Genomic DNA, 57,671 nt, shown 5'->3' on the forward strand with positions numbered 1-57,671 from the left:
GCCATTCTTGATAAACCGCAATTACTGAATGATCATCCGCAGCTGTTTGGAAATAGTGAACTCATTTCTATCAATTATGATTCGCACTTCGTCATTTCTGGTGAAGAAGAAAACATAAAGCATATCATGGGGGATTTAAAAGAGAAACAGATTCTTTGCCAGCTGCTGCCTGTGTCTTATGCCTTTCATTCTTCGCTTATTGATCCGGCAGAAAGTGCCTATGCAGAATTTTTAAAATCAATCTCTTTCAAAAACCCATCAATACCGATTGTATCGAGTTTAACGGGAAGCTGCCTTCACGAAATGGACAAGCATTTCTTTTGGAATGCTGTCAGAGAACCAATGAGATTTCGCGAAGCGATTCGATATTTGGAAAGCCAGCATACGTGCCGGTATATCGATTTAGGTCCGTCCGGCACCTTAGCTGCTTTTGTGAAACAGCTGATCCCGGGAGATTCAGCGAACCGCTGCTGCTCGATTATGACACCATTTCATCAGGAGCTGAAAAATCTGAATACGGTTGAGTGTTTCCGTAAACCAGAAAGGAAGTTTACAAGATGATTACATATGTTTTTCCAGGGCAAGGCTCCCAGCAAAAGGGGATGGGACAAGAGTTATTTGAACACTATCAGCATTTGACTGACCAAGCAGATCAAATATTGGGCTATTCAATAGAAAAGCTCTGTACCGAAAAATCCTATTTGGATTTAAACCATACTCAGTACACGCAGCCGGCTTTGTACGTCGTCAATGCACTCAATTATTTGAAGAGAGTGGAGGAGACCGGCAGAAAACCTGATTTTGCGGCCGGTCATAGCTTAGGAGAATACAATGCGCTGTTTGCAGCGGGGGCATTTGATTTTGGAACCGGCTTAAGACTCGTCAAAAAAAGAGGCGAACTGATGGGACGAATTACAGGAGGCGGAATGGCTGCTGTGATCGGTCTGAATAAGGAAGAAGTTACAGCCGTTTTAGAAGAGCACCGACTCCATGACATTGATGTGGCAAATGAAAATACACCCCGGCAAATTGTGATTTCCGGCCAAAAAAAAGAGATTGAAAAAGCCCGAACGGTTTTTGAAAACACCAAGGATGTAAAGCTGTTTCATCCTTTAAACGTAAGCGGAGCTTTTCATTCCAGATATATGAATGAAGCAAAACAGGAGTTTAAGCAATTTATTGACTCATTCCATTTTGGGCCTTTGGCTATCCCGGTTATCTCGAATGTCTATGCAGAGCCGTATCGTCAGGACAGGTTAAAAGAGACGTTATCTGAACAAATGGACAGCACAGTGAAATGGACGGACAGCATACGTTTTCTGATGGGAAGAGGGGAAATGGAGTTTGAAGAGATCGGGCCTGGAACTGTTTTGACCGGCCTCATCCATCGGATTAAAAATGAAGCAGAACCGTTAACCCATGCACCCGAAAAGAAACTTGCTTCAAGTCATCCAGAAACTTCTGACCATCGACCTAATGTTCAAGCTGGGATTACGGCAGAGTCTTTAGGAAGTGATGAGTTTAAACGGGATTATCATCTTACATATGCTTATCTTGCAGGAGGAATGTACCGCGGCATTGCTTCGAAAGAAATGGTAGTAAAGCTGTCAAGAGCGGGAATGATGGGATTCTTTGGCACAGGCGGCCTGAGTCTGAATGAGGTTGAAGATGCCATTCTCACCATTCAAGGGGAGTTAGGGGAAGGACAAGCCTATGGCATCAATCTCGTCCACAATATGAAACATACTGAATCAGAAGAAAAAATGATCGATCTTTTATTAAAGCTTCAAGTGAGAAATGTAGAAGCTTCAGCATTTTTAAGTGTCACTCCAGCATTGGTAAGGTATCGCGCAAAAGGAGTGAAACGAAACCCCAATGGTGAAATTATAAGCTCAAATCGTATCATTGCGAAAATATCACGGCCTGAAGTTGCAGAATCATTTCTGAGCCCTGCGCCTGAGAATATGCTGCAAAAGCTGTTAGGAGAAAATAAAATCACAGTGAGTGAAGCTGAATTATTGCGGCGCATTCCGGTGGCTGACGATATTTGTGTGGAAGCTGATTCAGGCGGTCATACAGATGGCGGTGTGGCATACAGCTTGATGCCTGCGATGACATCATTAAGAGATGAAATGATGAAAAAATATCAATATCCGAAAACAATAAGAGTTGGTGCAGCTGGAGGAATTGGAACGCCTGATGCAGCGGTGGCAGCTTTTATGCTCGGTGCGGATTTTATTGTTACAGGCTCAATCAATCAATGTACGGTTGAGGCGGCAACAAGTGATAAAGTAAAGGATTTGCTTCAGCAGATGAATGTACAAGATACAGCCTATGCGCCTGCGGGTGATATGTTTGAGTCGGGCAGCAAAGTGCAAGTGTTGAAGAAAGGCGTGTTCTTTCCGGCGCGGGCAAGCAAGTTATATGAACTGTACCAGCGATATGGGTCAATACGTGAGCTGGATGCCAAGATGTTGACTCAGCTTGAGGAGAAATACTTCAAACGTAGTATAGAAGACATTTATAAAGATATTACATTGCATTATCCCATGGCAGAAATTGAGAAGGCTGAACGAAATCCGAAGCATAAAATGGCTTTGATTTTCAGGTGGTACTTCAGATACAGCTCCAACTTGGCAATCAGCGGAAGCGAACATTCGAAGGTCGATTATCAAATTCACTGCGGTCCGGCTTTAGGAGCTTTTAATCAATGGGTCAAAGGATCGGAATTAGAAAACTGGCGCAATCGCCATGTGGATGAGATCGGAAAAATATTAATGACAGAAACGGCAGCATTGCTTCATGAACGGACGCAATCAATGTATCAACCTTCGTATTAATCAGAGCAGAAGATTAATAGTTAGAATATTGTGAAAATATACCTATAAAAAGGGCTGAAATGATCCCTTGAAGGAGAGAGCGCGTTATGGATAAACAGAGAATCTTTGAAGTGTTAGTCACCAATATTTGTGAGGTGCTTCCTGAGTTAGATGGACACAGTTTTGCCCCTCAAGATCAGTTAGTTGAGTTAGGAGCTGACTCTGTAGACAGAGCAGAAATTATCACAATGGTGCTTGAGGATCTATCATTAAAAATTCCCCGCATTGAGCTGTCCGGGGTGAAAAACATCGGCGAATTAGCTGAGGTGCTTTATGACAAAGTGCAATCTGTCTGAGGTGGTGGTGACCGGTTTAGGCGTCACTGCCGCCATCGGTCAAGGGAAAGAGGACTTTGCTTCCTCGCTGCTGTCCGGCAGGCATGCCTTTGATGTCTTGAAGCGTCCAGGCAGACAAAAAGACAGCAGGTTTATCGGAGCTGAAATTGCATCATTGTCTTATCCCGACCGCCTTTCTAAAAAATTGTTGCGTAAAGCATCATTTTCCAGCCGTGCTGCATTGGTAACTCTCTCAGAGGCTTGGGAGGAGGCTGAATTAGACGATACAGATTCCGCACGTATCGGACTTGTAGTCGGTGGATCAAATTTTCAGCAGAGAGAAACTTTACAGCTTTATGAAAGTTATCAAGATCGCTCTAGCTTTATTTCGCCGTCGTATGGCTTGTCTTTTATGGATAGCGACCTTTGCGGGCTATGCACAGATCAGTTTGGCATCACGGGCTTAGCTTATACGGTAGGAGGAGCCTCCGCCAGCGGCCAATTAGCAGTCATTCATGCGATTCAGCAAGTCTTATCAGGTGAGGTTGATGTTTGCATAGCACTGGGTGCATTAATGGATCTTTCTTACATGGAATGCGAAGCGCTCAGGGCTTTAGGCGCTATGGGAACGGACAAATATGCTGATGCACCTGAAAAAGCGTGCCGTCCCTTCGATCAGAACAGAGACGGGTTTATTTATGGAGAGTCATGCGGCGCATTGGTGATAGAACGAAAGGAGACGGCTGTACGCCGAGGTGTTAAACCTTATGCAGCATTGTCTGGATGGTCTATCAAACTAGACGGGAACAGGAATCCCGATCCTTCATTAGAAGGAGAGATTCATGTCATCCAGGAGGCGCTGAAGCGTGCAGGTCTTTCACCAGAAGAGATTGATTATATTAATCCCCATGGAACAGGTTCTTATATTGGAGATGAAATTGAATTAAAGGCGCTGCATGCATGCCGGCTTTCTCATGCTTATATAAATGCAACAAAATCGATAACCGGGCACGGGCTTAGTGCTGCGGGCATTGTAGAGATTATTTCTGTTCTGCTGCAAATGAGAGAATTTGCCCTTCACCCGAGCCGGAATTTGGATCATCCGATCGATGATTCCTTTCATTGGGTAAATGAGAAATCGATTTCATACCGCATCAAAAATGCGCTGAGCTTAAGTATGGGGTTTGGCGGAATGAACACCGCGGTTTGTATAAAAAACATTGAGAAATGTGGAGGCGAATCATAAATGGTTTCAGCCGGAATAGAAGCGATGAATGTCTTTGGCGGAACGGCATACCTAGATGTCATGGAACTGGCCAAATACAGACACTTAGATACTGCCAGATTTGAAAATTTATTAATGAAAGAAAAAGCGGTAGCACTGCCTTATGAAGATCCAGTGACCTTTGGAGTCAATGCAGCTAAGCCGATTATTGATGCTTTAACCGAAGCAGAAAAGGACCGGATTGAATTGCTGATCACTTGCTCTGAATCCGGGATTGACTTTGGGAAATCGTTAAGCACATATATCCATGAATATTTAGGACTTAACCGCAACTGCCGTTTGTTTGAGATTAAACAAGCATGTTATTCAGGAACCGCGGGATTTCAGATGGCGGTGAATTTTATATTATCCCAGACTTCTCCGGGTGCCAAAGCACTGGTTATCGCCAGTGATATTTCGCGTTTTTTAATCGCTGAGGGCGGAGACGCTTTAAGTGAAGACTGGTCTTATGCCGAACCGAGCGCCGGAGCGGGAGCGGTGGCTGTTTTGGTAGGGGAAAATCCCGAGGTGTTTCAAATAGATCCAGGAGCAAATGGCTATTACGGCTATGAAGTGATGGATACCTGCCGTCCCATTCCCGACAGTGAAGCGGGAGATTCTGACCTGTCTTTAATGTCATATCTGGATTGCTGCGAACAGGCCTTTCTGGAATACCAAAAACGTGTACCCGGTGCAAGTTATCAGGACACGTTTCAATATCTTGCTTACCATACACCATTTGGCGGGATGGTGAAAGGTGCGCACCGAACAATGATGCGCAAGGTGGCGAAGATGAAAACAGCTGAGATTGAAACGGATTTTTTAAATCGGGTTAAGCCAGGTTTAAACTACTGCCAACGGGTTGGAAATATTATGGGGGCTGCCTTGTTTCTTGCATTGGCCAGCACGATAGACCAAGGGCGGTTTGATTCGCCTAAACGAATCGGCTGTTTTTCTTACGGATCAGGCTGCTGTTCTGAATTTTACAGCGGAATTACAACTCCACAAGGACAGGAACGTCAGCATTCATTTGGCATTGAGAAGCATTTAGATCGCCGATATCAGCTCTCTATGGATGAGTATGAACTGCTGTTTAAGGGGAGCGGGATGGTGCGGTTCGGGACGCGCAATGTAAAGCTAGATTTTGAGATGATACCGGGCATCATGCAGGTTACACAAAAGAAGTCGCGCTTGTTTTTGGAAGAAATTTCTGAGTTTCATCGGAAATACAGGTGGATCTCGTGACCTATCAAACGATAAAGGTCCGCATTCAAGAGTCGGTTTGCTATATCACATTTCACCGCCCTGAAGCGAATAATACGATTAATGACACACTTATTGAAGAATGTTTACAAGTGTTAAACCAATGTGAAACATCATCGGTTACGGTTGTTGTGTTAGAAGGGCTTCCCGAGGTATTTTGCTTTGGCGCGGATTTTCAAGAAATCTATCAGGAAATGAAAAGCGGCAGAAAACAGGCAAGGTCCCAAGAGCCTCTTTATGATTTGTGGCTGAAATTACAGACCGGCTCTTATGTCACGATTTCGCATGTCAGGGGAAAAGTGAATGCCGGCGGCCTTGGATTCGTATCGGCCACAGATATTGCCATTGCTGATGAAACAGCATCATTCAGTCTCTCTGAGCTGTTGTTCGGTCTGTATCCGGCTTGTGTTTTACCGTTTTTGGTCCGCCGGATCGGCTGGCAGAAAGCACATTATATGACACTTATGACAAAGCCGATTTCCGTTCAGGAAGCCAGTGAATGGGGGTTAATAGATGCCTTTGATGCTCAAAGTGAGGTTCTGCTGAGAAAGCATTTATTGCGTTTGCGGAGGCTGAATAAAATGGGAATCGCACGTTATAAACAGTTTATGGGCTCACTTGATCATCAAGTCAGCCGTTCGAAATCCATCGCATTAAATGCAAATCAAGTCATGTTTTCTGATCCTCACAATCAAATGGGAATCATCAGGTATGTTGAAACAGGGCAATTTCCATGGGAGGATCAGTAATCCGAAAAGATGACAATCAGAAACCGTTAGGAGGACATCATGACGCATTCTGTTGTAGAGCTCATCGAAATTGAACCCGCCATTATTCAGGTAAAGATGCATGACCGCACTCATAAAAATGCGTTTTCACAAGAGCTTACAGATGGTTTAATACAAGCGTTTGAATTCATTCGGCAGCAACCCAATTATAAAGCGGTCATTTTGACAGGATATGATAATTATTTTGCTTCAGGAGGAACGCAAGAAGGCCTGCTTCGAATTCAGCAGGGGTTAACTAAGTTCACGGATGACAATCTTTATTCTCTGGCGATGGATTGCGAGATTCCGGTCATTGCGGCCATGCAGGGCCACGGAATTGGAGGCGGCTTTGTCATGGGGCTCTTTGCTGACATTGTCATTCTAAGCAGAGAGAGTGTGTACACGGCTAATTTTATGAAGTACGGATTTACGCCTGGAATGGGCGCTACCTTTATTGTGCCTGAAAAACTGGGATTCAGCCTGGCCCAGGAAATATTGATGAATGCGGGCAGCTATCGCGGAGCTGATCTTGAAAAAAGAGGGGTTCCTTTTAAAGTGCTTCCCCGTGCGGAAGTAGTAGATTATGCGGTGGAGCTGGCACATGAACTGGCGGAAAAGCCGAGAAACTCATTGATTACATTAAAAGATCATTTGGTGGCCCCGCTTCGTGAGCAGCTGCCGCGCGTCATAGAACAGGAATTGAAAATGCATGAGAAAACATTTCATCATGACGAAGTCAAAACGAGAATCAAAGGTTTGTATGGAAATTAACTGAGAATCTACATAAAAATTCGCAGGTGAAATGGGGGCAGCGCGATGAGAAATAATGATAATACCCGCAATTTAGCTAATCCTTCTGTCAGCTATGGTGAGACTTTACATATATCTGAAGAGCAGCCGGCAACGATACCTGAAGTTTTATACAGAACGGCTGCGGAGCTTGGGGATACAAAGGGAATCATTTATTTGCAGCCGGATGGAAGTGAAGTGTACCAATCATATGGACGATTGTGGAATGATGCGTTGCGTATCGTGAAGGGACTTCGCCAATCAGGCCTGAAAGCAAAACAAAATGTGATTTTGCAGCTTGGCGACAATTCACAGCTTCTCCCTGCATTCTGGGGGTGTGTTTTAGCAGGAATTGTTCCGGCTCCGTTAGCCGTTCCGCCGACATATGCTGAATCGAGCAGCGGGACTCAAAGGCTGAAAGACGCATGGATGCTTCTTGATAAGCCAGCGGTGCTTACGGATCGGGACATGCACCAGGAAATGCTCGATTGGGCAAAAGAGCAAGACCTTGAAGGATTCCGTGCAATTGCTGTAGAGGATCTGCTCAGTGCTGAAGCGGAGACGGATTGGCATCAATCCAGTCCTGAAGACTTGGCGCTTTTATTGCTGACTTCAGGCAGTACGGGAACGCCCAAAGCAGTTATGCTAAATCATCGAAACATTATGAGTATGGTGAAAGGGATTATTCAAATGCAAGGCTTCACCAGAGAAGATATCACGTTTAACTGGATGCCGTTTGATCATGTAGGAGGCATCGGGATGCTGCATTTGCGGGATGTCTATCTTGGCTGCCAAGAAATTAACGTCTCAAGTGAAACGATCTTAATGGAGCCGCTGAAATGGCTGGATTGGATTGATCATTACCGTGCCTCTGTTACGTGGGCGCCGAATTTTGCGTTCGGTCTGGTCACTGATTTTGCAGAAGAAATGAAAAATAGGAAATGGGATCTGTCTTCAATGCGTTACATGCTCAATGGCGGTGAAGCAATGGTAGCCAAGGTAGGGCGCAGAATGCTTGAGCTTTTAGAACCTTATGGACTGCCTGCTGATGCCATCCGACCTGCATGGGGAATGTCCGAAACTTCATCGGGCGTTATTTTTTCCCATGAGTTTACCCGGGCTGCAACAAGTGATGATGACCATTTTGTTGAAATAGGTTCTCCAATTCCTGGATTCTCTATGAGAATAGTGAATGACCATAATGAAGTGGTTGAAGAAGGCGAGATTGGCCGTTTTCAAGTCTCTGGTCTTTCCGTTACAAGCGGTTATTACCGGCACCCGGATTTAAATGAGAGTGTGTTTACAGAAGATGGATGGTTTGAAACCGGAGATCTTGGCTTTTTGCGAAATGGGCGCTTAACCATAACGGGGCGCACGAAAGATGCAATTATCATTAACGGTATTAATTATTACAGTCATGCGATTGAGTCCGCTGTTGAAGAATTACCGGTCATCGAAACTTCTTATACTGCTGCCTGCGCAGTCCGCGTGGATCAGAATTCAACAGATCAGCTGGCTATCTTCTTTGTTGCTTCCGCAAAAATGAATGATGAGCAGATGTCTCAGCTTCTTAGAAACATACAATCCCATGTCTCACAGGTGATCGGAGTCACCCCAGAATATTTGCTGCCGGTCCAAAAAGAAGAGATTCCGAAAACGGCTATCGGAAAGATTCAGCGCACCCAGCTGAAAACTTCATTTGAAAATGGTGAGTTCGACTACTTGCTTCATAAATCCAACCGGATAAACGGTGCGGTTCAGGACGGGGAGATACAGCAAGCAGACCATGCGAAAAGAATAAGGGAAGAGATACAGGGACACCTGCTCACCTGTTTGACTAAGGAGCTGCACGTTTCCCGCGATTGGGTGGTGCCAAATGCAACTATCCAGAGCCTTGGTGTGAATTCTATCAAGATGATGAAGCTTATTCGTTCGGTCGAGAAAAAATACCGTATCAAACTGAGAGCCAGAGAGATACATAAGTATCCTACAATTGAACGCTTGGCTCACTATCTATCTGAACATGAAGACATCAGCAGCTTGTCTGCTGGCAGGCAAGGTACTGACACATCTAAAACGGAACCGGAAAAGAGTCAGGCATCTTTTCAGTCCCTATCTGAGGTTCAAAAAGGATTATGGACATTGCAAAAAATGTCACCTGAAAAAAGTGCTTATCACGTACCTCTCTGTTTTCGATTTTCGTCAGGGCTTCACCTTGAAACATTACAGCAGGCTTTCAGCCTTGTATTGAATCAGCACCCGATCTTAAAGCACGTCATCCAAGAGAAAGATGGAGTGCCATTTCTAAAAAATGAGCCAGCGATCTCACTTGAAATTAAGACAGAAGACATTTCTAGTTTGAAAGAGTCTGCCATTCCTTCTTTTCTTAGAAAGAAAGCAAAGGAACCGTTTGTAAAGGAAAACAGCCCATTAGTGCGTGTCATGAGTTTTTCCAGATCTGAACAAGAGGATTTTTTGCTTATTGTCATTCACCATATGATTTTTGACGGAGTTTCGTCCGTCACATTTATACACAGTCTGTTTGACAGCTATAAGCTCCTTTTAGAAGGGCAGCATCCGGAAATAGCAGTTTCTCCTGCCATGTATCATGATTTCGCGGCATGGGAGCAGAACATGCTAGTGGGAGAAGACGGCGCGAAGCATCGTTCATACTGGCAGAAACAGCTATCGGGAACTTTGCCGAACCTTCAGCTGCCTAAGGTAAGCACTAGTTCAGCCGGTTCTGAGTTTGAAGAGGATACATACACCCGGCAGCTGTCCAGCGGCTTCATGAATCGGGTGAGGACGTTTGCGAAAGAGCATTCTGTGAATGTTTCGACAGTATTTTTGAGCTGCTATATGGTGTTGCTTGGCCGTTATACCGGCCAAAAGGAACAGATTGTCGGCATACCGGCGATGGTGAGGCCGGAAGAAAGATTTGATGCTTCCATTGGACATTTTCTCAATATGCTCCCGATTCGGAGTGAGCTGAACCCGGCAGACACTTTTTCTGAATTTATTTCAAAATTGCAATTAACGATGTTGGATGGGCTTGATCATGCAGCTTATCCTTTCCCGAAAATGGTGAGGGATTTGAATGCTCCTCGCAGCCAAACGGGTTCACCAATATTTCAAACCGCTTTTTTCTATCAGAATTTTCTTCAATCTGGAAGCTATCAAAACTTGTTGAGCCGCTATGATGACTTCTTTTCTGTCGATTTCATTGAGCGTATTCATCAAGAGGGAGAATACGAACTAGTATTTGAACTGTGGGAAACAGAAGAAAAAATGGAGCTGAACATCAAATACGATACTACGCTGTTTGATGCAGTTTCTATATCCGCGATGTTCGATCATTTTGTTTATGTAACAGAACAGGCGATGTTGAATCCTTCTCAGCCTTTAAAAGAGTATTCTTTATTACCTGAAGCAGAGGAGCAGATGATTCTCAAAACATGGAACGCCACTGACAAAACGTATCCATATACATGTTTTCATGAATTATTTGAGCAGCAGGCGAAAAAGACACCTGATAGAGCAGCTGTCAGCTATGAAGATCAAACATTGACGTATCGGGAGCTCGATGAAAGAAGTACACAGCTGGCCATTTATTTGCAGGCGCATGGAGTGGGACCTGACCGTCTGGCGGGAATCTATGTGGATCGATCGCTCGATATGCTGTTGGGCTTATTAGCGATTCTTAAGGCAGGAGGAGCATATGTGCCGTTAGATCCGTCCTATCCGGCTGAGCGACTGGAATACATGCTGGAGGACAGTGAAGTATCCATTACGCTGACGACATCAGAATTAGTAAATATGTTGAATTGGAACGGTATTAAGACTGCTCTGTTAGATCAAGACTCGGATGAGATTGCACAAACAGCCTCTGATCGAAAAGTGCTTACACGCACTGTCACGCCGGAACACTTGGCATATGTCATTTATACATCCGGCAGCACAGGACAGCCAAAAGGCGTCATGATACCGCATAAAGCTTTGACAAATTTTCTCGTTTCAATGGGAGAAACACCGGGTCTTTCGCCAGAGGATAAAATGCTCGCTGTCACAACCTATTGTTTCGATATCGCAGCTCTGGAGCTATATTTGCCTTTGATAAAGGGCGCACACTGCCATATTTGTCATACGGAGCATACAAAAGACGTTGAAAAATTGAAACAGGACATCCAAACGATCAAACCGACAGTGATGCAGGCAACACCTGCTACATGGAAGATGCTCTTTTATTCAGGCTGGGAAAATGAAGAGAGAGTGAAAATTCTATGCGGAGGCGAAGCTTTGCCTGAGACGTTAAAACGATATTTCTTACATACGGGCAGCGAAGCCTGGAATATGTTCGGGCCAACCGAAACAACAATCTGGTCAGCGGTTCAGCGCATTAACGAAGAATGCTCTCATGCCACGATAGGAAGGCCAATCGCCAATACACAAATGTATATTACGGATTCTATGCTTGTTCCAGTACCGGCTGGAGTCCCGGGAGAGCTTTGCATTGCAGGAGACGGCGTGGCGAAGGGCTATTACAAAAAGCAAGAATTAACGAATTCGAAATTCATTGACAGCCCTTTTGAGCCTGGATCGAAGCTTTATAGAACAGGAGACATGGCGCGCTGGCTTCCGGGAGGACGAATTGAATATATAGGCCGTATCGATAATCAAGTGAAAATACGCGGATTCCGTATTGAACTTGGCGATATTGAAAGCAGGCTCAGTGAGCATCCCGGCATTCAGGAATGCGTTGTGGTTGCAGCTAAAGAGAATGGAATGGATAAGCTTGCTGCCTATTATACAGCTAAACATGCAAATGCTTCTCTTGCGGCAAGGGAGCTGCGTCATTATGTAAAAGATGTTTTGCCTGCCTATATGGTGCCTTCTTATTTTATTCAGCTTGACCATATGCCGTTAACACCGAACGGAAAAATAGACAGAAACAGTCTTAAAAATAACGAACTTACAGCGAAGCAGCCAAAGCAAAGGGAGATCTCTCCTAAGAACATTCAGGATGCTGTTTTCACCATTTGGCAGGATGTGCTGAAAATGACTGACATTGAATGGGAAGACGGATTTTTCGATGTGGGCGGGGATTCGCTTCTAGCGGTTACTGTTGCTGACCGCATCAAACATGAACTAACCTGTGAGTTTTCTGTCACAGACCTGTTTGAGTATTCAACGATCAAAAATATCAGCCAATACATCACTGAACAACGGAAGGCTGATACAAGTGGCCCGATGCCGACAGAACCGGCAGCTCATATAGATCAGTCCACCCAGATGAACGATCTCCCAGATTATTATGAGGATAGTGTTGCGATTATTGGCATATCGTGTGAATTTCCAGGGGCGAAAAACCATGATGAGTTTTGGGAGAACCTCAGAGACGGCAAGGAAAGCATTACGTTTTATAGTAAAGAAGAGCTTCAGCGTTTTGGCATTTCAGAGGAGATGGCGGAGAATGCCAGCTATGTCCCGGCTAAATCTTCAATTGATGGGAAAGACAAATTTGACCCAAGCTTCTTTCAAATCTCTCCTAAAGACGCTGAATTTATGGACCCGCAGTTTCGGATGCTGCTGACTCACTCGTGGAAAGCAATAGAAGATGCCGGTTATGCTGCGACACAGATTCCGCAAACCAGTGTTTTTATGTCGGCAAGCAATAATTCTTATCGCGCACTGCTGCCGTCAGATACAACAGAGAGTCTGGAAACGCCGGATGGCTATGTCTCGTGGGTGCTCGCGCAGAGCGGGACGATTCCGACAATGATTTCTCATAAGCTCGGACTGAAAGGGCCAAGCTATTTCGTCCATGCCAACTGTTCATCGTCCTTGATTGGATTGCATACTGCCTATAAAAGCCTGCTGTCAGGTGAATCTGCTTATGCTTTAGTTGGCGGTGCAACGCTGCATACCGAGTCAAATATCGGATATATGCATCAGCCGGGTCTGAATTTTTCGAGCGACGGACATATTAAAGCTTTTGACGCTTCAGCTGACGGAATGATAGGCGGTGAGGGTGTTGCCGTAGTATTGCTGAAAAAAGCGGCTGATGCTGTGAAAGACGGGGATCATATCTATGCTTTGCTGAGAGGCATAGGTGTAAATAACGATGGCGCCGACAAAGTCGGTTTTTATGCTCCTAGTGTCAAAGGCCAGGCTGACGTGGTGCAAAAGGTCATGAATCAAACGAAGATACAGCCTGAATCCATCTGCTATGTGGAAGCGCACGGAACCGGAACAAAGCTGGGAGATCCAATCGAGCTGGCGGCTTTAACGAACGTTTACAGGCAATATACAAATAAAACGCAATATTGCGGCATTGGATCGGTGAAAACCAATATCGGACATTTAGATACGGCCGCCGGTCTGGCTGGCTGCATTAAGGTCGTGATGAGTCTTTATCATCAGGAGCTTGCACCGAGCATCAATTATAAGGAGCCGAATCCAAATACAGACTTAGCCAACTCTCCTTTTTACATCGTTGATCAAAAGAAAACGTTAAGCCGTGATATCAAAACGCACAGGGCTGCACTTAGCTCGTTCGGGCTTGGCGGGACAAACACTCATGCGATTTTCGAACAGTACAAAAGGGATTCAGATAAGAAAAAGATAGAAGGGGCCTGCATCATACCGATCTCGGCGAAAAATAAGGAGAGGCTGCAAGAGTATGTAAAAGACATTCTTGCCTATTTAGAAAGAAAAGGGCTTGAGACCGGCCAGCTGCCTGATTTTGCGTATACCCTTCAGGTCGGGCGGGAAGCGATGGAGTATCGCGTTGCCTTTACTGCCGATCATGTGAATGAGTTAAAACAGAAGCTCACAGATTTTATCTATGGAAAAAAAGCGATTGAAGGTTGTTTTCAAGGAAGTAAGCACAATGACAGGGAGATTTCATGGCTGACGGAGGACGAGGATAGCGCGGAACTGATCCGTAAGTGGATGGCTAAAGGAAAAGTGAACAAGCTGGCGGAAATTTGGAGCAAGGGAGCACATATGGATTGGATGCAGCTTTACAAAGGTGAGCGCCCATGCAGAATGAGTCTGCCGACATATCCATTTGCAAAGGAACGATACTGGCCATCGCAGGATGACCGCAAGCCGTCGGTTCAGATATCCGCAAATCAGACAGAGGCCGGTTCCATTCATCCGCTGCTCCATCAGAATACATCTGATTTTTCTGAACAGAAATTCAGTTCGGTTTTCACTGGTGAGGAATTCTTTCTGAGAGACCATATGGTAAGAGGAAAGCCGGTGCTCCCAGGTGTTGCGTACCTTGAAATGGCGCACGCGGCTATCAAGCAGGCGACAGGAAGTAATAATGGTCAAGGGGTCAGAATCAGATTGAATCATACAGTCTGGGTTCAGCCTGTTGTGGTTGACGAACATTCGGCTCAAGTGGATATCGGTCTCTTTCCTGAAGAAGATGGGAAAATCACTTTTGACATTTACAGTACACAGGAAGAAGGGGCCGACCCGGTTATTCATAGTCAAGGCAGTGCGGAGCTGGTATCTGCCGTCGAAACACCGGTCGTAGATCTGGATGAAATTTCAAGCCGCTGCGGCAAAAGAAAGATGTCACCTGATCAATTCTACGAAGAAGGCAGAAGCAGAGGGATGTTCCATGGTTCGGCCTTCCAAGGAATTAAAAATGTGGATATAGGAAACAGAGAGGTTTTGGCGCAGCTGCAGCTTCCAGAAAACGTTTCTGGAACGAGTGAACAGTTTGTGCTGCACCCGTGTATCATGGACTCCGCCTTGCAGACGGCAACAATATGCATCATGCAGGAATTGACGGATCAAAAGCTGATTTTACCATTTGCGCTTGAACAGCTTGAGGTGATTAAAGGATGTTCGTCTTCTATGTGGGCTTATGCTCGCTTAAGTGACAGACATCACTCGGGGGATATTGTTCAGAAAGCGGATATCGATGTCATTGACGAGAGCGGAGACGTATGTGTCAGGATCAAAGGGTTCTCGACGAGAGTATTGGAAGGGGAGGTTCCTTCATCAAAACCTTCATCACGGCATGAACGCTTAATGCTCGAGCCGGTATGGGGAGAACAGAAAGGCGGATTTGTGGACGAAGACCTTTCATTCGCAGAGCATATCGTTGTTCTCTTTGAAACTGAACGAAGTGTCACAGACAGCCTTGCCTCAAACATGAAGGATGCCCGAGTCATTACTCTGTATGAAGCTGAAGGGCATATTGCAGAACGTTATCAGTTTTACGCACAGAACGTGTTTGAGCTCATACAAAGAAAGGTCCGTGAGCATTCTGCTGGCCGTATCATCATTCAAGCCATCGTTCCACTGAAAAAAGAGAAACAATTGTTTACCGGTGTTTCCGGTCTGCTTAAAACAGCTGAATTAGAGTTCAGCAAACTGACAGCTCAGGTCATCGAGATCGAGAAACCTGCAGAGATGAATGACCTTCATCTCAAGCTGAAAGACGACAGCCGGAGGCCTGTAGATAAACAGATTCGATATGAGGCTGGAAACCGTTTTGTAAAAGGCTGGCGGGAAATGGCGCTCCTTTCCGCTGATGAGCTTCATATGCCGTGGAGAGAGAATGGCGTTTATCTAATCACAGGCGGAGCCGGAAGCTTAGGCCTTCTGTTTGCAAAGGAAATTGCCAATCGATCCGTTCGATCGACCATTGTGCTGACGGGACGATCTATTTTAAGTGAGCGTAAGGAAAATGAACTGGAGACTCTTCGAAGCATGGGGGCGGAGGTCTTCTATCGAGAAGCTGATGTAAGTGATCAGAGGGCGGTTCGGCGTCTCATGGAGGACATCAAAGAAAAGCATGGCACTCTTAACGGAATCATTCACGGTGCAGGCAGCATTAAAGATCAATTCATCGTTCATAAAACGAATGAAGAGTTTCTAGAAGTGTTACAGCCAAAAGTGAGCGGGTTGTTACATGTAGACGAATGCAGCAAGGATTTTCCATTGGACTTTTTCATTTTATTCTCATCTGTTTCCGGATGTTTAGGAAACGCTGGACAAGCTGATTATGCCGCAGCCAATACGTTTATGGATGCATTTGCTGCATACCGCAGTTCTCTTGTGGCATCCAAGAAGCGATTCGGCTCAACCATTTCCTTTAACTGGCCGTTATGGAAAGAAGGCGGTATGCAAGTCGGCGCTGAAGTTGAGCAGAGGATGCTGAAAACGATGGGAATGGTTCCGATGCCAACAGATAGCGCCTTGAAAGCATTTTATCAAGGAATAGCGTCTGAAAAGTCACAAGTTTTTGTGATGGAAGGGCAGCTTCAGAAAATGAAGCAAAAACTGCTTTCTGCAGGAGAGAAAGCCAAACGGCACGATCAGAGAAACGTGAATCAGGATCACGGACAAACCCGAAAATTGGAAGCGTCTTTGATTCAAATGGTTGGCGAGATTTTAAAGGTAAAAACTGATGATATTGATGTCAGTACAGAGCTGAGTGAGTACGGATTCGATTCGGTTACATTCACTGTCTTTACAAACAAGATCAACGAGGCATATCAATTGGAGCTAACGCCGACCATTTTCTTTGAGTATGGAAGCATCCAAAGCTTGGCTGAATATGTAATTGCGGCGTATCCGGGAGAATTGAATCTAGATGCTGATGTTAATGACACAGATGAAAGGTCAAGCTCATTGCACAGTTTAAACAGCCTGAGGGCATCATTAGGCAACATGATCAGTGCGATTTTAAAAGTAGATAGTGAAGATATTGATGTCAATACAGAGCTAAGTGAATACGGATTTGATTCGGTAACATTTACGGTCTTTGCAAACAAGATCAACGAGGCATATCAATTGGAGCTAACGCCGACCATTTTCTTTGAGTATGGAAGCATCCAAAGCTTGGCTGGATATTTGATAGATCAATATGAGGAAACTTTTGTTCAGGAGAGCGAAAAATCAGAGGGGCAAGAAGAGTTACAGCCAATATCCTCTGAAGTCCCGAAAATGACAGCGCGAAGAAAGCACCGCTTCCAACAGCCTGTTATTGCAAAAGAAGAAAGAAACAATAATCAGGCTGCCGATTTTGAGCCGATTGCAATTGTCGGCATCAGCGGCCGATTCCCTGGTGCTATGGATATAGATGAATTTTGGAAAAACCTAGAGGAAGGTAAAGACAGCATCACAGAAGTTCCAAAAGATCGATGGGATTGGCGGGAGCATTATGGAAACCCTGACACTGAGGTCAATAAAACCGACATCAAATGGGGCGGGTTTATTGATGGTGTCGCAGAGTTTGATCCGTTGTTTTTTGGTATTTCGCCGCGAGAAGCCAATTATGTAGACCCTCAGCAACGTCTGTTAATGACGTATGTGTGGAAGGCGCTAGAAGATGCGGGCTGCTCGCCGCAAAGCCTTTCGGGTACAGGGACGGGTATCTTTATCGGTACAGGAAACACTGGTTACAAAGACCTGTTCCATAGAGCGAATCTTCCAATTGAAGGCCATGCGGCTACAGGTCAAATGATCCCTTCGGTTGGCCCGAATAGAATGAGTTATTTTTTAAATATCCACGGTCCGAGCGAGCCAGTCGAAACAGCTTGTTCCAGCTCTCTTGTAGCCATTCACCGTGCTGTGACCGCGATGCAAAGCGGCAATTGTGAGATGGCGATCGCAGGAGGCGTGAATACGATCCTAACCGAAGAGGCGCACATTAGCTACAGTAAAGCTGGTATGCTCAGCAAAGATGGCAGGTGTAAAACCTTCTCCGCCGATGCGAATGGTTATGTCAGAGGCGAAGGTGTAGGAATGGTCATGCTGAAAAAGCTGGCAGATGCCGAGCGCGACGGGAATCACATTTACGGCGTTATTCGGGGGACGGCGGAAAATCACGGCGGAAGAGCCAATACCCTCACATCACCTAATCCGAAAGCACAAGCTGATCTGTTAGTGCGTGCATACCGCCAAGCAGGCATAGATCCAAGCACGGTCACATATATCGAAGCGCATGGAACGGGGACGGAATTGGGGGATCCAATTGAAATAAACGGGCTGAAAGCCGCGTTTAGGAAATTATCCAATAAGAGAGGCGGCAGCCAGCCGGACATTCCGGATCACCGTTGCGGCATCGGCTCAGTTAAAAGCAATATCGGCCATTTGGAGCTTGCCGCAGGTATCTCAGGTCTGATCAAAGTGCTGCTGCAAATGAAGCATAAAACGTTAGTGAAAAGCCTGCATTGCGAGACGCTTAATCCTTATCTTCAGCTGGCTGACAGTCCGTTTTACATCGTTCAGGAAAAACAGGAATGGAAGGCTGTCACAGATCGTGACGGAAACGAGCTTCCGCGCCGCGCGGGAGTCAGTTCGTTTGGGATTGGCGGAGTAAACGCACATATTGTGATTGAAGAATATATGCCAAAAGGCAATTCAGAACAAACGGCACCAGAACAGCCAAACGTGATTGTGCTGTCAGCTAAAAATAAAAACAGGCTAATGGATCGTGCTTCGCAATTACTGGAGGCGATTCGCAAGCAAAAATATACAGATAAAGATTTGCACCGCATCGCTTTCACCCTGCAAGTTGGACGAGAAGAAATGGACGAGCGTCTGGCGTGTATTGCGGGGACGGTACAGGAACTTGAAGAGAAACTGCAGACATTTGTTGACGGTAAGGAAGAAACTGAAGCATTCTTCCGGGGACAGTCGAATCGAAATAAAGAAACCCAGGCCATTTTTACAGAAGATGAGGATATGGCAATGGCAATTGATGCTTGGATCAGAAAAAGAAAATACGCTAAACTTGCTGATTTATGGGTCAAAGGCGTGGCGATCCAGTGGAATACATTATACGGCGAGACCAAACCGCGCCTGATCAGTCTCCCTTCATATCCATTTGCAAAGGATCGCTATTGGGTACCGGCAAAGGGACATTTAGAACCGGACAAGAAAGAACTAGTTGATGCTAGGGAAAAGCGCACCGCATGTTTTTTGACAAAACAATGGAGTTTGAGCCCGTCTGGCTCAACAGTGCCAGTGACACGAACGGTTGCCATCCTGAGCAATCAAGAGACAGCAGATTTGGCAGCTGAAGTGTCTACGTATTTTCCAAACCATCTTATATTAGATGTGAGCCGGATAGACTGGTACCAATCAGACATTGATTGGAAAGAGTTTGATGGCCTAGTGGATGTCATCGGCTGCGGTGAAGATGATAAAGACCAGCTGGATTGGATTGAATGGGTGCAAAGATTGGTTGAATTCGGGCATAAAGAGGGGCTCAGGCTGCTTTGTGTCACGAAGGGGCTTGAATCGTTTCAAAACACATTCGTCCGAATGGCAGGCGCCTCACGAGCTGGTTTGTATCGGATGCTTCAAAGCGAGTACAGCCACCTTACATCAAGACATATGGATGCAGAGGAGGTTATTGATCATCATCGTCTCGCGAAGCAGATCGCTGATGAATTTTATTCAGATTCTCATGATACGGAGATTTGCTACAGAGGCGGTTTGCGGTATCAGGCTTTTCTAAAAGCGTATTCTGAAACAGGTGAGGGAGCCGAACAAAGGATGGCCTTCCCGAAAGATCATGTGCTTTTCATTACAGGCGGGACACGAGGCATTGGACTATTATGTGCCCGGCATTTTGCGGAGCACTATGGAGTGAAAAAGCTGGTGCTGACAGGGCGAGAGCAGCTTCCACCGCGAGAGGAGTGGGCTCATTTTGAGACATCAAACACATCCGCGGCAGAGAAAATTCAGGCAGTGCGGGAGCTGGAAGCGCAGGGTGTGCAAGTGCAAATGCTGTCGCTTACGTTATCTGATGATGCTCAGGTTGAGCAAACGCTGCAACATATCAGGCAAACAATAGGGCCGATTGGCGGTGTCATTCATTGTGCAGGTCTGACCGATATGGATACGCTGGCATTCATCCGAAAAACTCCTGATGATATTCAGCGGGTGCTGGAGCCTAAAGTGGCTGGGCTGACAACGCTATATCGCCACGTGTGTAACGAGCCATTACAGTTTTTTGTATTATTTTCTTCTGTTTCAGCCATTATTCCTCAGCTTTCAGCGGGACAAGCTGACTACGCTATGGCCAATAGCTATATGGATTATTTTGCGGAAGCACATCAGGAAAATGCGCCGATTATCAGTGTTCAGTGGCCGAATTGGAAAGAAACCGGTATGGGCGAAGTGACAAATGATGCATATCGAGAAAGCGGCTTGCTGAGCATTACGAATTCAGAGGGCTTACGTTTTTTAGATCAAATCTTATCAAAAACGCTCGAACCGGTTGTTCTCCCTGCAGTGGTGAATCAAACAAATTGGGAGCCGGAGCTACTGATGAAGCGGAGGAAACGGCATGAGGACGGTTTGCGGGAATCGACTTTGCAGAGCCTGCTGGCCAAAGATAACGAAGGGGTCGATGCAACTCCCAAAAGTGAGGGGCTATTATCTGAAACACAGTTCTGGCTTATTGATTTGTTTTCCGAAGAGCTGAGAATTGATCGTGAAGATTTTGAGATTGACGGATTATTTCAAGATTATGGTGTGGATTCGATCATTTTGGCGCAGGTGCTTCAACATATAAACCGCAAATTAGAAACAGCGCTCGATCCATCTATTCTATATGAATACCCGACAATTCAAAGATTCGCAGATTGGCTGATCGGCTCTTATTCCGAAACGCTGTCTGCTCTATTCGGAGGCGGGATATCGGGTATATCAGCACCTTTGGAGAACAAAATGGAAGCAGGCGTATCTCCCCCTGCGAAGGAGCGTGCTCCTGCTGCGCAGATACAAGCGCCGACGACTCTTTCACCGAGCCCTCATGCTGAAGATATTGCCGTTGTCGGGCTATCTTGCCGCTTTCCGGGAGCAGATACGCTGGAAACCTATTGGTCGTTATTATCTGAGGGACGTTCGTCAATCGCTCCGGTTCCGGCAGAGCGCTGGGGCTGTAAAACCCCATACTATGCCGGCATGATTGAGGACGTCAGCCATTTTGACTCTGATTTCTTTCTGCTTCATGAAGAAGACGTAAGAGCGATGGACCCGCAAGCATTACTCGTATTGGAAGAGTGTCTGAAGCTTCTGTATCACGCCGGATATACACCAGAGGAAATAAAGGGGAAGCCTGTCGGCGTTTATATTGGAGGCAGAAGCCAGCACAAACCTGATGAAGAGAGTCTTGATCATGCTAAGAATCCGATCGTGACAGTCGGCCAAAATTATTTAGCGGCTAATATTTCACAGTTTTTTGATGTCCGCGGCCCGAGTGTTGTAGTAGACACAGCCTGTTCGTCAGCTTTGGTCGGCATGAATATGGCCATTCAAGCTCTGCGTAGCGGTGATATACAATCTGCCTTAGTCGGCGGCGTCAGCTTGCTGAGCTCAGATGTCTCTCACAGACTGTTCGACCGGCGCGGCATTTTAAGCAAACATTCATCCTTCCATGTGTTTGATGAGCGTGCTGATGGAGTTGTGTTGGGTGAAGGCGTCGGAATGGTCATGTTAAAAACGGTAAAACAGGCGATGGAAGATGGGGATACCATATATGCTGTCGTGAAAGCGGCCTCGGTCAATAACGACGGAAGAACGGCAGGGCCGGCCACACCTAATCTGGAGGCGCAAAAGGAAGTCATGAAAGACGCGCTTACCAAAAGCGGAAAAAAACCAGAGGACATTAGCTATCTTGAAGCAAACGGGTCAGGTTCAATGGTAACCGATCTGCTTGAACTGAAAGCGATCCAATCGGTGTACCGTTCCGATCACTCATCGCCTCTTTCTCTCGGCTCAATCAAGCCGAACATCGGGCATCCGCTATGTGCTGAAGGGATCGCCAGCTTTATTAAGGTTGTACTGATGCTGAAAGAGCGACGCTTTGTCCCATTTTTATCAGGTGAAAAAGAGATGGCGCATTTCGATCAACAGAAAGCAAATATCACGTTCACCCGCACGCTGGAAAAATGGAGAGATTCGCGGCCTGCGGCGGCCATTAACTGTTTTGCCGATGGGGGGACGAATGCTCATGTCATCGTAGAGGGGTGGGTAGAAGATGAAAAACGCGCCAGCAAGCGCAGTCCAATATCGCCTCCTCAATTAAAGAAACGGGCGTTTTCGCCCGGCGAGTCAAAGCCGGAAGCGGAGACCTTAAAAGTGGATGCGGCAAACATATGGGATACTTATGAGGTGGAGGTCTAACGTGAAAAATATAACGAAACAACTCACATTATCGTTAAAAAACCCGTTTATTTATCACCATGTGGTTTACGGACAAAATGTCCTGCCGGGATTAGCATATATTGATATGATCTACCAGATATTCAGAGAACACGGCTACGCTTGCTCAGAGCTTCAACTGCGGAATTTATCCATCTATCAGCCGCTGACTGTGGGACAGAATGCGGTGATCGTTCTCGATGTCCAATGTACGGAGAAAAAAGAAGGAAAGTGGCAAATCACAGCCAAAGGCTTTGAAAAACGTGGCGGGAAGAAAGCTTCAGAAGAAAAGCTCTATATGAAGGCTGACATGCACGCCCACTCCCTGGCCGTATTTGAAGAAACACTGGATCTTAATCAGATGAAAGCAGCTGCGCAGAACGTTGTTCAGCTTGATGATGTATATGAACAATGCAGACATCAGGAGTTAGTGCACAGTGAATATATGAAAGCCAGCGGTTACATCTATGAAGAGGAAGACGGCGTCCTTCTTGATCTTTCTCTCGGTTCGGAAGCCATGCATCACGCAGAAGGCTTTATGTTTCATCCGACTCTCGTAGACGGGAGTGGTGTGGGTGCCAACAATTTGCTCACATCTTTGCTTAAAGGAGAACAGAGGCTGTATTTGCCCCTGTTCTATGAATCTTTTTCCGCTTCAGCACTTTTGCAGACACATTGCATGACGAGAATTAAGCGCTCCTCCGTCCGGCAGGAAAAAGAGCTGATTTATGTAACACTTGAATTTTTCAACGCTTCGGGAGAAAAAGTGGCTGAAGTGAAAAACTTCACAAGCAAACTAGTGCGTGAAGCAGAGCTGATTAGCGGAAAGCAACAGGAGGTAGAGGTGAAACAAGAGACGGGGAAGGACGCAGCCGGGCATACTCAAGCTGCTGACACCGTATCTTCATCTGGCAGTATGGGGGCCTATGGCGAGGCTGAACAGTTCGTAAGCCAATTAATCGCAGACAAAATAAATAAGCCGATCGAACAGATTGAAAAGCAAGTCGGCTATTACCAAATGGGACTGAATTCATCAGGCTTGCTTGAAGTGGTAGAAACCATTAGTGACAAGATCGGTGAGAGCCTTTCGCCGACTCTCTTGTTTGAGCATACCACCATTGCCGAATTGTCAGCGTTTCTTGCCGAGGAATATATCGAGCATTTTAGTGCCGCTGGTTCCCTTGATCAAAATGAAAGAGAGTACGTCTCCGATAGCATAATCGGCGATAAGGCTGCCGAAGGCCGGAAGACAAGCGGACCTGCTGACTTTTCTCATATTGCACCTTCTGAGACATCAGGCGACATTGCGATTATCGGCTTGGCGGGCAGGTATCCGAAGGCAAACAATATTCATGAATTTTGGAACAATCTGAAAGCGGGCGAGGATTGCATTAGTGAGATTCCTGAGTCGCGCTGGGATTGGCGGCGCTTTGAAGGAATCACATCTCCTTCGGGTAAGGACATTTCTAAATGGGGCGGATTTATTGATGATCCAGACTGCTTCGATCCTCAATTTTTTAGAATCACGCCGAGAGAAGCAGAGACCATGGACCCTCAGGAGCGACTGTTTTTAGAAACCTGCTGGGAAACGATTGAGGATGCAGGCTACACGCCGAAGACTTTGGCCAAGCCTAAAGGACGGAACAAAAGGCAGCATGTAGGCGTTTTTGCGGGTGTCATGCATAAGGATTATACATTAGTCGGCGCTAAAGAAGCATCCGCGGAAAATGTGTTTCCTCTCTCGCTCAACTATGCGCAAATCGCCAACCGTGTATCTTACTTTTGTAATTTCCACGGCCCGAGCATGGCAGTCGATACAGTATGCTCCTCATCTCTGACTGCTGTACATCTGGCGTTGGAAAGCATTCGCCACGGTGAGTGTGATGTCGCGTTAGCAGGCGGAGTGAACCTGTCGCTGCATCCTAATAAATATATGACATACGGGGTCTGGGATATGTTTTCCACTGACGGGCACTGCCGTACATTTGGCAAGGATGGAGACGGTTATGTGCCGGCTGAAGGAATCGGTGCGGTTTTATTAAAGCCATTGCGCCAAGCAGAGAAAGATGGAGATCGCATTTATGCAGTGATTAAAGGAAGTGCTGTGAATCATGTGGGCACTGTAAGCGGCATTTCAGTGCCGAGTCCAGTTTCTCAAGCTGATTTGATTGAGGCATGCTTAGAGAAAACGGGAATTGACCCGCGGACGATCAGTTATGTAGAAGCACACGGAACCGGTACGTCCTTAGGAGATCCGATCGAATTACAGGGGTTGATGAAAGCATTCCGCCAATATACACAGGATCGGCAGTTCTGTTCGATCGGTTCTGTTAAATCGAACATCGGGCATGCTGAATCCGCCGCGGGTATCAGCGGTTTAAGCAAGGTTGCCCTTCAGCTTCACCATCAAACTCTCGTGCCTTCTTTACATTCAGAAGAACTGAATCCGTACGTGGATTTTGATAAGTCTCCATTTTATGTACAACATGAAACAGAAACGTGGAAGCAGCCTGTTATCAAGGAGAAAGAGGAAGACATCCTTTATCCGCGCCGGGCTGGTATCAGTTCCTTCGGGGCGACCGGTTCAAACGCACATATTATCCTTGAGGAATACATTCCTCAAACAGCGGAGCCATTGCCATTAGATTCTGACATGCCCGCTGTTATCCCGCTTTCTGCCCGTAATCAAGAACGTCTTCGTGTATATGCAAAACGTCTCTTAGAGTTTCTTCACGATGGGATTCAGATTCGAGATTTGGCTTATACATTGCAGGTAGGTCGTGAACCTATGGAAGAGCGGGTTGCTTTTGTAGCAGCCGGATTTCAAGAATTATCAGGTCAATTGAAGGCTTTTGCAGAAGGGCAAGAATCCATTCATCATTGCTGGATGGGCCGAATATCAAGAGGAAGCGATTTATCGCTTTCTGCCGAAACGGTACATAAATTGTTGGAGCAAAGAAATCTCAATCAGATTGCGGAGGAGTGGGTGAACGGATCTGAGGTTGACTGGTTACTTTTTTACGAAGAAAAGAAACCAAAACGGATCAGCTTGCCGACATACCCTTTTGAGAAAGTGCGTTATTGGGTGCCAAAAGCTGAGGCGGCGACTGATCGTTCTAAGCAGGAAGGACACATCCTACATCCTCTTCTGCATCAAAATGTGTCCGACATGTCGGGAGTCCGCTTTCGTTCAGCGTTCACCGGACGTGAATTTTTCTTAAAGGACCATGTCATTAATGGCGAGCGGGTTTTACCCGGTGCGGCTTTATTGGAAATGGTACGGGCGGCTGTGGAAAAGGCAGCTGCAGATCAGTTCCCGACAGGATTCCGGCTCCGGAATATCGTCTGGGTTCGGCCGTTTGCCGTTACAGAACAGCAAGCGGACATACACATACGTTTATATCCTGAGGACAATGGTGAGATTGCATTCGAAATCTGCCAAGAGCCTGAAAGCGCAGAGAAGGCGCCTGTTGTATATGGACAAGGGAGTGCAGTGCCTTGTGTGGCTGATGAACCTCGGGTAATAAACATTGAAGAACTGAAGGCAAATGGTAATGAGCGGATTTTATCACCTTCTGATTGTTACGAGGCTTATGAAGAAATGGGCATTCATTATGGTGACAGCCACAGAGCGATCGACAGCATATATACCGGCGAAAACGGAGTTCTTGCGAAATTGACGATGCCTCCTGTGATCTCCGACACGGTAGACCATTATGTCCTGCATCCAAGCATGATAGATTCGGCATTTCAAGCATCTATCGGTTTGAGGCTGGGAAGCGATATGCGTTTAGCAGACAGAAAGGCCATGCTGCCATTTGCATTACAGGATGTCCAAATCTTCAAAGGCTGCGAGGCGTCTATGTGGGCGCGGATCACATACAGCGAGGGCAGTGGAGCTGAGGATCGCATGCAGAAGCTTGATATCGATTTATGCAATGAAGAGGGGCAGGTTTGTGTGCGAATGAAGGGCTATTCTGCAAGAGTGTTAGAAGACACAGAAAATCCTTCAGAGACAATTGACACGCTGCTGTTTGAACACGTTTGGGAAGAACATGCTCCTGCCGAGAAGCAAGGGTTTATAGCATACGAGACACATAAAGTCGTTATCTGTGATTTTGGAGGACAAATGGAAAACATCCGAAATGATCTTGACTGTACAGTCCTGCATCATCATACAGCGGCAATTGATGAACGGTTTAAAGCATACGCCGTACAGTTATTTGAAGAAATCAAACAGCTGCTGCACTCAAAAACCGGGGGACATACATTCATTCAAGTGGCGGTGCCTGCGTTGAACGAGCCGCAGCTATTAAGCGGCTTAACCGGACTGCTCAAAACGGCTGAACTGGAAAATCCCAAACTGACGGGACAGCTGATTGAATTAGATACCGGGATGTCTGCTAGTGACCTATACAAAATATTGGAAGAAAACAGACGCTGTCCTCTTGACACACATATCCGCTACTGGCAAGGAAAACGGTCTGTAAGCAAATGGAAAGAAACGTCTGGTGAGCACCTAAGTGCTGACATGCCATGGAAGGATAAAGGAGTTTATCTGATGACAGGCGGTGCAGGCGGCCTTGGCTTCATCTTTGCAAATGAAATCGCAAACCAAACGAATGATGCTGTTATGATCCTGACTGGTCGCTCTCCTCTCGATGAAAGGAAGCAGGTGATGCTTCAAGAGCTACAGAAACTTGGCGTCCGAGTGGTTTACAGGCAAGCGGATCTGACAGAGAAACGAGCTGTTGATGCCTTAATAGAAGAGATCGAAAATGATTACGGCGGCTTGGACGGCATTATCCACAGCGCCGGTATGATAAAAGATAATTTCATTATGAAGAAAACGAAAGAAGAAGTTCAAACCGTGCTCGCTCCAAAGGTAGCCGGCCTGATTCATCTTGATGAAGCAACGAAAGATATTCCGCTCGACTTTTTTATCCTTTTTTCCTCAGGTGCAGGAGCAGTGGGAAGTGCGGGACAGGCTGATTATGCAATGGCGAATGCATTTATGAATGCATTCAGCGAATATCGAAATGGTCAAGCAGCGCTGCACAAACGTTACGGAAAAACACTTTCGGTGTGCTGGCCGCTGTGGAAAGACGGGGGCATGCGTATTGATGCTGAAACTGCGAGGATGCTGACAAAAGAAACAGGCATGGTAGCCATGGAAACAAGGCGAGGGATTCAGGCGCTATATCATAGCTGGGTGTTAGGAAAGCCGCAAATATTAGTGGCTTCCGGTGTAGCCAATCGGATACGTGCATTTTTATATGAAACGGGACATGGTCAAGACCGATCTCACAATATGAAGAATAGAAATGTCAATCAGGATACGGAAAGAGCCGACATTGTCCTGGAAGTCGATGAAGAGACATTGAGAGAAAAAGCGGAAAATTACGTGAAACAAGTGCTTTCTTCGGTTATCAAGCTGCCGGTCGGCCAGATTGATGCTGAAGCTCCTCTCGAGGATTACGGGATCGATTCTATTATGATCATGCACGTAACGGGTCAATTAGAAAAAGTATTTGGATCTTTGTCCAAGACATTGTTCTTTGAGTACCAGGATATTCGGTCATTAACCTGGTATTTTACTGATTCCCACCGAGAAAAGCTGCTGGACATCCTGAAAATTGAAACAGACAAACCTTCTGCTGCGGAAAATAGAAAAACAGATTCAGAGCGTGAAAAAAGAGAAATCTCTGTTGCTCCAAGAAAGTCCCAATCCTTTTCTTTTCAAGAAAAAGGGCAGAAGCAGCCAAGAGAAAAGGAAGCAGAGGAAATTGCAATCATCGGTATATCAGGGCGCTATCCTGAGGCAGACAACATCTATGAATTGTGGGAAAACCTGAGGGACGGACGAGACTGTATTACGGAAATTCCTGAAGATCGCTGGGATCATAGTCTCTATTATGATGAAGATAAGGATAAGGCTGGAAAAACCTACAGCAAGTGGGGCGGCTTCATGAAAGATGTAGACAAGTTTGATCCGCAGTTTTTCCATATTTCGCCGCGTGAAGCAAAATTAATGGACCCTCAAGAGCGTCTATTTTTGCAGTGTGTGTATGAAACGATGGAAGACGCAGGATATACAAGGGAGCATCTTGGCCGTAAGCGTAATTCGGAGCTTGGCGGGAGCGTCGGAGTGTACGTCGGGGTCATGTACGAAGAATACCAGCTGTACGGAGCGCAAGAGCAGGTGCGCGGCAGGTCTCTGGCGTTAACAGGGAATCCATCATCCATTGCGAACCGGGTATCTTATTATTTTGATTTTCATGGGCCGAGTATTGCTTTGGATACCATGTGTTCTTCTTCCTTAACTGCTATTCATTTGGCCTGCCAAAGCTTGAAGAGCGGAGAGTGTGAGGCGGCATTCGTGGGCGGCGTGAATGTTTCAATCCACCCAAATAAGTATTTGATGCTTGGGCAGAACAAATTTATGTCCAGCAAAGGCCGATGTGAAAGCTTCGGAGAGGGTGGAGACGGTTATGTGCCGGGTGAAGGCGTTGGAGCAGTTCTTCTTAAGCCACTGTCTAAAGCCGTTGAAGACGGCGATCACATATATGGAATTATTAAGGGGACAGCCATTAACCACGGAGGAAAAACAAACGGTTATTCAGTTCCCAACCCGAACGCCCAAGCAGGTGTGATCAAAAAGGCGTTTGTGGAAGCAAAGGTTGACCCGCGGGCAGTCAGTTATATTGAAGCGCACGGCACGGGAACGTCTCTCGGAGATCCTATTGAAATGACAGGGCTGTCCAAAGTGTTTACGCAACAAACGAATGACAAACAATTTTGTGCAATAGGCTCAGCCAAATCAAATATCGGGCACTGTGAGAGTGCGGCAGGTATCGCAGGATTAACGAAGGTATTGCTCCAAATGAAAAACAGGCAACTGGCACCTTCCCTACATTCAAACGTGTTGAACCCGAATATTGATTTCCTTAACTCACCGTTTAAAGTACAGCAAGAGCTAGAAGAATGGAAGAGGCCGATCATTTCTGTCAATGGTAAAGACATCGAATATCCGAGAATCGCAGGCATCTCTTCATTTGGCGCTGGGGGAGTTAACGCCCATATTTTAATAGAAGAGTATGTTCCGGAACCTGAGCAGGAACGTTCCCTAGCAGGGAAACAGCCGGCTGTCATTGTGCTCTCAGCAAAAAATGAGGAAAAACTTCAGAAACGGGCGGAACGATTGCTGCATGCCATTCGTGAGCAAAGATATGCTGAAGCAGATTTGCACCGAATCGCCTATACGCTGCAAGTCGGACGTGAAGCGATGAATGATCGCCTGGCGTTCGTTGTTGAAACGATGCAGGAACTTGAAGAAAAGTTGAATGAATGTGTCTCCGGAACAGAAGATCGTGAATCTGTTTATCGAGGACAAGTGAAACGCAACAAAGATTCCATTGCTGCTTTTGCCGCTGACGAAGATATGTCAAAAACAATCGAGGCATGGATGAAAAAAGGAAAATACGCGAAGGTTTTAGACCTTTGGGTAAGAGGCTTGCGTATCGACTGGAGCACGCTTTATCAGGATCAAAAACCGCGGCGCATCAGTCTACCTGCCTATCCTTTTGCAAGAGATCGCTATTGGATAGAAGTTAATGCAACAAAGGCTGAGGAAAAAAGAACGATGGATCCACCTGCTGAGGTACAGCCTGTCATACAAAAGCCGTCTATAGTGAGAGAAGCCAGCGGCAAGCCTGCCAATATCACGCTACAGCCTTTAACGGCCAATCAGGGTCGTTTGCAGCATACAGCCTCTCTGGTTCCATCAAATACAGAAACAGAAACGATCTCGGCGGAAAAATTGTGCGATGCACTGACGGCGAGCTTAGCGGAAGTGCTGTACATGGAACAAAACGAGGTTGACCCAGACGAAGCATTCATAGATATCGGAATGGATTCGATTACAGGACTCGAATGGATAAAATCAATAAATAAACAGTATGGGACATCACTAAATGTTACCAAGGTTTATGATTATCCGACAACACGTGATTTTGCTGTTTACTTAGCACATGAGTTAAGCACACAAGCCGGAGAGAAAACAGAAGAAAGCGAAGCCCCGAAGCAAACGGGGACGTACGCACCGATGAAACAGAAAACAGCAGCACTTGCTGCTAAACCGGACAATATCTCCCTGCAGCCGTTAGAGCATCATCAGCCGTTACAGGAAGAACCTGCAGCAACTATTCAATATGCAGCAGCTCAAATATCCGCATCAAGCCAAAATACTAGGGCAATTGAAACGCTGTATGAAGAATTGAGGGGAAGCATAGCAGACGTGTTATTCATGGAGCCGCATGAGGTGGATATTGACGAAGCATTCATAGATGTCGGAATGGACTCGATTACCGGGCTCGAATGGATAAAAGCTGTGAATAAGCAGTATGGCACGTCCTTTTCAGTCACCAAAATGTATGATTATCCAACGATACAAGATTTTGCCGAGATGCTAAAGTCTGAGCTTGGAACTTATCTCGATAGAAAACAAGAATTGACAGAACAGAATGATTCCATTGAAGCTATTAAACAGCCGGCCGCACTGTCTAAGGCAGAGCCGTCAGAGCGTCCGCTTCAGTCTGTTCAATATCCAATAAAGAAAGAACATGAGAAGAAACCTGCCCCTATTCATCAAGATCGGGAGGATGCGATAGCCATTGTCGGGATGTCGGGAAGGTACCCGGGCGCAAGTAATGTAAGAGAGTATTGGGATAACCTCGTTCATGCGAGAAATGCTATTCGGGACATTCCAACATCACGGTGGGATGTAGATCAGTACTATGATCCTGCCCTCAACAAAAAAGGAAAAGTCTATTGCAAATCAATGGGGATGCTTGATGGTATTGAACATTTTGATCCGTTGTTTTTTAATATCCCGCCGTCAGAAGCTGAACTGATGGATCCACAGCATCGAATATTTTTGCAGGAAGGCTATAAAGCCTTTGAGGATGCTGGATATAATGCTCGAACATTAAATGAGAAAAGATGCGGTGTTTATCTCGGCATTATGAGCAATGAATATGGGGTCATGCTGAATCGGCAGGCAAGAGCAAACGCCACCGGGAACAGCTTTGCGATCGCCGCGGCACGTATTCCGTATTTTCTTAATTTAAAAGGGCCTGCTATTCCTATTGACACCGCATGCTCATCTTCTTTGGTCGGCACACATTTAGCGCGACAGGCACTCATAAACAAAGAAATTGATATGGCACTGGTTGGCGGTGTCAGCTTATACCTGACGCCGGAATCTTACATCAGTATGTGTGAGGCCGGCATGCTTTCACCTGATGGACAATGTAAGGCATTTGATAATGATGCGAATGGTTTTGTGCCCGGCGAGGGTGCGGGTGCGCTGGTTCTGAAAAGGCTGAAAGATGCAGAAGCGGACCGTGACCATATTTATGGCATTATCATTGGCTCAGGTATTAATCAGGATGGGAAAACAAACGGAATCACGGCACCGAGTGCGAAAAGCCAAATGGATTTGGAAAGAGACATATATGAAACATACGGCATACATCCAGAGAGTATCAGTTTTGTAGAAATGCATGGTACCGGAACAAAACAAGGAGATCCAATTGAATTAGAGGCTTTGTCCACCGTATTTCAAGAAAAAACAGACAAAAAACAGTTTTGTGCAATCGGCTCAGTTAAAAGTAACATTGGCCATACATCCGCGGCGGCCGGAGTAGCTAGTGTTCAAAAAGTGTTATTGTGTATGAACCACAAAACACTGGTGCCGACATTGAACTTCACGACACCGAATGAGCATTTTCAATTTGAGCATTCTCCTTTATATGTAAACACGGAGCTTAAGCCTTGGGAGTCGGCCGATGGAAAACCGAGGAGAGCCTGTGTCAGCTCTTTCGGATATAGCGGGACGAATGCCCACATCGTTATAGAAGAATATCAGCCTGAACGGAGGAATGATCAATTAACAAAGCAGCATCAATCAACATTATTTGTACTCTCAGCGAAAAAAGAGCAGCAATTGAAGGCCTATGCAAAAGTAATGAAAGATTACGCAAATACAATAGAAGAAATCGATTTGGAGGATATGGCATATACGCTACAAACCGGCAGGGAAGCGATGGATTATCGGATGGCGTTTTTGGCGGATTCGAAAAAAGCGGTTATCAAAACTTTAGGCGATTATTTAGCGGATGTGCCAAACAGCAGCATATTTGCCGCGCACGTGAAAACGAAGAAAAACGAAATCAAGCTATTTGAAACAGATCATGATGCCGAAGCATTGCTGCAAACATGGATAGAGAAGAAAAGGCTGGAGAAAGTAGCGGAATTATGGGTGAAAGGGCTACAGATCGATTGGAACAGACTTTATGGAGATCACAGACCTCGCCGAATCAGTCTGCCTTCTTATCCGTTTGCAAAAGAGTATTACTGGTTGCCAAATCAAGAAAACAGGCCCGAAAACAGTGGTTCAGCACAGCCTTACTCCGAACCGATTACTAAGCGCTGCTTTCTGCACAAACAGTGGCAGTATTGTCCAATTGAACCAGTAGAACGTACGAATCAAACCGTTGCCATATTAGCAAACGAGGAGACAATGGCATTAGCGGCAGAGCTTTCGAAGTATTTCTCGAATTACCGTATATTTGACAGTCAAGAGCTCGATCATGTATCCGCTGCAGGCTTTGAACATATCTCCGGAGCAATCGATCTGATCGGGTGCGGAACGAGCCATGAACAGTCGATAAGCTGGATAAACTGGCTCCAAAAGCTGATCGAGCAAGGACGTACAAGCAAGTATTATTTGACGATCTTGGGCGTAACGAAAGGGCTGGAGTCTTTCGAAAATAAAGCTGTTCATTTGTCTGGTGCTTCACGGGCCGGTTTATATCGCATGCTTCAAAGTGAGTACAGCCACCTTACATCAAGGCACGCAGATATGGATTCTGCAGCCTCTCATGAGGAGCTGGCCAAACTGATTGCAGACGAGTTTTATGCCAATAGCACAGAATCAGAAGTCTGTTATCGAGACGGCAAGCGTTATCGCGCGTATTTGGCAGAGCAGCCAGCAGATGCTGCCGGCCTTTATCAGAAGCAAGTATCTTTTTCAGCAGAAAAAGTCCTGCTCATTACAGGCGGGACAAGAGGTCTCGGTTCGTTGTGTGCGCGGCATTTTGTGAAAACATACGGTGTTAAGCACCTGGTGCTCATCGGTCGTGAAGAGCTGCCGCCGCGTGACCAGTGGAATTCAGTAAAAAGTGCCTCGCTTGCTGAGAAAATAAATGCGATTCAAGAGCTAGAAGCCATGGGTGCGAATGTTCAAGTGCTGTCTCTGGACCTCACTGATTCATTTGCTGTCGCACAGAGCCTGAAGACCATACACGAAACAATGGGGCCGATTGGCGGAGTCATCCATTGTTCCGGGAAGGTGAACAAACATAATCCGGCGTTTATCAGAAAATCACTAGAAGAGATCGAACAGGTGCTTGAACCGAAAGTCGAAGGCCTGCAAACGTTGTTTGATCTGCTGAAAGGCGAACCATTGGCGTTTGTTGCCTTGTTTTCATCAGTATCAGCGGCCATTCCTGTTCTTGCAGCCGGACAAGCTGATTACGCGATGGCGAATGCATTTATGGATTATTTTGCAGAGGCACATAGAGATGAATGTCCAATTGTCAGCATTCAGTGGCCTAACTGGAAGGAAACCGGTCTAGGTGAGGTTCGCAGCAAAGCTTTAGAACAAACGGGATTGGTAAGCTTGAGAAACGATGAGGGATTACAGCTGCTGGATCAGATTCTTTCCGATACACAACATGCTGTCGTACTGCCGGCGATCCCAGATGCGAATATATGGCAGCCAGACAAGCTTGTGGAGCCGTCACTGCCTGTTGAAGCCCTCTCACATCCTGAGACGAAAGCGCAAGCTGACACGCAAAACCTGTTCCTTGAAACAGTTGGCTGGCTTGTAACTCTTTTTTCAGATGAACTGAAGATAGCAGCTGAAGACTTTGAAACGGATGAGCCTTTCCAAGAATACGGAATCGACTCGATTATATTGGCTCAGCTTGTACAGCAGATGAACCAAACATTAAATGGAGATATTGATCCGTCGATTTTGTTTGAATATCCGACAATAGAATCCTTTGCAAACTGGCTCATATCGAAATATGATGTATCAGCTATTTTGCATCAATCTGAGAAACAGACACCTGTCAAGGCACAATCAACAATGAAACAAACGCCAATGCCAGAACAGCAGCCGCAACAGATAAGTCATGTAAAAACGGCGGGGCTTACAGAAGATATCGCCATCATCGGTCTTACTTGCAGGTTCCCTGAAGCGGAAACGCTTGAGGCATACTGGGATTTAATACGTGATGGACGGTCTGCGATTAAACCTGTACCGCCTGAACGATTCAGGCATTCCAGCTCGAATTACGCGGGTCTCATTGATGAAATGGACCGATTTGATCATGATTTCTTTATGATGTCCGAGAACGATATCAGAGCGATGGACCCTCAAGCTTTGGCTGTATTGGAGGAAAGCCTGAAACTGTGGTATCACGCCGGTTATACAGAGAAAGACGTGAAAGGCATGAGGGCTGGTGTTTATATAGGAGGCCGCAGCCAGCACAAGCCTGATCCGTCCAGTCTTTCAAAAGCAAGAAATCCGATTGTGGCTGGCGGACAAAACTATTTAGCAGCTAACATTTCACAATTTTTTGACTTAAGGGGCCCGAGTATTGTCTTGGATACCGCTTGTTCCTCTGCGCTGGTCGGGTTGAATATGGCTATTCAGGCTCTCCGAAGCGGAGATATTGAGGCAGCGGTTGTGGGCGGCGTCAGTTTGCTTGATGCTGATGCGCATCAAATGTTTCAAGAGCGCGGACTTTTATGTGACAAACCGTCATTCCATATTTTTGATAAGCGGGCGGACGGTGTCATTTTAGGAGAAGGCGTGGGTATGGTTCTCGTCAAAACCGTCAGCCAAGCACTCGAAGACGGAGATTCCATATATGCAGTTATTAAAGCCGCTGCTATTAACAATGACGGAAGAACAGCAGGCCCATCTTCACCGAATCTCGAGGCACAAAAGGATGTCATGCAGACAGCGCTTGAAAAAAGCGGCAAAAAGCCTGAAGAGATCAGTTATCTCGAAGCGAATGGCTCGGGATCGGCAGTAACAGACTTACTTGAACTGAAGGCGATTCAAGCCATTTACCGCTCCGGATCAAAGGCGCCATTAGGGCTGGGATCAGTGAAACCTAACATCGGCCACCCTTTATGTGCAGAAGGAATAGCGAGCCTGATTAAAGTCGCTTTAATGCTGAAACATAGACAATTGGTTCCATTCCTGTCAGGTGACGAAAACATGCCGTATTTTGATATAGAAGAGACAGATTTGTATTTTTGTAAATCGCAAACCGAGTGGAGCGAAACAACGCCAGCTGCGGCAATCAATTGCTTTGCCGATGGCGGAACGAATGCCCATCTGATTGTAGAAGCTTGGAAAGACTCGGCTGGGCGTCCAATCAGAAGAAAACCTTTACCTCTGCCGGAATTGCATCGTCAGCCCGTTTTAACAGAACCATCAGCTCAAACCGTGCAGAAAAAAGTGCTTTCAGACACGGGGGCTCCTAAAGATATGTTTTGGAAAACTTTCAAATAAGAGAGGAGTGGGAAAATGATAACTGAACAACTGATCATTTCAATAAATAATCCTATTATGTCCAACCACAAAGTATATGGACAAGCGTTATTACCCGGCCTTGCTTATATAGATTTAATCTACCAAGTATTCCAAGAACATGGTTATGCATATCAAGAGCTTGAATTGAAAAACCTGACCATTTTTTACCCTATGATCGCAGACAAATCGTATGATATTGCTCTGACCATTCACGTGTCTGAAAACAAGAAAGGGAAATGGTCCATTATCATCGACGGACAAAAACAGCGCGGTGAGTCGCTATCGGACAAAAGACAGTATGTGACTGCTGACATGCATCGTAAAGAGCGAACTGCTCTTGCCGAATCAATAGACCTGAATCAGTGGAAACGTACAGCTGACAGGAGTCTGAATTTGGATGAAATATATGAACAATGCCGCTCTCAACAATTAGTGCATACCGGCATGATGAAGGCGGAAGGGCAGATTTTTAAAACCAAAGAGGGTGCTTTGATTGATTTATCAGTCGGACAGGAAGCGCTGCTTCATTCTGAAGCGTTTCTGTTTCATCCGACTCTCATTGACGGCAGCGGCATAGGTTCAAGCTGCCTGCTATCAGATCAAACGATGTATCTGCCATTGTGTTATGAATCGTTTTCCGCTTCGGAACCATTGCAAAAAGGATGTACAGCCCGTATCCTCTCTTCATCTGTGCGCCAGAAGAAAGAACTCACATATATGACGATTGAATATTTCAATTCATCAGGACAAAAAGTGGCCGAGCTGAAACAGTTTGCAGGCAAGTCTGTACGGGATGCGGCAGTCTTTCATTCTGCAAAAGAAATTCAAGAAGAAAGACAAGCTGTCTCTCGGAATCCAGGTCGGGACTATACCGCAATGGAAACGTATTTGCGTCAATTGCTTGCTGAACAGCTTGAAAGGCCGTCAGAACAAATGGATATCCATGCCGGATACTATGAGCTTGGGCTGGATTCACCATCCTTGCTTAATGTGGTTCAGGAGATAGGGGCTAAGATTGGAGCGGACCTCTCCCCAACGCTGCTGTTTGAATATACAACGATTGCAGAACTAGCTGCGCATCTTGCTGATGACTATTCAATTGGAGAGGCGGACGATACAGTCCGCCAGTCTCCTGTACCAATGCAGGATTCTTCAGCCGCCGCTATCTCTTCACCAGAAATCGGGGAGGATATTGCGATTATCGGAATGGCAGGCCGTTATCCTAGGGCAAAAAACATACAGGAATTTTGGGAACATCTTAAGGCAGGTACCGACTGCATCACAGAGATCCCCAACTCGCGGTGGGAATGGAAGGAAAACAATGGGCTGGATTCACCTTCAGGCAAGCCATTCTCGAAATGGGGCGGGTTTATCGAGGATGCTGATTGCTTTGATCCTCAATTTTTCAGGATCTCACCCCGTGAAGCGGAAACCATGGATCCTCAGGAGCGCTTATTTTTAGAGACGTGCTGGGAAGCTATTGAAGATGCGGGGTATACACCAGAAACAATTGCTTCACAGCAGGGAGAAAATAAAAGGCAGCATGTCGGCGTATTTGCCGGTGTTATGCATAAGGACTACTCCCTTATAGGAGCGGAGGCTCTATCAGAGCACAATCCATTTCCTTTATCGCTGAATTATGCGCAAATTGCCAACAGGGTCTCTTACTATTGTAATTTTCACGGCCCAAGCATGGCGGTGGACACGGTCTGCTCTTCCTCATTAACTGCGGTTCATCTTGCTATAGAGAGCATCCGGAATGGAGAATGCGAAGCCGCGCTTGCCGGAGGCGTCAATTTATCCCTGCATCCGGCCAAATATATCAGCTACGGCAGTGTGGGGATGCATTCGAGTGACGGCTATTGCCATACATTCGGCAAAGGCGGGGACGGCTACGTATCTGGAGAAGGTGTTGGGACTGTATTGTTAAAGCCTCTCCGAAAAGCTGAACAGGACGGCGACCGGATTTATGCTGTCATCAAAGGCAGTGCCATTAATCACGTAGGAAAAGTAAGCGGAATTACAGTTCCCAGCCCGGTCGCTCAAGCTGATGTTATCGAAGCGTGCTTAGAGAAAACGGGAATTGATCCACGCACCATCAGCTATGTTGAAGCCCATGGCACTGGAACCTCATTAGGGGATCCGATTGAAATACAAGGATTGGTGAAGGCTTTCAGCAAAAATACACAAGACAAGCAATTCTGCTCAATCGGTTCTGTGAAATCAAATATTGGCCATGCCGAATCTGCAGCCGGCATCAGCGGCTTAACAAAGACTGTCCTGCAGCTGCATCATAAAACATTGGTACCGTCATTACACTCAGAAGAACTGAATCCATATTTGCAGCTCGATCAAACCCCGTTTTTTGTCCAGCATGAAACGAAAAAATGGGAGCAGCCTTCAATGACAGAAAACGGGATGGACGTCACATATCCCCGCCGCGCCGGTTTAAGTTCGTTTGGGGCCTCGGGGTCCAATGCGCATCTTATTTTGGAGGAATATATTCCGGCAGATAGCTTTTCAGAGCCGGTTTTAGCGAAAAATGAAGAAGTAATGATTCCATTGTCCGCAAGAAACAAAGACCGTCTGCAGGCTTATGCTGTTAAACTCCTTGATTTTCTGAGCGAGGACGTCAATCTTGTAGCGTTAGCTTATACATTACAGACAGGCCGGGTGGAAATGGAGGAGCGGGCAGCCTTCATCGTGAAGGACATAAAGGATTTAACTGCTAAACTTCGAGTGTTTACAAATGGTGACAAAGAGATCGATGGTTGCTGGACTGGGCAAGCCATGGAGGATCAGGAGGCAGCAGAACCAACATCAACAAACAGCGAATTGAAGAAAATGGCGGAATCTTGGGTTCAAGGTAAGCGGGTCATCTGGGACGGCCTATACGGCGATCGCAAGCCGCTTAAAATCAGTGTGCCGACCTATCCGTTTGCTAAGGAGCACTACTGGCTACCTGCTCTTGAAACAAAAACGAGCACTGTAAATCATACTTTACATCCGCTGGTGCACCGCAATACGTCAGACTTTACTGAGCAGCGCTTTAGCTCTGTTTTTACAGGCAAGGAATTTTTCCTATCTGATCATATTGTGCAGGGACAGAAAATCTTGCCGGGTGTTGCTTTTTTAGAAATAGCGAGAGAAGCAGCGGAAAAAGCTGCGGGCGATCTGGAAGATGAACAAAGAGTTGTGTCGCTTAAAGACATCGTCTGGATTCGTCCGATCACGATAGGAAGTGAACCAAAAGAAATACATATTGGCCTTTATCCTGAAGATAACGGGGACATTTCCTTTGACATTTACAGCAGCTCTGAAACGAAAGAAGAAACCCCAATGGTACACAGTCAAGGTCGTGCAGTCATTTCAGCTGAAGTGGACACTCCAGTTTTAGACCTAGCATCAATCCAGACAGAATGCAGTCTGGACACAGTAACGTCAGAACAATGCTATACGGCGTTTCGAAAGATTGGGCTTGACTATGGCGAGGGCTATCAAGGGATTGAAAAAGTGCTTGTCGGACAAGATCAATTGCTTGCCAAAATCTCGTTGCCCAATTCTCTAAAAGACGGCAGGCATCAATTTACGCTTCACCCGAGTTTGATGGATTCCGCCTTCCACTCCACAGTCGGTTTTATCGTTAGTTCAGTCAATGCTGACAGACAAGCTCATCAGCTTTCTCTCCCGTTTGCATTGCAAGAGCTTGACATTTTCAGCTCGTGTCCAGAGGAGATATGGTCTTATATTCGATACAGTTCAGACAGCAAAGCGGAGGACAAAGTCAGAAAATATGATATTGATTTATGCGATGAGAACGGGAACGTTTGTGTTCGAATGAAGGGTGCTTCGATGCGAGCACTTGATGGAGAACAGACCAAGTCTCAAACAGCAGCTGATTCCCCGCTGAGAGGGCATACGATGATGATCCCTGCCTGGGAACCGGTTTCTCCAGATCAGGAGGACAATGCTCCGTTTATCGGTACGCGTGCTGTTTTATGCGGCGGTACTGAAGGTGAACGGGCGTTAATAAAGCATTATCATCATTCTCAGGTTTCCTTTATCGATATTCGGCCTGCAGATGACATTGATACAATAGCAGACAAACTGCAAGCGTACGGCAGCATTGACCATGTATTGTGGATTGCTCCGCCATACTCGGAGAATATGCTTAGTGAGGGACAAGAAGAGGCTGTTCTTCAGGCATTTAAGATTGTGAAGGCATGTCTTCAATTAGGTTATGGTGAGAAACAGCTAGAATGGTCTCTTGTGACCGTCCAGGCGCAGCCGGTTACGCAACATGAAACTGTACAGCCAGCTCATGCAAGCATTCACGGACTCGCGGGCACAATCGCTAAGGAATATCCGCATTGGAACATCCGCCTTCTTGACCTTGAAGAAGGCTGTACATGGCCGGTAAAACAAATGTTTACCCTTCCTGCTGATCGTCTCGGCCACGCTTGGGCCTATCGGAATCAGCAATGGCATCAGCAGCAATTGATCCCATATCGGCACTTACCGTCAAATGACACGCTATATCGAAAAGGCGGAGTCTATGTGGTCATCGGAGGCGCCGGGTACATCGGGGCGGCATGGAGTGAGTACATGATCCGCCGCTATCAGGCGCAAATCGTCTGGATTGGACGCAGTCAAATCAATGATGCCATCAAGGCAAAAGTAGACCGTCTTTCCGCTCTTGGCCCTGAGCCTTACTATATTGCTGCCGATGCAGCGGATATGCATTCATTGCAGCAGGCTTATGATCAAGTGAAAAAGCGTTATCCTCACATTCACGGGATCGTTCACTCTGCAATGGTTTTATCTGAGCAAAGCCTGGAAAATATGGCACTGGAAGAATTTAGAGGCGGACTGGCGGCGAAGATGGATGTCAGTGTTCGAGTGGCCCAGGTGTTCCGTCAGGAGAATTTAGATTTTGTTTTATTTTTCTCTTCGCTTGTAGCCCATATCAAAAACGTGAAGCAAAGCCATTATGCCTCTGGCTGCGCATTTGCAGATGCTTTTGCTCACCGTCTTTCCCAAAGCTGGGCTTGTCCTGTAAAAGTCATGAACTGGGGATATTGGGGGAACAGTGAAGCGGCTGAGGATGAACAGTATGTACAGCTCATGAATCAAATTGGCTTAGGCTTAATTGAGCCTGCGGAAGGCATGAAGGCGCTGGAAGCACTGCTTTCTGGCCCAGTCAGCCAAACGGCTTTCATTCATACGACAAAATCTGTCGCAGTCGAAGGCGTGAATCAGAATGAATTCATCACCCTTTATCCCGAGCGCCCTTCAGTTGACGCTGAAAGCCTGAAGGAGCGCCTGCCGAAAACAGGACAATTACAAAGAGTCACACATGAAGAGCTGGACGATCTTCTTTACAGGCTTTTATTAGGCCAGCTGCAAACGGCCGGGCTGTTTGAGGGTCATAGATTATCAGTTGAACGCCTTCAACAATATAAGACTCGTGAATTTTATGAAAAATGGCTTCAGCAAAGCAGTGAATTCCTTCTGCAGCATGGATATCTTAAGAAAGATGGAGATTCATTGGTGAGGAAGGATCAAGCAGAGGATATCGGGCTGCTTTGGCAAGAATGGAATGCGAAAAAAGAAAAGTGGCTCGATGACAGCAATACAAAGGCGATGGTTGTATTAGCAGAGACCATGCTGAAAGCATTACCGGATATTTTGACAGGGGAAGTCCCTGCCACAGATATCATGTTCCCGCATTCCTCAATGGAATTGGTGGAAGGGATTTATAAGCATAACCAAGTGGCAGACTATTTTAATAAAGTGCTTGCCGATACGTTAATAGCTTACGTGGATGAACGTCTGAAGCACGATCCTGAGGCATCGATTCGCATTATGGAAATAGGCGCAGGCACAGGCGGCACGAGTGCCGGAATCTTTCAAAAACTGCAAGCCTATCAAAACCATATCAAAGAATACTGTTATACAGATCTGTCGAAAGCATTTTTGCTGCATGCAGAAAAGGAATATGGGGCGGAAAACCCGTACCTGACGTATCAGCTTTTTGACGTAGAAAAACCGATTGACCAGCAGGAAATCGAGGCTGGCGGCTATGATGTCGTCATTGCCGCTAACGTCCTTCACGCGACAAAAAATATCCGCCAAACCCTGCGGCATACAAAAGCAGTGATGAAAAATAACGGAATGCTGTTGCTGAATGAAATGGCGGGAAACAGCCTGTTCCCCCACATCACCTTTGGTCTCTTGGAAGGCTGGTGGCTGTACGAAGATCCTGCAGTGCGGATTCCTGGCTGCCCCGGCTTATACCCTAACAGCTGGAAAGCGGCACTAGAAAGCGAAGGCTTTGAATCTATCTTTTTCCCGGCCGAAGCTGTCCATGATCTCAGTCACCAGATTGTCGCAGCCTCAAGCAACGGACTGGTTCGCCGTATAATGATGAAAAATGTGATCCTGCCAGAGAAGGATGTGACTCTGGCGTCTAATAAAGAGCCAGCCTATATACAAACCATAGATTCGAAGAGAGCTGGACAATCAAAACATGTTCTCCTCAGAGAAAAAAGCACAGAATATATGAAAAAACTAATCGGAGAAACATTGAAATTTCCTGTCAGCAAGATTGAGTCATCTGAACCACTTGAAAAGTACGGTATCGATTCTATCGTCGTTGTCCAGCTGACGAATACATTGCGTAAAGAATTAGACCATGTAAGCAGCACTTTATTTTTTGAGTACCAGACCATTGATGCATTAGTGGAGCATTTAATCAAAACAAAAACAGAAGCACTGATGAAACTGACAGGCCTTGACCGTCAAGTTCAACAACAGACACCGATCACAAGCAAGAATGAATCTTCTCAGAAATCTGGTCAGGCCGTTAATAAATCCCGTCGCTATCGCAAGCTTGGCATCAGCAGGGAGAAAGAAACGCCAACATACACTCTTGCTAGCCGTGACGTTGCTATTATCGGTGTTTCCGGACGTTATCCTCAGGCGGAGACAGCAGAAGACTTTTGGAATAACCTAAAAGAAGGCAGAAACTGTATTGAGGAAATTCCGAAAGAACGCTGGGATTGGAGAGCCTATTACGATATAGAAAAAGGAAAAGAAGGGTCAATTTATACGAAATGGGGCGGATTTATCAAGGATATGGACAAGTTTGATCCATTATTCTTTCAGATTTCTCCGCTCGAAGCAGAAAGAATGGACCCTCAGGAGCGATTATTTCTGCAAACCGCTTATGCAAGTATTGAAGATGCGGGATACACGCCTGACACGCTCTGTACAAGCAGAAAAATCGGCGTCTTTGCCGGAGTCATGAACAAAAATTATCCGACCGGCTACGGCTATTGGTCTATCGCCAACAGAATATCCTATTTGCTGAATTTCCAAGGTCCGAGCCTTGCCGTCGATACCGCCTGCTCATCTTCTCTGACAGCGGTTCATTTAGCGCTGGAAAGCATTTATAGCGGATCAAGTGATTGCGCCATTGCCGGGGGTGTCAATTTAGTTGTTGACCCGGTTCACTATCAGAATTTATCTGTCATGAATATGCTCTCTGCAAGTGATACATGTAAATCATTCGGCGATGACGCAGATGGATTTGTCGACGGTGAAGGCGTAGGAGCCATTGTGTTAAAGCCGTTGCAGCAAGCAATAGCAGACGGAGACCATATTTACGGAGTGATAAAAGCCAGTGCGATTAACAGCGGGGGAAAAACAAATGGATATACGGTTCCCAATCCTCATGCACAGGCACAGCTGATTAAAGAAGCGATTGAGCGCGCCAACATTCCTGCTCGAACCATCAGTTATCTGGAGGCGCATGGAACAGGCACCGCATTAGGAGATCCGATTGAGATAGCGGGATTAACAAAAGCATTTGAGGAAGATACGCAAGAGAAACAGTTTTGCGCGATTGGCTCCAGCAAATCAAATATCGGTCATTGTGAAAGTGCAGCCGGCATTGCCGGGCTGACAAAAATACTTTTTCAGTTTAAATATGGCCAAATTGCGCCATCTTTACATTCCAAGCAATTGAATCCAAACATTGAATTTAGCCATACTCCGTTTGTCGTTCAGCAGTATCTTGGTGAATGGAAACGCCCGGTGATTGACGGGCAGGAGGTGCCGAGACGTGCTGGATTGAGCAGTTTTGGCGCCGGTGGGTCCAATGCACATATGATTCTGGAAGAATATATTCCGAGAACAGAAGCGCAGACTCCTGAAGCTCATCCTCCTGCGTTGATTGTGCTGTCAGCGAAAAACAGGGAACGGCTCCAAGGAAAAGCGGAACAGCTGCTCACAGCCATTCAAGAAAGAAGGTACAGCGAAATAGATTTGATCAGGATCGCCTATACCTTGCAAACGGGCCGTGAAGCAATGGAGGAACGGCTGGGCTTTATAGCGGAATCATTAGAGGACCTTGAGAGAAAGCTCAACGCTTTTATCGAAAACAAAGGAGACAGCCTGTACCTGGATCGCATCGATGATAACAAAAAAGCATTAGCCGTTTTATCGGCTGATGAAGATACCGAAAAAATCATAGAGGCATGGATGAGCAAAGGGAAATACACGAAACTGCTGGATCTTTGGGTGAAAGGCTTGTCTTTTGACTGGGGTAAGCTGTATGGAACCCAAACGCCTGTCCGGATCAGTCTTCCGACATATCCATTTGCAAAAGAACGTTACTGGGCACCAAGCCCGGCAAAGGCTCCGGCGCCTATAGAACAGCATCATGAACAGCAAACGGAAGAACATTTTGAGGTTATGACTTTTCGAGAAGTGTGGAAAGAAGAGCCGGCAACTCTCACATCGAAACGTTTCAAAACGCTCATCTGTTTTCTGACGGATAGAGAAAACCAAAACGCATTCGTGTCATCTGTGAAAAATGTTGATCAAGACACCAAGGTCATTTTTATTTCGCAGGGTGAGGTGTACAGCAAACATTCTCAAAACAGCTATCAGATTGTGCGGGAACAACCCGCTACATTTGAAAAAGCCTTCCAGAGCATTCAGGAGGAACATGGAGAGCCAGATGCAATCCTCTATATGTGGCCTGCGGAAGATGCGAGCCGTATAAAGGACCATTCCAGTATTGTCTATCTATTACAAGGTATGACCGCAGCAAAGCTTCATCCTTCACGGTTGCTGCTGGCAGGACGTTTTGAAAATGGGCTTGACCGGAGCTATCTGGAATCATGGATTGGCTTCGAACGTTCACTCGGGCTTGTCCTTCCACACACAAAGGTGACTGGGATCTTTCAGCCGGCAGATCAAGCATCAATGGATGATTGGGCGCGTAAAATCTGGACGGAATTACAGGCTTCAACTGAACAAACCGTTTTGTATCAGAATGGGAAACGATGTGTATGCCACATTGAACAGACAACGATACAACCGAACAACAGTAAATTGAAGTCCGGCGGTACTTACCTGGTGACAGGCGGTTTAGGAGGGCTCGGTTATTTATTCGCCAAGCATTTGGCTAAACACTATGCCGCAAACCTGATTTTGACAGGGCGGTCGCCTTTCAATGACGAAAAGCAGAAGAAAATAAAAGAATTAAAGGATCTAGGCGGCGAAGCCATGTATGCAGAAGCAGATGTTTCAGATCCTATCGCGATGGGAGACTGCGTAAAAAGAGGGAAAGATCGATTTGGTACCATCAATGGTGTTATTCATGCAGCCGGAATCGAAAGCGATTCTACTATTATTGACAAAGAGATCGAAAGCTTCCAGCGCATCATTGAACCGAAAATCAACGGTACGATAGCGCTTGATGAATGGCTTAAAAATGAAGCCCTTGATTTTATTTGTTATTTTTCTTCGTCTTCTGCGATATTGGGGGATTTTGGCTGTTGTGATTATGCGATCGGGAATCGGTTCCAAATGGCTTATGCACAATACAGAAATGAGCTTCATAGCGGCAAAACGTATGTCATCAACTGGCCTGTATGGAAGGATGGCGGAATGAAGATCGGTAATGAAGAAACAACCGATATGTACCTGAAATCAAGCGGCCAGCGTTTCTTAGAAGCCGATGAAGGCATCCGTCTATTTGAACACATCCTGTCTCAGCAGGATGCTCAGCATCTCGTGATTGCCGGCCAGTCCAGCCGGGTCAGCCGCTTTTTAGGAATGACTGAACCAGCTATACCGGAGCCGGCCATTCAAACCCCTGCAGCACAAGAAAAAAGGGAAGAGATCAAAACGCTAAGCGTTGAAAAGCGTTTAGAACACGATCTGAAAGAGCATATTCACGCATTGCTTAAAATCTCAAAGGACAAGCTGAATTTGAACAAAAATTGGGCCGACTTCGGATTTGATTCGATCTATTTGGCAAAATTCTCGAATGTGCTATCAAAGCATTTCAACATCGAAGTGACACCGGCTTTATTTTTTGGCTATTCGACTTTACAAGAATTGATCGGCTTCTTCTTAACGGATCACAAAGAGCTGATCGAAGCATTTTACCGGGATGATGCGTCTGAGGCACAAAAGCCCCCTGAAGCTGATATGGAAATTCCTGCAGCTCTCGTACCAGAAAACAATAATATAAGCGACCGGCAATCTCACGCCGAGCCTATCGCCATTATTGGCATGAGTGGCAGGTTTCCTCAAGCTGATTCGGTCCATGAGCTATGGGACAATCTGAAAAACGGCAAACATTGTATCTCTGACATCCCGAAAGAACGCCGCGACTGGGGTGGTGCTGACGGAGATCCAGAAAAAGCAGTCCCAAGATGGGGCGCATTTTTGAAGAACATAGACCGATTTGATCCACTGTTTTTTCAAATATCGCCTAAAGAAGCCGAAAACATGGACCCGCGCCAGCGAATTTTTCTAGAGGAAGCATGGCACACGTTTGAAGACGCTGGCTATATGGGACATTGGATAAAAGGAAAATCCTGCGGTGTTTACGTAGGTGTGGAAGAAGGGGAATATGCGCATTTAACTGGAGATACGGATTACATTAACGGAACGCAAAACGCCACATTATCTGCGCGAATCGCATACGCATTAGATTTAAAAGGGCCTAATATGGCGTTGACAGCGGCATGTTCATCTGGACTTGTGGCGATTCATCAGGCATGTTCAGCCCTGCGACAGGGAGATTGTGAAATGGCTTTAGCCGGCGGCGTCAGCCTGAATATTTCTCAAATGTCTTTTGAAGTGCTGACAAGAGCCGAGATGCTTTCTCCAAATGGGCAATGCAAAGTGTTTGACCAGGATGCCAATGGTTTGGTGCCAGGTGAAGCGGTGGCTGCTGTTCTCCTGAAACCATTATCAAAGGCCATTGAAGATAAAGATTACATTTATGGCTGCATAAAGGCCAGCGGTGTGAATTACGATGGCAAAACCAATGGCATTACTGCACCAAATCCTTTTAGCCAGGCAGAATTGATCGAAAGCATTTATGAAAAAAATGAAATCAATCCGCTCGATATTCAATATGTGATGGCGCACAGTACCGGCTCAAATCTTGGAGATCCGCTTGAGGTCCAAGCGTTAACAAGCGTGTTCAGCACATATACGAAGCAGAAGCAATTCTGTATGATCAGCTCAATTAAACCTTTAATCGGACACACATTTGCAGCGTCAGGGGTGGTTGCTTTAATCAGTATGCTGATGGCAATGAAAAACAAGACCATTCCGGCTACTCATCATTGTGAATCGGATAACCCGTATATTCAGTTTAAAGAAAGCCCGTTTGTGCTATGCAAAGAGAACCGTCCATGGATCAGGAAAAATCAGAAGCCGAGGATGGGAACAATCAGCACGACAGGAATCAGCGGCACCAATGCGCATGCAGTCATTGAAGAATATATCCCGGATGAGCAGCCGATCACACACCGGCATAAAGAGTCAGCTGAATGCCCGCAGGTCATCGTGCTTTCAGCCCAAAATGACGATCGGCTTCAGGATGCTGTCAGCCGCATGATTGCGTATCTTGAGCAGAATCAAAACCTTTCTTTACCTGATGTTGCATATACACTTCAGGCGGGGAGAAAAGCCATGGAAGCAAGGCTCGCAGTTGTTGTGAACAATCAGGAGCAATTGGTGCGAAAATTGAAGGAATATGCGGAAGCAATGAAGAATGGTGGGGTATCAGGCCAACAGGGATCTCTTTACACAGGACATACGGAAGGGATGATAGAAGAGGATGATGCAGTCTTGCAAGTTCTCGCAAGAGAAAGAAATTTGGAAAACATCGCGGAATGTTGGGTGAAAGGATATCAGATTCTTTGGGAACTCCTTCACGAAGGTGATGACGTTCGGATGATTCCTTTACCTGGCTATCCGTTTGCAAGGGAGCGGTATTGGGCGTCGTCAGGAAAACATCAATCAGAGGCCGCTAACCCGCATGCACAAGACATGAAAAAAGAGGTTGCCGAGCCTTACGGGGAAACACACATGCATAAGATCATTGTTCAATTTTTAGCTCGAGAGTTGGGCATATCTGAGGATCGCATCAATTTCAAAAGAAACTTTCTGGATTATGGGATGGATTCAATTCTTGGCCGAAAATTGATGCGTCATATCGAAAAAACCACGCAGATGAAGATGACCGGCCGGGAAATCCTTGAATATCAGACAGTCCAAACTCTATCCGCTCATTTGGCATTGCAAGCAGAAAGACACAATCAAAGCGCGGCAGCACATCAAATAAAGAGCACGTATACAGACGAGCAAATCATCGGATTGATGCAAGAGGTGGCGCAAGGAAAATTGGATTTTAAGAGTGTGCAAAACATCATAGAAGGGAGTAAATCGTATGAATCATAAAGAAATTCTCGATGCCTTCAGATCAGGAGAATTAACCATTTCTGAGGTAGAAGAACACCTTCAAGGCAAGAAGCGGCAGTTGAAAAGCCCGCTTTCAGAAGGGCAAAAAGGACTGTGGATGCTTCAGAAAATGTCTCCTGATATGAGTGCATATAATATTCCTTTATGCTTTCGCATCAGCAAACGAATACATGCAGAGACGTTCAAGAAAGCCCTTCTGTTTGTGCAGAGACAATATCCTGTTTTAACCAGTGTGATTCAAGAGGAGAATGGCATTCCATTTCAAACGGTTCAATCATCAGAAGTGCTTTATTTTGAGGAAGAGGATATTTCAGCGATCAAATCAGCAGAGGTATTATCTTTACTAAAAGAAAAAGCAAAAGAACCTTTTCATTTGGAAGCTGGTCCGTTATTGCGCATACATCTTTTTCATCGGTCAAAAGAAGAATGCATTGTGCTCATAACGATTCACCATATCATATTTGACGGTGTGTCGATGCTGACATTGATATCGGAACTTTTTAAGGCGTATCAAGAATTAGTGAATGGGATTGAGCCCGTGCCGCAGCCGCTAACAGCTGATTATTACGATTTTGTCGATTGGGAAACCCGGATGCTGAATAGCAGAGAAGGGGAAGAGCATCTCGCTTACTGGAAAGAACAGCTGTCTGGGAATCTGCCAGTTCTTGATCTTCAAGCTGACCGCTTGCGGTCTTCTGCACGAAAATTCAAGGGGCAAGCATATAAAAGCTTGCTCCCTCATCACCTGAGAAATCAAATCAAATCGTTTGCCCGCACCAATCATGTAAATGAATCGGTTGTATTTCTCTCCATTTACAAGGTCCTGCTGCATCACTATACAAAACAAAAAGATATCATTGTCGGCGTTCCGACAATGGGTCGGCATGAAGATAGCTTTGAAACCCTTATCGGTTACTTTATCAACATGATGGCTGTTCGGAGCAAGAATATCGGATCTCAGCCATTTACAGCATTTATTCGGGACCTGCAGCTGACAATGGCTGACGGTCTGGACCATGCGGCATATCCATTCCCAGCATTGGTAAGAGAGCTGAATGTAGACCGCTCGGCCGCGCATTCGCCGGTTTTTCAAACAGCCTTTTTGTACCAAAACTTCTTTCAAACAACAGGCTTGCAAAAAGTGCTTGAACCATATCAAACGCTTGGCATTGAATATATTGAGGATATTCGGCAAGAGGGAGAATTTGAGCTGGCACTCGAGATATATGAGCAAGAAAATGATACAGTGCTTCATCTTTTGTACAACCCTGATCTATATGAATTGTCCTTCATTGAAAGCATGATGGAGAACTATATGAAGCTCGCGCAACATATGATGGAGGACCCGTCTTTGCCGCTTGAAACCTACTCTTTGCAGTTACATCAAGAACAAAGCAGTTTACTGGAACAATGGAATGCGACAAGCACAAACACGCCAAGTGACAAGTGTATACATGAAGTGTTTGAGGAAAAAGCGAAACAAACCCCGGATGCGGTTGCTGTGATTTTCGAAGACAGGTCTCTTACATATAAAGAAGTAGATGAAAAAAGCACATCTTTGGCAATCTACCTTCAACATCAAGGGGTTGGACCTGAACACCCCGTTGGAATTTGTACAGAGCGTTCGTTTGATATGATCATCGGGATTTTAGGAATACTGAAAGCCGGCGGAGCGTATGTGCCGTTAGATCCAAGCTTCCCGCAAGAACGGTTGGAGTACATGCTCAAAGACAGCCAGGCATCCATTGTCCTGACCCAACCTAACGTTCATCATACGATCAGCGGATTAATTGACAGCCATGTAAAAGCAATCAATATCGAGTTGGCTTGCCGAAACGGTTATACAGATCAGCAAAGCAGCGGTTTAAAGCGGGAAGTAAAACCGGAGCATCTCGCTTATATCATTTACACATCGGGAAGCACCGGACAGCCCAAAGGGGTTATGGTAGAACATCGGAGCATAATGAATACCCTGAATTTTCTTGAATCCCACTATCCTGTAACTGCTGAGGATGCATATCTACTGAAGACGAACTATGTGTTCGATGTATCAATCTCGGAATTGTTCGGATGGTTTATCGGAAACGGCCGCCTTGTGATTCTTCCGCCTAATGGAGAGAAATCACCGCAGAAGTGCATGGATTATATTGAAAAATACAAAGTGAGCCACATTAATTTTGTGCCGGCTATGCTGCATGTTTTTTTAGAAACGGCGAAAGACAACAAGCAGCTAACAGAGGATGGACCGCTCAAGTATATGATGGTTGCCGGTGAAGCTTTCCCTAAAGAATTAGTGAAAAAGGCGGTATCGATCTTTAAAAACTGCCGTGTTGAAAATATTTACGGACCTACTGAAGCCTCCATTTACGCTGCGTATTTCGGATGCGGAAAAGGAGATATTGCAAGTCACCATACGCCGATTGGAAAGCCTGTCTCCAACATGAAAATTTATATTGTGGACCAGCATTTGAAACCTGTGTCGATCGGAAAGCCTGGTGAGCTTTGCATCGCAGGCGACGGTTTGGCAAGAGGATACTATAATAAGCCGGGTCTTACGGCTGAAAAATTTATAGACAACCCATTTGAACCAGGGACAAAGCTTTATAAATCGGGTGATTCAGCAAGATGGCTTCCTGACGGCAACATAGAATATTTAGGCCGGATTGACAGCCAAGTCAAAATACGCGGTTTTCGCGTCGAACTGGGTGCAATAGAAACAAAGCTAAGTGAATATCCGGGCATTTTAGATCAGGCGGTCGTGGTGAAGCAGCTCGAAGGCCATCAACAGCTCGCTGCTTATTATACAGAGGAAAGCGGACATTCCCCTGCAGACCCAAAAGAGATGCGCCGTCATCTAAAATTCAGTCTGCCGGAATATATGATACCTTCACACTTTATCCGCTTAGATGAGTTGCCGTTATCGCCTAGCGGAAAAGTGAACCGTAAAGAACTGGAGAAACGCGAGATCGTTTTCAATAAAAAGAAACCAAATCGCTTGCAGTTAACGGACATAGAGGATCAGGTGCTTCGCATTTGGGAGGAAACGCTCAAGGTCAGCGGATTTGGGCCGGAAGACGGATTTTTCGATGCGGGCGGCGATTCACTTCTGGCTGTAGCTGTTGCTGAACGAATTAAAAAAGAATTGGATTGTGAGTTTAGTGTTACCGAGCTGTTCGAATATTCCACCATCCGTGCAGCAAGCCAATACGTTTTGGAGATGAAAAACTCAGAAAAAGCCATGACTCGAAATGAAGACGATGATGATCTCAAAAGAGACGGAAAATACCAGCAGCAGACGATCCCTCCTTATTTTGACGACAGTGTTGCGATTGTCGGGATATCCTGCCAATTTCCGGGTGCGAAACATCATCATGATTTTTGGAATCACATCAAAGAAGGCAAAGAAAGTATTCAGTTCTTCTCTGAAGAAGAGCTTCGTGAAAACGGAGTTCCGGAAGAATTGATTCAACATCCTGACTATGTGCCTGTACAATCTGCGATCGAGGGGAAAGACTTATTCGACCCTGGTTTCTTTCAAATTTCTCCGAAAGATGCAGAGTATATGGACCCTCAGCTCCGCCTCTTATTGCTGCATTCCTGGAAAGCGATTGAGGATGCAGGATATGTGACAAAGGAGATTCCGGGCACAAGTGTATATATGTCTGCAAGCAACAATGCATACAGAACGTTATTGCCGAAGGAAGCAACAGAAGGGCATGAATCACCGGATGGCTATGTCTCATGGGTTTTAGCCCAAAGCGGAACCATCCCGACGATGATCTCGCATAAGCTCGGATTAAAAGGGCCAAGCTACTTTGTTCATTCTAACTGCTCTTCATCACTAGTCGGCTTGTATCAGGCATACAAAAGCCTGACATCGGGTGAATCTCAATATGCGCTTGTCGGAGGCGCAACATTGCACGCACAATCAGCGATCGGATACGTGCACCAAAACGGGTTGAATTTTTCAAGTGACGGACATGTTAAGGCGTTTGATGCTTCGGCTGACGGAATGGCCGGAGGTGAAGGTGTAGCGGTCATCCTGCTGAAAAAAGCTGTGGATGCCGTAAAAGACGGAGACCATATTTATGCCATTATGCGCGGAATAGGTATCAATAATGATGGCGCAGATAAGGCCGGCTTCTATGCGCCAAGTGTAAAAGGCCAAACAGAAGTGATACAGCATGTATTGGATCAAACCAACGTCCATCCTGAAACGGTCAGTTATATTGAAGCGCACGGAACGGGAACGAAATTAGGCGATCCTATTGAATTGTCAGCTTTAAATAAAGTGTACAAGCAATACACCGACAAAACACAATTTTGCGGAATTGGTTCAGTGAAAACGAATATCGGCCATTTAGATACGGCTGCTGGGTTAGCCGGATGCATTAAAGTTGCGATGAGCTTATACCATAATGAACTTGCACCGACCATTAACTGCACGGAGCCGAATCCGAATATTAATTTTGAAAGCTCTCCTTTTTATGTAGTTCGTGAACGAAAGCCGTTAGAGAAACGTGCAGGTGTCCATCGGGCGGCTCTGAGTTCATTCGGGCTTGGCGGCACTAACGCCCATGCTGTATTTGAGCAATATGAAAACCTTTCTGCATGGGCAGGGAACGAAGGCGATCAGCCCTACATCATTCCTGTATCAGCAAAGAATAGCGAACGGCTCCAAGTATACGTAAAGGAACTGCTGACCTATATCAGTCAAAACGAGCAAACGCATATCTCTCTAAGAGATTTTGCATACACCTTCCAGGTCGGCCGGGAAGCAATGGACAGCAGGGTCGTTTTTATAGCGAACGATCTGGAAGAATGGAAACAGCAGCTGGATGCTTTTGTGAATGGAAAGCCGCTCGCAGAAGGCTATATTCAAGGAAAAAAAACGAGAATGATATCCGCTGAACAGTTGCTTGGAAACGCTGAAGCGGAAGAACTGGCTGCATCACGGATATCAAAAGAAGAATTGAAAAAGCTTGCCGACATGTGGGCAAAAGGCTTTCACGTTGAATGGCGAAGGCTTTACCAAAATACGACGCCGCGCCGCATCAGCTTGCCGACATACCCTTTTGCTGAAGAACGGTACTGGCCTGAAAGCAGCACCGGCGATAACACAACAATTGAACCATCGCATTTGCATCCTTTGGTGCACCATAATACATCGATTCTGTCAGAGCAGCGGTTCAGCTCCACCTTCACGGGACAAGAATATTTTATTGCCGAGCATATCATTAAAGGCATGGCGATTTTGCCGGCGGCGGTCACGCTTGAAATGGCAAGAGCCGCTATAGAACAAGGAATTGGCGGATTGGAGGATCATGAAACCGGAATCAGGCTGAAAAACGTCGTGTGGGTTCGTCCGGTTGTAGCAGGAGATGAGCCGGTTCACGTCAACATCGGACTTTATGATGAAGACGGCGGACACATTCTTTATCGGATGTATGGTGAGCCGGAATCTGATGATGCAGAACTAGTTGTATATAACCAGGGTATAGCGGAATTGATGCAGGTAAAGCAGGAAAAAGCGCTGGATCTTTCTGAGATCAAGACCCGATGTGATCAAAGCAGAGTAGACGCTGCCTTGTTTTATGAAGGAATGATCGGAGCCGATTACGGTCCCGGTTACAAGAGTGTAGAGACCGTATATAAAGGCGACGGACAGCTGCTTGCCAAATTATCACTGCCGGAATCTGTGATGCATACGTCAGGCGATTATGTTCTTCATCCAAGTGTAATGGATGGGGCGTTACAGGCGGCTGAATATTTGCAAAACGTCGTTAGAGCGGAGTTATCAGACAGTGTAGATTTTAAGGCAGCACTGCCGTTTGCCCTGGAGGAGCTTGAGGTCTTTCATCCATGCGTCACTGACATGTGGGTTTATGTTCAATTCAACGCGAAAAATAAACCAGGGGACCTGATACAGAAAGTCGATATTGATCTATGCGATGAGCATGGCACGATTTACATGCGGATAAAAGGATTTTCGACGAGAGTGATGGCGGCTGATATACAAACCGAACCATCAAAAATAAACGCTGAAACTTTATTGCTTCAGCCTGTTTGGCAAGAACAACAGGCAGCTGAAGGCGCTGCTGCAAAAAAATATGCAGAGCATCTCGTGTTCCTATGTGAACATGACAATGAGACGAGAAAACAGATTGAAGCTGCGATCGAGGATGTCCATGTATATAGCCTAGAAACAAGGCCTTCTTCAGTGGATGAGCGTTTCCATTCTTATGCGGAACAAGTGTTTAAGAAGGTGCAAGAGATCACTCGCACGAAACCGAAAGGCGACATTCTTATTCAGATCGTAACCTTTGCAGAAGGAGAACAGCAATTGTTTTCAGGGTTGACTGGACTGTTGAAAACGGCCGAGCAGGAAAATGCCAAACTAACCGGCCAAATGATTGAAGTCAGCAGTGAAGAAGGCGGAGAAAGCATTGCTGGCAAACTGATAGAAAATCAAATGAGCAGCGATTCATATATCAAATATCACAACGGTACACGATACATTGCTGATTGGCGTGACATCAAAACGGCAAACCATGACATCAGCAAGCCTTGGAAAGATGATGGCGTTTATCTCATTACAGGAGGTACCGGAGGCTTAGGTCTTATTTTTGCAAAAGAAATCACGGAACAAACGAAGAATGCGACGGTGATTCTGACGGGCCGCTCGCCTCTTAGCGAAAGTAGAAGGAAAAAGCTTAAAGAGCTTCACGGCAAGGGGGCTGAGGTCACCTATCAGCAAACAGATGTTACCGATAAGATTGAAGTTTACCAGCTCATTGACGGAATCCAGAAAACATATGGCCGACTGGACGGCATTCTTCACAGCGCGGGAATCATCAAAGACAGCTATATGGTCAATAAATCAGCTGATGACCTGCACGACGTACTGGCGCCTAAAGTAAAAGGACTTGTTTACCTAGACGAAGCGACTAAGGATTTGCCGTTGGACTTCTTTATTCTCTTTTCATCACTTTCTGGAAGTTTAGGAAGCATTGGTCAGTCTGACTATGCGGCAGCCAATGTATTTATGGATATGTATGCAGGCTATCGAAATAGGCTTGCCGCCCTCAGCCAGAGGCACGGTAAGATGCTTTCTGTAAACTGGCCGTTATGGAGCGAGGGCGGCATGAAGGTCGATCAAGAAACAGAGAAAAGACTTGTGCAAATGGCCGGGATTGTTCCTATGAGAGCAAAAAAAGGAATTCAGGCATTATATCAAGCGTTTCATTCCGAAGCAAACCAAGTAATGGTGATCGAAGGCGATGTGCAGAAGATAAAACAAAACATACTGGCAAAAAGCGCCTCAGCACCTATGGAAAAGAAGGAAACAGAGCGTATGACTGAACAAGTAAAAAACATCGATACAGACAGTTTGCTGGATAAAGTAAAGGCGATGTTAAAGCGGGAGGTCGCCAAGCTGTTAAAGGTTAAGCTTGAAACGATTGATGATCATGCCGAGATGACGGTATATGGACTTGATTCTATCTCAATGACGGAATTCACCAACCATATCAATCGCGCCTATAAATTAGAGCTGACGCCAACCGTCTTTTTTGACTACCCGACGATTCATGCGTTTGGCAAGCATTTGTCAGAAGCATATCAATCGGTGTTTGCGAAGACATTTGCTGTGCGCGCAGCATCGGCTCAGGTTCAGGTTCAGCCTGCTGCCAAACAGGAACAAGCCTTACATGTCAAAGCTAAGAGACGCCGAAAGCCGCACGTCACAATGCAAAACGCCGCACAGAGTGATGTTGGGCGAGAGCCAATTGCCATTGTAGGGATAAGCGGGATTTTCCCTATGGCGAAAGATGTTGAGGCATACTGGAAGATCTTAAAAGAGGGCAAAGACTGCATGACGGAAATTCCGAAAGACCGCTGGGATTGGCGGGAATATGAAGGTAATCCGGCGAAGGAAGTCAATAAAACGAACGTAAAATGGGGCGGTTTTATTGACGGAATTGCAGATTTTGATCCATTATTTTTCGGCATTTCCCCGCGTGAAGCTGAACAAATGGAACCTCAGCAGCGCTTACTGTTGACTTACGCCTGGAAGGCGATCGAAGATGCAGGGTATTCGGCGAAACGTCTGTCTGGCACAAAAACAGGCGTCTTCATCGGAACGGGAAATACAGGGTACAGCTCTCTTTTGTCAAAAGCCAACTCGGCAATAGAAGGCTCAGCGGCGGCCAATACAAGCCCTTCAGTCGGTCCGAACCGGGTCAGTTATATCTTGAATCTGCATGGGCCGAGCGAACCGATTGATACAGCATGCTCCAGCTCATTGGTGGCTATCCACCACGCCATCTCTTCAATTGAGGAAGGCACTTGTGACATGGCGTTAGCCGGCGGCGTGAATACAATTATCCTACCTGAGGTGTATATCAGCTTTGATAAAGCGGGGGCACTGAGTAAAGAAGGAAAATGTAAGACGTTTTCGAATCAAGCCGATGGTTTTGCCCATGGAGAAGGGGCCGGCATCCTGTTCTTGAAAAAATTAAAAGCGGCTGAAGAAGCGGGAGACCACATTTACGGAGTCATAAAAGGCAGCGCAATCAATCACGGCGGCCGTGCAGCATCTTTAACGACGCCTAATCCGAAGGCGCAGTCGGATGTCATTCAGTCGGCATATGAAAAAGCGGGAATCGATCCGAAAACTGTGACCTACATTGAAGCGCACGGAACCGGGACGGAGCTTGGAGACCCGGTTGAAATTAACGGATTGAAATCAGCTTTTAAAGCACTGGGGGTGAATGA

At 46.0% G+C, this 57,671-nt stretch carries 11 protein-coding genes (2 of these 11 cut by a window edge); all 11 read left to right on the forward strand.

The window, feature by feature from the left end:
* Nucleotides 1-561: the 3' portion of an acyltransferase domain-containing protein gene (locus tag Q5C82_RS04395; RefSeq protein WP_003221041.1), read on the forward strand. 414 nt of this gene lie to the left of the window's left edge; only the last 561 of its 975 coding nucleotides appear in the window; the start codon falls outside the window, past its left edge; its stop codon occupies nucleotides 559-561.
* Complete coding sequence (gene fabD / locus Q5C82_RS04400) at nucleotides 558-2,840, forward strand: ACP S-malonyltransferase (RefSeq protein ID WP_003221043.1); 2,283 nt, start codon at nucleotides 558-560, stop codon at nucleotides 2,838-2,840. Before Q5C82_RS04395 ends, fabD begins: the two co-directional genes overlap by 4 nt.
* Nucleotides 2,841-2,926: 86 nt before the next feature.
* Entirely contained in the window at nucleotides 2,927-3,175 is a 249-nt protein-coding gene (locus tag Q5C82_RS04405) for an acyl carrier protein (protein ID WP_003221045.1), read from the forward strand.
* A complete protein-coding gene (locus Q5C82_RS04410; protein WP_032727210.1) occupies nucleotides 3,153-4,400 on the forward strand; it encodes a beta-ketoacyl synthase N-terminal-like domain-containing protein in 1,248 nt (415 codons plus the stop codon). The genes Q5C82_RS04405 and Q5C82_RS04410 overlap by 23 nt, the downstream gene beginning before the upstream one ends.
* The gene (gene pksG / locus Q5C82_RS04415) at nucleotides 4,401-5,663 is read left to right on the forward strand and encodes a polyketide biosynthesis 3-hydroxy-3-methylglutaryl-ACP synthase PksG (RefSeq protein WP_003221049.1); all 1,263 of its coding nucleotides are present in this window, start codon (nucleotides 4,401-4,403) and stop codon (nucleotides 5,661-5,663) included.
* Nucleotides 5,651-6,430 (forward strand): enoyl-CoA hydratase/isomerase, encoded by a 780-nt coding sequence (locus Q5C82_RS04420; protein ID WP_079996364.1) that lies wholly within the window; start codon nucleotides 5,651-5,653, stop codon nucleotides 6,428-6,430. The genes pksG and Q5C82_RS04420 overlap by 13 nt, the downstream gene beginning before the upstream one ends.
* Nucleotides 6,431-6,469: 39 nt before the next feature.
* A complete protein-coding gene (locus Q5C82_RS04425) occupies nucleotides 6,470-7,219 on the forward strand; it encodes a polyketide synthase (protein WP_003221053.1) in 750 nt (249 codons plus the stop codon).
* A 45-nt stretch (nucleotides 7,220-7,264) separates the two neighbouring features.
* Nucleotides 7,265-22,405, forward strand: a complete 15,141-nt coding sequence (locus Q5C82_RS04430) for a non-ribosomal peptide synthetase (RefSeq protein WP_003221057.1) — start codon at nucleotides 7,265-7,267, stop codon at nucleotides 22,403-22,405.
* Nucleotides 22,389-36,077: a type I polyketide synthase gene (locus tag Q5C82_RS04435; RefSeq protein WP_079996366.1), complete on the forward strand. Its 13,689-nt coding sequence runs from the start codon at nucleotides 22,389-22,391 to the stop codon at nucleotides 36,075-36,077. The genes Q5C82_RS04430 and Q5C82_RS04435 overlap by 17 nt, the downstream gene beginning before the upstream one ends.
* A 15-nt stretch (nucleotides 36,078-36,092) precedes the next feature.
* The gene (locus tag Q5C82_RS04440; protein WP_003221061.1) at nucleotides 36,093-48,875 is read left to right on the forward strand and encodes an SDR family NAD(P)-dependent oxidoreductase; all 12,783 of its coding nucleotides are present in this window, start codon (nucleotides 36,093-36,095) and stop codon (nucleotides 48,873-48,875) included.
* Nucleotides 48,865-57,671, forward strand: partial view of a non-ribosomal peptide synthetase gene (locus tag Q5C82_RS04445; protein ID WP_003221063.1) — the 5' portion only. Its footprint extends 7,738 nt past the window's final position; 8,807 of the gene's 16,545 nt are visible here — the first part of the coding sequence; it begins with the start codon at nucleotides 48,865-48,867; the stop codon falls past the right edge of the window. Before Q5C82_RS04440 ends, Q5C82_RS04445 begins: the two co-directional genes overlap by 11 nt.

The sequence above is a fragment of the uncultured Bacillus sp. genome (genome assembly GCF_958411575.1).
Classification (GTDB): Bacteria; Bacillota; Bacilli; order Bacillales; family Bacillaceae; genus Bacillus; species Bacillus spizizenii.

What these genes read in the sequence shown, in the direction of transcription:
- Q5C82_RS04440 (WP_003221061.1), top strand. Translation starts at nt 36,093, where the DNA reads ATGATAACTGAACAACTGATCATTTCAATAAATAATCCTATTATGTCC.
- Q5C82_RS04410 (WP_032727210.1), top strand. Translation starts at nt 3,153, where the DNA reads ATGACAAAGTGCAATCTGTCTGAGGTGGTGGTGACCGGTTTAGGCGTC.
- Q5C82_RS04430 (WP_003221057.1), top strand. Translation starts at nt 7,265, where the DNA reads ATGAGAAATAATGATAATACCCGCAATTTAGCTAATCCTTCTGTCAGC.
- Q5C82_RS04405 (WP_003221045.1), top strand. Translation starts at nt 2,927, where the DNA reads ATGGATAAACAGAGAATCTTTGAAGTGTTAGTCACCAATATTTGTGAG.
- Q5C82_RS04435 (WP_079996366.1), top strand. Translation starts at nt 22,389, where the DNA reads ATGAGGTGGAGGTCTAACGTGAAAAATATAACGAAACAACTCACATTA.
- Q5C82_RS04425 (WP_003221053.1), top strand. Translation starts at nt 6,470, where the DNA reads ATGACGCATTCTGTTGTAGAGCTCATCGAAATTGAACCCGCCATTATT.
- fabD (WP_003221043.1), top strand. Translation starts at nt 558, where the DNA reads ATGATTACATATGTTTTTCCAGGGCAAGGCTCCCAGCAAAAGGGGATG.
- pksG (WP_003221049.1), top strand. Translation starts at nt 4,401, where the DNA reads ATGGTTTCAGCCGGAATAGAAGCGATGAATGTCTTTGGCGGAACGGCA.